The 55,192-nt window shown below is 72.7% G+C and carries 55 protein-coding genes (2 of these 55 only partly in view); 26 read left to right on the forward strand and 29 right to left on the reverse strand.

Annotation, left to right across the window (positions count from 1 at the left end):
* Positions 1 to 329: the 5' portion of a TetR/AcrR family transcriptional regulator gene (locus tag ACIBCT_RS32395; RefSeq protein WP_399195123.1), read on the reverse strand. 325 nt of this gene lie to the left of the window's left edge; 329 of the gene's 654 nt are visible here — the first part of the coding sequence; it begins with the start codon at positions 327 to 329; its stop codon lies beyond the left edge, outside the window.
* Positions 330 to 402: 73 nt separating this feature from the next.
* Between ACIBCT_RS32395 and ACIBCT_RS32400 the strand changes: the two genes are divergently transcribed.
* On the forward strand, positions 403 to 870 hold the full coding sequence (locus ACIBCT_RS32400; RefSeq protein ID WP_399195125.1) for a nuclear transport factor 2 family protein: 468 nt from the start codon (positions 403 to 405) through the stop codon (positions 868 to 870).
* A 108-nt stretch (positions 871 to 978) separates the two neighbouring features.
* Here the strand turns inward: ACIBCT_RS32400 and ACIBCT_RS32405 are convergent, their stop codons facing one another.
* Positions 979 to 2,193 (reverse strand): M20 family metallopeptidase, encoded by a 1,215-nt coding sequence (locus tag ACIBCT_RS32405; RefSeq protein ID WP_399195127.1) that lies wholly within the window; start codon positions 2,191 to 2,193, stop codon positions 979 to 981.
* Positions 2,194 to 2,333: 140 nt separating this feature from the next.
* Between ACIBCT_RS32405 and ACIBCT_RS32410 the strand changes: the two genes are divergently transcribed.
* The 4 genes from ACIBCT_RS32410 to ACIBCT_RS32425 all read left to right on the forward strand — a co-directional run bounded on the left by ACIBCT_RS32410 (position 2,334) and on the right by ACIBCT_RS32425 (position 4,980).
* Positions 2,334 to 2,792 (forward strand): Lrp/AsnC family transcriptional regulator, encoded by a 459-nt coding sequence (locus tag ACIBCT_RS32410; RefSeq protein ID WP_399195129.1) that lies wholly within the window; start codon positions 2,334 to 2,336, stop codon positions 2,790 to 2,792.
* Positions 2,793 to 2,874: 82 nt separating this feature from the next.
* Positions 2,875 to 3,876, forward strand: a complete 1,002-nt coding sequence (locus tag ACIBCT_RS32415) for an aldo/keto reductase (protein WP_399195131.1) — start codon at positions 2,875 to 2,877, stop codon at positions 3,874 to 3,876.
* An 11-nt stretch (positions 3,877 to 3,887) separates the two neighbouring features.
* Positions 3,888 to 4,469, forward strand: a complete 582-nt coding sequence (locus tag ACIBCT_RS32420; RefSeq protein WP_399195133.1) for a TetR/AcrR family transcriptional regulator — start codon at positions 3,888 to 3,890, stop codon at positions 4,467 to 4,469.
* 40 nt (positions 4,470 to 4,509) lie between these two features.
* Entirely contained in the window at positions 4,510 to 4,980 is a 471-nt protein-coding gene (locus ACIBCT_RS32425; protein ID WP_399195135.1) for a GNAT family N-acetyltransferase, read from the forward strand.
* 18 nt (positions 4,981 to 4,998) lie between these two features.
* Here the strand turns inward: ACIBCT_RS32425 and ACIBCT_RS32430 are convergent, their stop codons facing one another.
* The 3 genes from ACIBCT_RS32430 to ACIBCT_RS32440 all read right to left on the reverse strand — a co-directional run bounded on the left by ACIBCT_RS32430 (position 4,999) and on the right by ACIBCT_RS32440 (position 6,948).
* Positions 4,999 to 5,328 carry a DUF6204 family protein gene (locus ACIBCT_RS32430; protein WP_399195137.1) on the reverse strand — a complete coding sequence of 110 codons (330 nt, stop codon included), beginning with the start codon at positions 5,326 to 5,328 and terminating at the stop codon, positions 4,999 to 5,001.
* Positions 5,325 to 5,966 (reverse strand): TetR/AcrR family transcriptional regulator, encoded by a 642-nt coding sequence (locus ACIBCT_RS32435; RefSeq protein ID WP_399195139.1) that lies wholly within the window; start codon positions 5,964 to 5,966, stop codon positions 5,325 to 5,327. The genes ACIBCT_RS32430 and ACIBCT_RS32435 overlap by 4 nt, the downstream gene beginning before the upstream one ends.
* A gap of 82 nt (positions 5,967 to 6,048) precedes the next feature.
* Positions 6,049 to 6,948, reverse strand: a complete 900-nt coding sequence (locus tag ACIBCT_RS32440; protein ID WP_399195141.1) for an AraC family transcriptional regulator N-terminal domain-containing protein — start codon at positions 6,946 to 6,948, stop codon at positions 6,049 to 6,051.
* Positions 6,949 to 7,036: 88 nt separating this feature from the next.
* Here ACIBCT_RS32440 and ACIBCT_RS32445 point away from each other — a divergent pair, with 88 nt between their 5' ends.
* The gene (locus tag ACIBCT_RS32445; protein WP_399195143.1) at positions 7,037 to 8,044 is read left to right on the forward strand and encodes an aldo/keto reductase; all 1,008 of its coding nucleotides are present in this window, start codon (positions 7,037 to 7,039) and stop codon (positions 8,042 to 8,044) included.
* Positions 8,045 to 8,132: 88 nt separating this feature from the next.
* Here ACIBCT_RS32445 and ACIBCT_RS32450 read toward each other — a convergent pair whose 3' ends face one another.
* Positions 8,133 to 8,582: a calmodulin-binding protein gene (locus ACIBCT_RS32450; RefSeq protein WP_399195144.1), complete on the reverse strand. Its 450-nt coding sequence runs from the start codon at positions 8,580 to 8,582 to the stop codon at positions 8,133 to 8,135.
* Positions 8,583 to 8,813: 231 nt separating this feature from the next.
* Here ACIBCT_RS32450 and ACIBCT_RS32455 point away from each other — a divergent pair, with 231 nt between their 5' ends.
* Complete coding sequence (locus ACIBCT_RS32455; RefSeq protein WP_399195146.1) at positions 8,814 to 9,731, forward strand: aminoglycoside phosphotransferase family protein; 918 nt, start codon at positions 8,814 to 8,816, stop codon at positions 9,729 to 9,731.
* Between the two features lie 21 nt (positions 9,732 to 9,752).
* Here the strand turns inward: ACIBCT_RS32455 and ACIBCT_RS32460 are convergent, their stop codons facing one another.
* Positions 9,753 to 10,424 carry a hypothetical protein gene (locus tag ACIBCT_RS32460; RefSeq protein WP_399195148.1) on the reverse strand — a complete coding sequence of 224 codons (672 nt, stop codon included), beginning with the start codon at positions 10,422 to 10,424 and terminating at the stop codon, positions 9,753 to 9,755.
* 237 nt (positions 10,425 to 10,661) lie between these two features.
* Here ACIBCT_RS32460 and ACIBCT_RS32465 point away from each other — a divergent pair, with 237 nt between their 5' ends.
* Positions 10,662 to 11,621, forward strand: coding sequence for a MerR family transcriptional regulator (locus ACIBCT_RS32465; RefSeq protein ID WP_399195150.1), 960 nt, complete (start codon positions 10,662 to 10,664; stop codon positions 11,619 to 11,621).
* Positions 11,622 to 11,712: 91 nt separating this feature from the next.
* Here the strand turns inward: ACIBCT_RS32465 and ACIBCT_RS32470 are convergent, their stop codons facing one another.
* Entirely contained in the window at positions 11,713 to 12,765 is a 1,053-nt protein-coding gene (locus tag ACIBCT_RS32470) for an alpha/beta hydrolase (RefSeq protein ID WP_399195152.1), read from the reverse strand.
* 161 nt (positions 12,766 to 12,926) lie between these two features.
* Here ACIBCT_RS32470 and ACIBCT_RS32475 point away from each other — a divergent pair, with 161 nt between their 5' ends.
* The 3 genes from ACIBCT_RS32475 (at position 12,927) to ACIBCT_RS32485 (ending at position 15,009) form a co-directional block, all read left to right on the forward strand.
* On the forward strand, positions 12,927 to 13,358 hold the full coding sequence (locus ACIBCT_RS32475) for a hypothetical protein (RefSeq protein ID WP_399195154.1): 432 nt from the start codon (positions 12,927 to 12,929) through the stop codon (positions 13,356 to 13,358).
* Positions 13,359 to 13,491: 133 nt separating this feature from the next.
* Complete coding sequence (locus tag ACIBCT_RS32480; protein ID WP_399195156.1) at positions 13,492 to 14,184, forward strand: hypothetical protein; 693 nt, start codon at positions 13,492 to 13,494, stop codon at positions 14,182 to 14,184.
* Between the two features lie 183 nt (positions 14,185 to 14,367).
* The gene (locus ACIBCT_RS32485) at positions 14,368 to 15,009 is read left to right on the forward strand and encodes an HAD family hydrolase (RefSeq protein ID WP_399195158.1); all 642 of its coding nucleotides are present in this window, start codon (positions 14,368 to 14,370) and stop codon (positions 15,007 to 15,009) included.
* A 73-nt stretch (positions 15,010 to 15,082) separates the two neighbouring features.
* Here ACIBCT_RS32485 and ACIBCT_RS32490 read toward each other — a convergent pair whose 3' ends face one another.
* Positions 15,083 to 16,369, reverse strand: a complete 1,287-nt coding sequence (locus ACIBCT_RS32490; RefSeq protein ID WP_399195160.1) for a pectate lyase — start codon at positions 16,367 to 16,369, stop codon at positions 15,083 to 15,085.
* A gap of 540 nt (positions 16,370 to 16,909) precedes the next feature.
* Here ACIBCT_RS32490 and ACIBCT_RS32495 point away from each other — a divergent pair.
* Complete coding sequence (locus tag ACIBCT_RS32495) at positions 16,910 to 17,104, forward strand: CsbD family protein (protein ID WP_399195162.1); 195 nt, start codon at positions 16,910 to 16,912, stop codon at positions 17,102 to 17,104.
* 259 nt (positions 17,105 to 17,363) lie between these two features.
* On the opposite strand, the gene ACIBCT_RS32500 is transcribed toward ACIBCT_RS32495, so the two are convergent.
* The 5 genes from ACIBCT_RS32500 to ACIBCT_RS32520 form a co-directional block, all read right to left on the reverse strand.
* Positions 17,364 to 20,012, reverse strand: a complete 2,649-nt coding sequence (locus ACIBCT_RS32500; RefSeq protein WP_399195164.1) for a ricin-type beta-trefoil lectin domain protein — start codon at positions 20,010 to 20,012, stop codon at positions 17,364 to 17,366.
* 544 nt (positions 20,013 to 20,556) lie between these two features.
* Entirely contained in the window at positions 20,557 to 21,561 is a 1,005-nt protein-coding gene (locus tag ACIBCT_RS32505; protein ID WP_399195166.1) for an ABC transporter permease, read from the reverse strand.
* Complete coding sequence (locus tag ACIBCT_RS32510; protein WP_399195168.1) at positions 21,558 to 22,529, reverse strand: ABC transporter permease; 972 nt, start codon at positions 22,527 to 22,529, stop codon at positions 21,558 to 21,560. Before ACIBCT_RS32510 ends, ACIBCT_RS32505 begins: the two co-directional genes overlap by 4 nt.
* Positions 22,522 to 24,048 (reverse strand): sugar ABC transporter ATP-binding protein, encoded by a 1,527-nt coding sequence (locus ACIBCT_RS32515; RefSeq protein ID WP_399195170.1) that lies wholly within the window; start codon positions 24,046 to 24,048, stop codon positions 22,522 to 22,524. Before ACIBCT_RS32515 ends, ACIBCT_RS32510 begins: the two co-directional genes overlap by 8 nt.
* A 66-nt stretch (positions 24,049 to 24,114) precedes the next feature.
* Positions 24,115 to 25,197 carry an ABC transporter substrate-binding protein gene (locus ACIBCT_RS32520; protein ID WP_399195172.1) on the reverse strand — a complete coding sequence of 361 codons (1,083 nt, stop codon included), beginning with the start codon at positions 25,195 to 25,197 and terminating at the stop codon, positions 24,115 to 24,117.
* 342 nt (positions 25,198 to 25,539) lie between these two features.
* Between ACIBCT_RS32520 and ACIBCT_RS32525 the strand changes: the two genes are divergently transcribed.
* Positions 25,540 to 26,328: a DeoR/GlpR family DNA-binding transcription regulator gene (locus ACIBCT_RS32525; RefSeq protein WP_399195235.1), complete on the forward strand. Its 789-nt coding sequence runs from the start codon at positions 25,540 to 25,542 to the stop codon at positions 26,326 to 26,328.
* 106 nt (positions 26,329 to 26,434) lie between these two features.
* Entirely contained in the window at positions 26,435 to 27,961 is a 1,527-nt protein-coding gene (locus ACIBCT_RS32530; protein WP_399195174.1) for a sugar ABC transporter ATP-binding protein, read from the forward strand.
* Positions 27,962 to 28,096: 135 nt separating this feature from the next.
* Here ACIBCT_RS32530 and ACIBCT_RS32535 read toward each other — a convergent pair whose 3' ends face one another.
* Positions 28,097 to 28,894, reverse strand: a complete 798-nt coding sequence (locus ACIBCT_RS32535; RefSeq protein ID WP_399195176.1) for a metallophosphoesterase — start codon at positions 28,892 to 28,894, stop codon at positions 28,097 to 28,099.
* A gap of 70 nt (positions 28,895 to 28,964) precedes the next feature.
* Between ACIBCT_RS32535 and ACIBCT_RS32540 the strand changes: the two genes are divergently transcribed.
* Positions 28,965 to 30,374 (forward strand): PLP-dependent aminotransferase family protein, encoded by a 1,410-nt coding sequence (locus ACIBCT_RS32540; protein ID WP_399195178.1) that lies wholly within the window; start codon positions 28,965 to 28,967, stop codon positions 30,372 to 30,374.
* A gap of 75 nt (positions 30,375 to 30,449) precedes the next feature.
* On the opposite strand, the gene ACIBCT_RS32545 is transcribed toward ACIBCT_RS32540, so the two are convergent.
* Positions 30,450 to 31,427, reverse strand: a complete 978-nt coding sequence (locus ACIBCT_RS32545) for a helix-turn-helix transcriptional regulator (protein ID WP_399195180.1) — start codon at positions 31,425 to 31,427, stop codon at positions 30,450 to 30,452.
* A gap of 57 nt (positions 31,428 to 31,484) precedes the next feature.
* Here ACIBCT_RS32545 and ACIBCT_RS32550 point away from each other — a divergent pair, with 57 nt between their 5' ends.
* The 4 genes from ACIBCT_RS32550 (at position 31,485) to ACIBCT_RS32565 (ending at position 35,967) form a co-directional block, all read left to right on the forward strand.
* Positions 31,485 to 31,958, forward strand: a complete 474-nt coding sequence (locus tag ACIBCT_RS32550; RefSeq protein WP_399195182.1) for a VOC family protein — start codon at positions 31,485 to 31,487, stop codon at positions 31,956 to 31,958.
* A complete protein-coding gene (locus tag ACIBCT_RS32555) occupies positions 31,955 to 32,515 on the forward strand; it encodes a YdeI family protein (protein WP_399195184.1) in 561 nt (186 codons plus the stop codon). Before ACIBCT_RS32550 ends, ACIBCT_RS32555 begins: the two co-directional genes overlap by 4 nt.
* An 89-nt stretch (positions 32,516 to 32,604) precedes the next feature.
* Complete coding sequence (locus tag ACIBCT_RS32560; protein ID WP_399195186.1) at positions 32,605 to 33,543, forward strand: helix-turn-helix domain-containing protein; 939 nt, start codon at positions 32,605 to 32,607, stop codon at positions 33,541 to 33,543.
* Positions 33,544 to 33,732: 189 nt separating this feature from the next.
* Positions 33,733 to 35,967 carry a glycoside hydrolase family 3 C-terminal domain-containing protein gene (locus tag ACIBCT_RS32565; RefSeq protein ID WP_399195188.1) on the forward strand — a complete coding sequence of 745 codons (2,235 nt, stop codon included), beginning with the start codon at positions 33,733 to 33,735 and terminating at the stop codon, positions 35,965 to 35,967.
* Positions 35,968 to 36,020: 53 nt separating this feature from the next.
* Here the strand turns inward: ACIBCT_RS32565 and ACIBCT_RS32570 are convergent, their stop codons facing one another.
* Complete coding sequence (locus tag ACIBCT_RS32570) at positions 36,021 to 36,935, reverse strand: LysR family transcriptional regulator (RefSeq protein WP_399195190.1); 915 nt, start codon at positions 36,933 to 36,935, stop codon at positions 36,021 to 36,023.
* Positions 36,936 to 37,039: 104 nt separating this feature from the next.
* Here ACIBCT_RS32570 and ACIBCT_RS32575 point away from each other — a divergent pair, with 104 nt between their 5' ends.
* Positions 37,040 to 38,098, forward strand: a complete 1,059-nt coding sequence (locus ACIBCT_RS32575; protein WP_399195192.1) for a helix-turn-helix domain-containing protein — start codon at positions 37,040 to 37,042, stop codon at positions 38,096 to 38,098.
* Here ACIBCT_RS32575 and ACIBCT_RS32580 read toward each other — a convergent pair.
* The 6 genes from ACIBCT_RS32580 to ACIBCT_RS32605 form a co-directional block, all read right to left on the reverse strand.
* Positions 38,054 to 39,010 (reverse strand): fumarylacetoacetate hydrolase family protein, encoded by a 957-nt coding sequence (locus ACIBCT_RS32580; RefSeq protein ID WP_399195194.1) that lies wholly within the window; start codon positions 39,008 to 39,010, stop codon positions 38,054 to 38,056. The genes ACIBCT_RS32575 and ACIBCT_RS32580 overlap by 45 nt on opposite strands.
* A 7-nt stretch (positions 39,011 to 39,017) precedes the next feature.
* Positions 39,018 to 39,956, reverse strand: coding sequence for a VOC family protein (locus ACIBCT_RS32585; RefSeq protein WP_399195196.1), 939 nt, complete (start codon positions 39,954 to 39,956; stop codon positions 39,018 to 39,020).
* Positions 39,957 to 39,985: 29 nt separating this feature from the next.
* Positions 39,986 to 41,008 (reverse strand): amidohydrolase family protein, encoded by a 1,023-nt coding sequence (locus ACIBCT_RS32590; RefSeq protein ID WP_399195198.1) that lies wholly within the window; start codon positions 41,006 to 41,008, stop codon positions 39,986 to 39,988.
* A gap of 65 nt (positions 41,009 to 41,073) precedes the next feature.
* On the reverse strand, positions 41,074 to 42,201 hold the full coding sequence (locus ACIBCT_RS32595) for an FAD-dependent oxidoreductase (RefSeq protein ID WP_399195200.1): 1,128 nt from the start codon (positions 42,199 to 42,201) through the stop codon (positions 41,074 to 41,076).
* A 6-nt stretch (positions 42,202 to 42,207) separates the two neighbouring features.
* Positions 42,208 to 43,167: a cyclase family protein gene (locus ACIBCT_RS32600; RefSeq protein WP_399195202.1), complete on the reverse strand. Its 960-nt coding sequence runs from the start codon at positions 43,165 to 43,167 to the stop codon at positions 42,208 to 42,210.
* Positions 43,167 to 44,171, reverse strand: coding sequence for a fumarylacetoacetate hydrolase family protein (locus ACIBCT_RS32605; RefSeq protein ID WP_399195204.1), 1,005 nt, complete (start codon positions 44,169 to 44,171; stop codon positions 43,167 to 43,169). The genes ACIBCT_RS32600 and ACIBCT_RS32605 overlap by 1 nt, the downstream gene beginning before the upstream one ends.
* Before the next feature lie 123 nt (positions 44,172 to 44,294).
* Here ACIBCT_RS32605 and ACIBCT_RS32610 point away from each other — a divergent pair, with 123 nt between their 5' ends.
* Entirely contained in the window at positions 44,295 to 44,420 is a 126-nt protein-coding gene (locus ACIBCT_RS32610; RefSeq protein WP_399195206.1) for a hypothetical protein, read from the forward strand.
* A gap of 81 nt (positions 44,421 to 44,501) precedes the next feature.
* On the opposite strand, the gene ACIBCT_RS32615 is transcribed toward ACIBCT_RS32610, so the two are convergent.
* The 3 genes from ACIBCT_RS32615 to ACIBCT_RS32625 form a co-directional block, all read right to left on the reverse strand.
* Positions 44,502 to 44,981 carry a nuclear transport factor 2 family protein gene (locus ACIBCT_RS32615; protein WP_399195208.1) on the reverse strand — a complete coding sequence of 160 codons (480 nt, stop codon included), beginning with the start codon at positions 44,979 to 44,981 and terminating at the stop codon, positions 44,502 to 44,504.
* A gap of 469 nt (positions 44,982 to 45,450) precedes the next feature.
* Positions 45,451 to 45,825: an STAS domain-containing protein gene (locus ACIBCT_RS32620; protein WP_399195210.1), complete on the reverse strand. Its 375-nt coding sequence runs from the start codon at positions 45,823 to 45,825 to the stop codon at positions 45,451 to 45,453.
* A gap of 110 nt (positions 45,826 to 45,935) precedes the next feature.
* Positions 45,936 to 46,775: an SGNH/GDSL hydrolase family protein gene (locus tag ACIBCT_RS32625; protein WP_399195212.1), complete on the reverse strand. Its 840-nt coding sequence runs from the start codon at positions 46,773 to 46,775 to the stop codon at positions 45,936 to 45,938.
* 194 nt (positions 46,776 to 46,969) lie between these two features.
* On the opposite strand from ACIBCT_RS32625, the gene ACIBCT_RS32630 reads away from it, so the two are divergent.
* Positions 46,970 to 47,125 (forward strand): DUF6191 domain-containing protein, encoded by a 156-nt coding sequence (locus ACIBCT_RS32630; RefSeq protein ID WP_399195214.1) that lies wholly within the window; start codon positions 46,970 to 46,972, stop codon positions 47,123 to 47,125.
* Between the two features lie 350 nt (positions 47,126 to 47,475).
* On the opposite strand, the gene ACIBCT_RS32635 is transcribed toward ACIBCT_RS32630, so the two are convergent.
* From ACIBCT_RS32635 to ACIBCT_RS32645, 3 genes are read right to left on the reverse strand one after another with little or no spacing between them, the layout of a single operon-like run.
* Positions 47,476 to 48,228 (reverse strand): hypothetical protein, encoded by a 753-nt coding sequence (locus tag ACIBCT_RS32635; RefSeq protein ID WP_399195216.1) that lies wholly within the window; start codon positions 48,226 to 48,228, stop codon positions 47,476 to 47,478.
* 42 nt (positions 48,229 to 48,270) lie between these two features.
* On the reverse strand, positions 48,271 to 48,468 hold the full coding sequence (locus ACIBCT_RS32640; protein ID WP_399195218.1) for a hypothetical protein: 198 nt from the start codon (positions 48,466 to 48,468) through the stop codon (positions 48,271 to 48,273).
* Between the two features lie 20 nt (positions 48,469 to 48,488).
* Positions 48,489 to 49,184, reverse strand: a complete 696-nt coding sequence (locus tag ACIBCT_RS32645) for a TetR/AcrR family transcriptional regulator (protein ID WP_399195220.1) — start codon at positions 49,182 to 49,184, stop codon at positions 48,489 to 48,491.
* Between the two features lie 114 nt (positions 49,185 to 49,298).
* On the opposite strand from ACIBCT_RS32645, the gene ACIBCT_RS32650 reads away from it, so the two are divergent.
* The 4 genes from ACIBCT_RS32650 to ACIBCT_RS32665 form a co-directional block, all read left to right on the forward strand.
* A complete protein-coding gene (locus ACIBCT_RS32650) occupies positions 49,299 to 50,324 on the forward strand; it encodes a hypothetical protein (RefSeq protein ID WP_399195222.1) in 1,026 nt (341 codons plus the stop codon).
* A 271-nt stretch (positions 50,325 to 50,595) separates the two neighbouring features.
* Positions 50,596 to 51,015 carry a hypothetical protein gene (locus ACIBCT_RS32655; protein ID WP_399195224.1) on the forward strand — a complete coding sequence of 140 codons (420 nt, stop codon included), beginning with the start codon at positions 50,596 to 50,598 and terminating at the stop codon, positions 51,013 to 51,015.
* Positions 51,016 to 51,167: 152 nt separating this feature from the next.
* Complete coding sequence (locus tag ACIBCT_RS32660) at positions 51,168 to 51,701, forward strand: hypothetical protein (protein ID WP_399195225.1); 534 nt, start codon at positions 51,168 to 51,170, stop codon at positions 51,699 to 51,701.
* Positions 51,702 to 52,575: 874 nt separating this feature from the next.
* Positions 52,576 to 55,192, forward strand: partial view of a type I polyketide synthase gene (locus tag ACIBCT_RS32665; RefSeq protein ID WP_399195227.1) — the start only. 6,689 nt of this gene lie beyond the right edge of the window; the window shows 2,617 of its 9,306 coding nt (coding positions 1-2,617); its start codon is at positions 52,576 to 52,578; the stop codon falls past the right edge of the window.

Genomic DNA, 55,192 nt, shown 5'->3' on the forward strand with positions numbered 1-55,192 from the left:
TCGAACTCGTCCCAGGCCGTCAGCAGCTCGCGGCCGAGGCCGGTCAGCTCGGCCATCCGCTCGCCGAGCACCGCCTCCACCAGGTCCGGCCGGGTGGGGAAGTGCCGGTACAGCGTCCCGCTGGCCACCCCCGCCCGCCGGGCGATCTCGTCCAGCGAGGCGTCCGGGCCGGACTCGGCGAACGCGATCCGCGCCTGCTCGAGCAGGCGCTCGCGATTACGCCGGGCGTCCGCGCGTCTCGGACGCCCGGCGTGCGGCCGCGCGTCGTGATCCGTCACCGCGACCTCCCGTCGTTGCTGACCGGGGACATGGTCCGTTACCGTGTCCATCTAACCGGACTGTGTCTCACTTTAGCGGCACGGCTCACCGAGCACGACGTATCAGAGCATGGAGGGCCGCCCGATGACACCGATGACACCGATGACGCCGTCGGAACACGACCGAACCGGCATCGACGAGCGGGGAACCGGTGCGCGCGAGGTCCTGGAGCGCTTCCGCCGGGCCTCCATCGCCCGGTCGGCCGACGACATGAGCCGTCTGTACGCGGCCGACGCGGTCCACGAGTTCCCGTTCACGCCCCCGGGCGTGCCGTCCCGGCTGGAGGGCCGGGACGAGATCGTGACCTGGATGACCGAGGGGTGGAAGGCCTACCCGCTGGCGTACGAGCGCTACCGCACCCTCGCCGTCCACGACACCGGCGATCCGGAGACGATCGTCGTCGAGCAGGAGGCCATCGGGACCAGCCCGTCCACCGGCGCCTTCGCGCTTCCCAACATCGTCGTGCTGACCGTGCGCGACGGGCGGATCGTCCGCCTGCGCGACTACGCCGACGTCCTGGCGGTCTCGGCCGCCCTGGGCGGCGACCTGTGAACGCGCCACCGCACCCGCCGTGCCGTCCCCGGCAGGGGTGACGGACCGCCTGTTCCCGGCACGGATGCCGCGTCACGGCCGGACCCGCGCGGCCCTGACCCCGGGCCGTCAGGGCAGCATGTCGCCTGCGTAGAGGGCGTAGACGGCGGCGCAGCGGCGCACGGCGGCCTCGTCGACGTACTCGCCGGGGCCGTGGGAGACCTCCAGCAGGCCGGGGCCGTGGCCGAAGGCGGGGATGCCGAGCTGGGCGTACCAGCGGGTCTCCAGGATGCCCGGGCACGTCTCGAAGCGGGCCGGTGCGCCGTGCAGGTCGCCGACGACACGCGCGAGCGCGACCGCGGCGGGGTGGTCACGCGGGGTCGCGGCGGGGGGCTGCAGCTGGGTGACGTGGACGGAGACCTCGGCGCCGATCTCGCTGGCGGCGTCCTCGACGATGCGGGTCAGGCGCTTGAGCTCGGCCTGGAGGTCCTCCTCGGGGTCGTAGCGGCCGTCGACGGTGAAGAAGGCCGAGCCGGGAACGACGTTGAAGGAGGAGCCGCTGCCGGACAGGCCACCGACGACGAGCATGTTGCCCCGGGCGTCCCCGGCGCTCATGGGGAGGACGGTGTGCCGGCCGGCCGTCTCGGCGGCGTGGCGCTCGACCGGGCGGGCGACGTGCAGCATGTGCCCGAAGGCGTTGACCCCGCGGTCGGCCTGCCCGACGTGGGCCTCGCGGCCCCGGACCTCCACGCGCAGGGACAGGGCGCCGCGGGCGGCGTTCCAGACGACGCCGCCGCTGGGCTCGGCGGTGACCATCGCCACGGCGGCCGGGTCGATGAGCCCGGCGTCGCGCAGGTGGCCGGCGCCCAGGACGCTGCCGGTCTCCTCGTCGCAGACCAGGTGGACGACGATCCGGCCGGTGCCGACCAGGCCGAGCTCCCCGGCCGCGGCGGCGCCGTAGAGCATGGCGACGATGCCGCCCTTCATGTCCGCCGTACCCCGGCCGGTGATCCTCCCGTCGCGGCGCACCGGGGTGAACTGGTCGCGGCTCTGGGCGGGCACCACGTCGAAGTGCCCGTGGAGGTACAGCAGCGGGTCGCCGGCGCCGGCCGTGCCGCGGACGACGCAGGGGTCCTCCAGGCGGCCGGACGGGTCGGCGATGCCGATGATCTCCGGGGACAGGCCGAGACGGCCCATCGCCTCGCTCAGGATCCGGGCGCAGCGGCCCAGCGCGCGCCCGGGGGGATTCTCGGAGTCGACGGCCACCAGGCGTTCGAGGAGACGCGCCATCTCGTCGGCCCGCTCGTCGAGCCAGCTCTCGACCCGTGCGGCGTGGTTCGTCATGTCGTCGCCCTTCTCGTGTCCGGCCCGCCGCCAGGAACCGTCCCGAGGGGGAATGCACAGGTGAACGGGGGAGAGATACGGGTAATTCTAGGCCATGAATGACCTCATATGGTTTCCGATTCGACCTCTACGATGGCCATATGAGCAATGAAGTTACCTTGGACGCCATCGACAGAGATATTTTGTTCCACCTTCGTCAGGACGGCCGGTTGACCAACGTCGAGCTGGCCAGACGGGTGGGGCTCACCCCGCCCCCGTGCCTGCGCCGGGTGAGGCGTCTGGAGGAGGCGGGTGTCATCACCGGCTACCGGGCCGTCGTCGACCACCGGGTCCTCGGCGCCGGGCTGGAGGTCATCGTCTCGATCGAGGTCAGCGTGAGCGACCTGAGGACCCTGGAAGGGCTGGAGCGGACCATCGCCGCCTACGAGGAGGTCGTCGAGTTCCGCCGCCTGTTCGCCACCCCCGACTACCACCTGCGGGTCCTGGTCGCCGACTACGCCGCCTACGAGAGGTTCCAGACCGAGAAGATCATCGGCATTCCGGGCGTGGCGCGGGTGATCTCCCAGCCCACCATGAAGAAGATCAAGGTTCTCGGCTGATCCCGTCCGCGGTCGTCCCCGCCGAGTGGATTTATTAGTTACAGAGTTTGAAATCTGTAATCCGTAACGATACAGTCGGGACATGACAACACGAACACTCGGAAGCAACGGCCTCGTCAGCGCGCCCATCGGCCTCGGCTGCATGGGCATGTCCGATCTGTACGGACCTGCGGACGAGGCGGAGGGCGTGGCGACCATCCACGCCGCGATCGACGCCGGGGTCACCCTGCTCGACACCGGCGACTTCTACGGCATGGGCGCCAACGAACTGCTCATCCGGGACGCGCTGCGGGCCCGGCCGGGCGACCGGGACAAGGTCGCCATCAGCGTCAAGTTCGGCGGCCTGCGCGGGCCCGACGGGGCCTGGATCGGCTACGACGCGCGCCCGGTCGCGGTGAAGAACTTCGTCGCCTACTCGCTCAAGCGGCTGGGCACCGACCACATCGACGTGTACCGGCCGGCCAGGCTCGACCCGGCGGTGCCCGTCGAGGAGACCGTGGGCGCGATCGGCGAGCTGGTCACCGCCGGGTACGTGCGCCACATCGGGCTGTCCGAGGTGGGCGCGGAGACCATCCGGCGCGCGGCGGCGACGCACCCGATCGCCGACCTGCAGATCGAGTACTCCCTGCTGTCGCGCGGCATCGAGACCGAGATCCTGCCCGTCTGCCGGGAGCTGGGGATCGGCGTCACCGCGTACGGGGTGCTGGCCCGGGGCCTGATCAGCGGGCACTGGTCCAAGGAACGGCCGATGGCCGCGGACGACTTCCGCGCGCACAGCCCGCGTCACGGCGGCGCGAACCTCGACGCCAACCTCGTCCTGGTCGAGCGGCTGCGCGAGGTCGCCGAGGAGTGCGGGATGTCGGTGGCGCAGATCGCCGTCGCCTGGGTGCTCGCGCAGGGCGACGACATCGTGGCGCTGGTCGGCGCGCGCCGCCGCGACCGGCTCGCCGAGGCCCTCGGCGCCCTGGACGTGACGCTGTCCGCCGACGACCTCGCGCGCATCGAGCGCGCCGTGCCGGCCGGTGCCGCGGCCGGTGACCGTTACCACCCGACGCAGATGGCGATGCTCGACAGCGAACGCTAGGGTTTTCCACCATGCCCGACCACGCACTCACCCCGGAGCGGATCATCGCCGCGGCCGAGGAGACGCTGCGCCGGTTCGGGCCCGCCAAGGCGACCGTCGTCGACGTGGCACGGGCGCTCGGCGTCAGCCACGCCGCGGTCTACCGGCACTTCCCGAGCAAGACCGCGCTGCGCGAGGCGGTGACGAGCGCCTGGCTGTCCGGGGTCCGGCAGCCGCTGGAGGAGGTGCGCGCCGGGTCCGGCCGGCCGGCCGCGCCGCTCCTGCGGGAGTGGCTGACGGTGCTGGCACACCAGAAGCGGGATCGCGCCCTGCGCGACCCGGAGCTGTTCGCCACCTACGTGGCGCTGGTGGGCGAGTCGAGCGGCGCGGTGGAGGCGCACGTCTCCGAGCTCGTCGCCGACCTGACCGGCATCATCGCCGCGGGCGTCGAGGAGGGCGTCTTCCGGGTGGCGGACGCGGGCACGGCGGCCCGCGCGCTGCTCAACGCGACGAGCCCGTTCCACAACCCGGCGTACGCCGAGGCCTGGAGCAGGCCGTCGTTCGAGCAGGACCTGCAGGACGTGCTCGACCTGCTGCTGCGCGGGCTGTCCTGAGCGACCGGCGGCGACGGACGAGCGAGAGAGGGCAGGCTTCATGCTGATCAGGGCGGCACGGGCGGACGAGGCCGGGGCGCTGAGCGAGCTGGCGATCCGCTCCAAGGCCCACTGGGGGTACGACGAGGAGTTCATGGCGGCCTGCCGGGACGAGCTGGCGGTCGCGGAGTCCGAGGTCACGCGGCTGCGGACCACGGTGGCCGAACACGACGGCCGCGTCCTGGGGTTCGCCACGCTCGAGGGAGACCCGCCGGAAGGGTCCCTGGGCATGCTCTTCGTCGAACCGGACGCGATCGGCCGGGGCGTCGGCCGGCGCCTGTTCGAGCACGCCGTCGCCACGGCGGAGGACCTCGGCTTCGAGCGCCTCACCATCGACGCCGACCCGAACGCCGAGCCGTTCTACCTGGCCATGGGCGCCGTCCGGATCGGCGCGACCCCGTCGGGCTCCGTCCCCGGGCGGATGCTCCCGCTGCTCGCGATCACCGTCGCGGACCGGCGGAAACGGGACTGAACGGCCCCGGTGGCGAGATCACCGGGGAGCGGCCGGCCGGGCGTGGCCCTTCCGGCGGACCTTGATGTCGCGCATGTCCGTCACCGCGACCCGCAGGATCCGGTACGGGTACCCGTGCGCCTCCAGCGCCGCCACGGCCCGCCGGGTGACGCCCGGCTCGTCATCGCCGCCGTCGTCCTCCGGGGGCACCCGGCAGCGGAAGGTGAACGACGCGAGGCTGGAGTCGCAGGTGAAGGTGCCCGCCTCGGTGAAGCCGCCCGGCAGGAGGTCGGCTCCGGACGACAGGCGGGAGCGATCGGTGTCGCTCAGCCCGTCGAACGTTCCGCTGATCAGAACCCTGAACATCATCGGTCCTTTCTGGTGGCACAGGTGAGGACGGTCTCGCCGAGCAGGTCCTCGATGACGTCCAGGAGGCGCAGCACCTCCGTGGCGATCGTCTCCGGGGTCTCCCCGGCCGCGGTGCGCCGGCCGATCTCGGTGAAGACCAGCGCGTGGGCCAGGCCGATCTGGGCGGCCACCACCCGGGGCAGCGGGTCGTCGGGGCCGGTGCCGGTCTCCTCGGCGAGCACGGCCGCCAGGGCGGCGGTCATCTGCCGGCCGAGCTCCTCCAGCCGGGCGGTCAGCGTGGGGGCGGCCCGCATCATCTCGTAGACCCGGCCGAACCCGTCGGTCAGGCCCAGCGCGCGGTCGCGACGGCGCACCTCGTCGCGCAGGCGGGCCAGCACGGCCCGGGCGGCGGACTCGCCGGGGCCGCGCTCCCGGACGATGTCGGCGAGCCGCTGCTCGGCCGTCCGCTGCGGGGCCAGGACCAGGTCCTCCTTGGCCTGGAAGTAGTTGTAGAGGGTGTTCACCGACACCTCCGACGCGGCGGCGACCTCCGCGATCGTGACGTGGTCGAATCCGCGTTCCACGAACAGGCCGAGGGCCACGTCGTGGATGCGCTGCCGCGTCTGCCGCTTCTTCTGTTCCCGGAGCCCTTCGGTCATGGAAGGAAGTTAAGTGGACTTCAAAGATGAAGTCCACTGTATTTTTGCAGTGCGTTTCAGTTTTCCGGTCGTACGCGACGCCCTAGCCGGTCACGGCACTCGCGAGGCGGCCACGCAGGCGGGCCGCGTCCTGGGCGGGGGGCAGGCCGTAGTGACGCCGGTACTCGCGGTTGAACTGCGTCGCGCTCGCGTACCCGACCGTCTCGGCCACCACGGCCGCGGTGGTGTCCCCGGCGACCAGCAGCCGCCGCGCCTCCTGGAGCCGCAGGTGCTTCTGGAACCGCAACGGGCTCATCCCGGTCGCGGTCTTGAAGTGCCGGTGCAGGGTGGCCGCGCTCATGTGCGCCACCGCCGCGATCGACTCGACGGTGAGCGGCTCGCTGTAGTGCGCGCAGATCCACCCGGCCGCCGCGCTCACCCGGGCCGCGCCCGAACCGGTCAGCGCGAGCCGGCGCAGGGTGGGGCCCAGCGGGCTGCCGAGCAGCCGGTAGAGGATCTCGCTCTCGATCCGGGCCGCCAGCGGGCGGATGTCGTCCGGGGTGTCGAGCAGCCGCACCCACCGGGTGACCGCGTCGACCAGCTCCGGCGTCATCGGCGCGACGACCTGCCCGCCCGGCCCGCCCGCCCCGCCCGGTCCGGCCGGCGCACCCGGGCCCGTCTCCTCCAGCTCCAGCAGCAGGTCGGCGAGCACCCGGCCGTCGAACCGCAGCACCGCCGCGCGGTACGGCGTCCGCTCGAACACCGCGGTGACCGGAACCCGGAGCGAGCTCAGCATCATCTCGCCGCTCCCGGCCACCCGGCTCCGGTCTCCGGTGACGGTGCGCTTGGCGCCGTCGGCGATGAAGCAGATCATCGGCTCGTACAGCAGGTCGGTGGGACCGATGGGCTCGTCGATCGTGACCAGCGTGAGGTGGGGGACCGCGCTCTCGGCCCACAGGCCGTCGCTGTGCCGGGCGATCACGGCCGCGAGATCGTCCGGCATGCCGCGCTCCTTCGGTGAGAGGATCAGGCAATACTATGCGGCCCTGGCCTCATGACCTCCCGGAGGGCGTGTCCCTACCGTGGGGAGCATGACACAGCATGAGCAGAACCTGCCGAAGCGCGCGCTCGGCACCCAGGGACTGGAGGTCGGCGCGATCGGCCTCGGCACGATGGGCATGACCATGGCCTACGGTGCCGCCGACGAGGAGGGCGGGATCGCCACCATCCGCCGGGCGTACGAGCTCGGCGTCACCTTCTACGACACCGCCGAGCTGTACGGCATGGGAACCGGCAGCAACGAGCGGCTGCTCGGCCGCGCCGTGAAGGACTTCCGCGACGACGTCGTGATCGCCACCAAGTTCGGCTTCGACCTGAGCGACCCGCAGAGGGCGGGGCTGGCGCTGGACAGCCGGCCGGAGCACATCCGCGAGGTCACCGAGAACAGCCTGCGCCACCTCGGCACCGACCGCATCGACGTGCTGTACCAGCACCGCGTCGACCCGGACGTGCCGATCGAGGACGTGGCGGGCACGGTCGGCGAGCTGATCGCCGAGGGCAAGGTGCGCTACCTCGGGCTCAGCGAGGCGGGCCCCGACGTCGTCCGCCGCGCCCACGCCGTCCACCCGGTGTCGGTGCTGCAGACCGAGTACTCGGTGTTCGAACGCGCCGTCGAGGCCGACGTGCTGCCGGCCGTACGCGAGCTGGGCATCGGGTTCGTGCCGTACTCGCCGCTGGGCCGGGGATTCCTCACCGACGCGGTGCGGCCGGCCGCCGACTACCCCGCGGACGACATGCGCAGCTGGGACGACCGCTGGCAGCCCGGCAACTACGAGAAGAACCTGGCCGCCGTCGGCGAGCTGACCGCGCTCGCGCAGGCCAAGGGGATCACGGTCACGCAGCTGGCGCTGGCGTGGCTGCTGGCGCAGGGCGACGACATCGTGCCGATCCCCGGCACCCGCAGCGCGCGGCGCGTCGCCGAGAACGTCGCCTCGGCGTACGTCACGCTCACCCCGGAGGACCTCGCCCGCGTCACGGAGATCCTGCCGCGCGGCGCGGCCGGGTCCCGCTATCCGGAGACGATGATGCCGTCCTGGTGACCTCCGTCCCCGATCCTGAGGTGACGCAGGGACGCCGGGCACCCGCCGGTGACCGGCGGGTGCCCGGCGCGCCCGGGGCGGCCTCACCTCACGGGGCGGGGACCTCGCGCACCAGGCGAGAGGTCCAGGGGCACCAGAGCAGGCCGGGCAGGAACGCGCCGCCCGCCTCGTCCAGGTGGTCCTCGACGTAGGGCATCGTGGCGTCGCACACCTCGATGGCGACGTCGAAGAAGTCGATCGTGGCGGGGTCGTAGTGGTAGCTCCAGCCCGGGTTGTAGGGGGCGGGACGCTTGACGATCCTGCCGAGGACGTGGGGCCTCTCGGTGGTCGCGCCGCTGATCAGATCCCTGGCGTGCTGGATCTCGGTGGGGTCGGTGAGCTGGAGGACGCCCTTGCTCCCGGTGATGTCGGTGAACTCGAAGTAGGCCCCCGCGTCGGCCCGCCGGTCCTCCGGCCGGACCTGGGCGTGAGCGGGGGCGATCAGGACGAGCAGGGCGATCGTCGTGAGGACGGCGATCCTTGGAGCGATACGTCGCATGTGGGTCTCCGGTGATCGGGGGTCGTGTCCACGACCGTTCATCACTCAAAGTAATGGATTCACTACTGAAAGTAACTGAAGACGTCCTCATCCGGCCTCACCCGGGCTTCCGTCCCTCGGCCGCACGGGCCTCCTCGGCGCACCGGCCCCGTTCCCCTCGCCCCCGGCGCCGCACACCACGGCGCGCGGGCGACGCCGAAGCCGTCCGCCTCCGTCGGTTAGGGTCGCGGTGTGGGTCCTCACCGCATGCCGGCCGCCGAGGTGGACGTCTCCCCGGATCTGGTACGCCGGCTCCTGGCCGCCCAGCACCCCGACCTCGCGCACCTGCCCGTCGAGACGATGGCGAACGGGTGGGACAACGTCGTGTGCCGGGTCGGGGACGCGCTGGTCGCCCGGCTGCCGAGACGTGAGGTGGCCGCCCGGCTGCTCGTGCACGAGCAGCGGTGGCTCCCGGTTCTCGGGCCCCGGCTGCCGCTGCCGGTGCCCGTACCGGTGCGCATCGGGCGACCGGGTCCCGGCTACCCGTGGCCGTGGAGCGTCGTCCCGTTCCTGCCCGGCCGGGTCGCCGCGCGGACGCCGCCGGCCGACCCGCCGGGCGCCGCGGCCGACCTCGCCGGGTTCCTCGGGGCCCTGCACGTCCCCGCCGCACCGGACGCCCCCGTCAACCCCGTCCGCGGCATCCCGCTCGCGGACCGCGAGGCGACGGTCATCCGGAACCTGGACGTACTGGGCCGCCTGGTCGATCGCGGGGCCGTGATGCGCGCGTGGGAGACCGCGGTCGCGGCACCGGCGTGGGACGGGCCCCCGTCGTGGCTGCACGGCGACCTCCACCCGGCCAACATCCTGGTCCGTCGCGGTCGTATCAGCGGTGTGATCGACTTCGGTGACATCACCTCCGGCGACCCCGCCACGGACCTGTCCGTGGCCTGGATGCTCCTGCCCGCCGAATGCCACGGCGTCTTCCGGGACGCCTACGAGGCGGCGGGCGGGCACGTGCCCGGCGAGCACCTCTGGACGCGGGCACGAGGGTGGGCGCTCGCGCTGTCGCTCGCGTTCCTGGCCCATTCGGCCGATGCCCCGCTGACGGCGGAGACGGGCCGCCGCACCCTGGAGGCCGTGCTCGCGCGGTCCGCCCGCCTCCCGGGCTGACCGGCCGGGCGCGGCGTCGTCTCAGCCGACGCGCTTGTCCACCGGTTCGGAGAAGCCGTCCTTCAGGGTCCAGACGAGCGAGCTGCGCCACTCCAGGGACCTGCTGGAGAAGACGGCCCTTTCGCCGCCGTCGGTGACGGTGACGCGTTCCCAGCCGTCGAACGACCTGGTGAGGTGGTGGTCCCACCTGCTCAGATCCCCCACCCCGACCGCCGCGACGGACTCCATCGGGGGCTCGCCGTCCGCGCAGTAGGGGGCGAAGTTCGCGATCGCCGTGACCGTGCCACCGACGGCCCGGAGCTCGATGCCCTGGCAGGCGTCGGTCTCGGTGCGGTAGATCAGGCGTGGCCTGGTCCACCCGCGGCCCGGGACGTGGTGCTGCTCGAAGAGCCCCCGGCGACGCCCGTAGTGCATCGCCACCCTGCGGCCGTCCGCGAGCGTGATCTCCGCCTCGAAGTGGTCGGGATCGGAGGATTCGATGTCGCTTCCGCGGGGCCCGTCGGAAGACCCGGGGGCGTCCCCGGGGGCCCCGGAGCTCTTCTCGGCGGTGGGGCCGGGCGCGGGGGAGCGTTCCTGCGCGGGCGGGGCACCGCCCGTCCGCGGGGCGGGCCGTTCCCCGCCGCACGCCACCGCGGCCGCGAGCAGCGCCGTGCAGGCGAGCATCCGTGTTCCGGCCGTGCGCACACGTCTCACCACGATCCCCTGTCGGGGCCCGCGCCGCACGCGCGGGCCGGGCCGTCGATCGCCGGTCACCGCATCCTTCATACCGCAGGCCCGCCGGGCACGGCGGTCCCGGCGGTCACCCGTCATACGATCGTGGCCCGCGCGGTCCGCGAGGCGGTCTCCGGCACCCGCGCTCGGCACCGGTCCTCGGCGCGGGCCGCGGAAGGACTTGAACCTCCACCGAGGGGAGATGCGAGGGTGTGCGGCATGGACGGGGACGCGCTCTACTCGATCGGTGACCTGGCCCGGCGCACCGGGCTGACGGTCAAGACCATCCGGTTCTACTCCGATCGCGGGATCGTGCCACCCGCCGGCCGAAGCCCGGCCGGCCACCGCCTGTACGGCGCCGCCGACGCCGCCCGCCTGGACCTCGTACGGACGCTGCGCGACCTGGAACTGGACCTGCCCACGATCCGGAGGATCCTGGACCGGGAGATCCCGCTGGCCCAGGTCGCCGCGGCGCACGCCGAAGCGCTCACCGTACAGATCCGGACGTTGCGCCTGCGGCGCGCGGTGCTGACGGCCGTGGCCAGGCACGGGTCGACCCCCAAGGAGATGGATCTCATGCACAGACTGGCCGCGCTGTCCGAAGAGGAACGCCAGGAGATGATCGACGACTTCCTCGACGCCGTGTTCGGCGGCCTGGAGGCCGACCACGGTTTCGTGGGGATCAGGCGCTCGATGACCCCGTGCCTGCCCGACGACCCCGAGACCGAGCAGGTCGAGGCGTGGATCGAGCTGGCCGAGCTGTCCCGGGACCCGGACTTCCGCGACGGCATGCGCCGGATGGCCCGGGACCACGCGGCCGAACGGGCCGAGGGCGGGAACCCGGTGATACGCCGCGACCTGGCCGCGGTCGTCCGGGACCGGGCCGGCCGTGCCGCCTCGGACGGCACGGACCCGGCCTCGCCCGAGGCGGGCCGCGTCGTCGCGGACATCACGGCCCGGTACGCCGGTCTCGTCGGCCGTCCCGACGACGCGGGGCTCCGGCGGTCGATGCTGGACCGGCTGGAGAACATGAACGACCCCCGCCGGGAGCGGTACTCCCACCTGCTCGCGGTGATCAACGGCTGGCCGGCCCCGGAGTCCCTGACTCCGGTGCTCGACTGGTCGGTCCGGGCCCTGCGCACCCGCGTCCACCCCCCGGGACCCGATCGCGAGCCGTGAGCGCGACCGGACGGCCGGGGGCGCCGGCGGGCCTGGTCGCGTCGGCCTCACCGGCCTGTCGTGACGGCACGCGGGCGGGACACCGGGCGCGTCAGCCGGTGGCCCGGCAGACGGTTCCCTTCTGCGGCAGCCGGCCGGTGACCAGGTAGCGGTCGACGTGCTCCGTCGCGCACACCGACCTCATGTACGCGGTGTGCCCCGTCCCGTCGTAGGTCAGCAGGCCCGAGCCGCGGATGCGCGACGACAGGGCCCGCGCCCAGGCGAGCGGGGTCGCCGGGTCGTGGGCGGTGCCGACGACGAGGATCGGCGGGGTGCCGTGGACGTTCACCGGCCGCTGCGGGTTGCTCGGGGGGACCGGCCAGCCGAGGCAGCCGACCGTCATGTCCCAGAACTCCGAGGTGCCCCCCATGTGCGGAGACAGCCTGCGGACCTGCTTCAGCCGCGCCCGCAGGTCCCGGTGGCCGCGGATCTGCGGGTCGAGGTCCAGACACATGACGGACCGGTACGCCGCGGTGCTCGCCGGGTCGTCGAGCGCCTGCGCCCGCATCGAGGCGAAGATCGTGGCGTCGCCCTTCTCCGCCTGGACGATCCCGGCGGCCAGGCCGCCGGCGTACTCGGGCATCGCCGTGAGGAAGGTGTACCCCACGTAGCGCAGCTCCTCGGCGGTGATCGGCCGCCCGTTCCGCACCGGCACGGGGGTGCGCTCCGCCCCGGCGACGAGACGGTCCCACACCCGCGCGACGTCACGGCCGTGCAGGGGACAGCTCGCCGTACGGTCGCACCATTCGACGAACCGGTCGAAGGAGTCCTCCACCGCCCTGGCCGCGTCGGTGACCAGGCGGCGGGAGCTCATCCCGTGGTCGACCGCGCCGTCCAGCGCCATGGTGCGGACCCGGCCGGGGAAGAGCCCGGCGTACTCGGTGCCGAGGATGGTGCCGTACGACTTGCCGAGGAAGCTGATCTTCTTCTCGCCGAGCGCGGCCCGTACCGCGTCGAAGTCCCGGGCGACGCTCACGGTGTCGACGTTGCGCAGCAGGGGCCCGGTGGCGGCCAGGCAGCTCTCGCCGACCGCCCTGTTGTGCGCGACCAGCCTGTCGTACTCGGCCAGGGTGTCGGGGAACTCGCCGACCTTCGGGTCGTGCACCGGCAGCCCGCAGCGTACGGCGCCGCTCCCGCCGACCCCCCCGCGGGTCGATGCCGACGACGTCGAACCGGCGCCGCACGTCGTCCGAGAGGATCGCGGAGGGGAAGTCGCGGACGACCAGTGCCGCCTGGCCGCCGGGCCCGCCCGGGTTGTAGAGGAGGGTGCCGATCCGCGCGCCGGGATCGGTGGCCCTGCGCCGCACGACGGACAGTTCGATCGCCGGGCCCTCCGGGGCGGACCAGTCGAGCGGCACCTCGACGGATCCGCACTCGGCTCCGGCCTGCTCGCCGCACGGCCGCCAGGAGATCGTCGTGCCGCCCGTCGTGCCGCCCGTTGTGCCGCCCGTCGTGCCGCCCGTCGTGCTGCCGGTCGTGCTGCCGGTCGTGGTGGTGCCGGTCGTGGTGCCGCCGGAGGCGGACGCCGCCCCGCCGGCGGCCACGAGCGGCAGGGCCGTCGCGGCCACCAGGAGGGAGGCCATGATGTTTCGTCTCATGGGAGGCCATGCTCGTGCGGCCCTCCTGCCCCGATCATCGTCCGAAAGTACGGCCGTCCCCGTCCCTCGTCGGCCTGGAGGTCACATCGCGGAACCGTGACGTGTCGCGCGGCGGCGGTCGCGGCGGGACATGATGAAGGACGACGGGACCCGGATGTGGCCCCGTGGTCCCTGTTCGCGACGACCGCCGTGAAGAACGATGAGGCGATCCGGACATGCTCGATGGAGTTCTCATGAGTCATCTGTTCGCCCTCCTGGCCCGCTACGTGATCAGGCTCACCGGAACGGTCGGGGTGCTCTGGGGTGTCGCCTACATGATCAACGGCATCACCCAGGTCCCCGCAGGCATCGCCGTGCGCGTCACCCCCTCCCTGGAATCCGGTGATCACCTGCGGCTGGGCGGGAGGGAACTCCCCGCCGGGGTCCGTCTCGACGACGGGGACCTGTCGCTGTACGTCGAGGGCTCCACCGTCGCCGAGCAGGTGCTCTCCCGGGCGGACGTCCTGGTGAGCGGTCTGTGCATGGGCGTCGCCGCCCTGCTGCTGATCGCCCTGCTGAACTCCTTCGCGCGGGGACGGCCCTTCCAGCGGGGCAACCCCGCCCGGATCGCCTGGCTCGCCGTCCTCGTGACGGTCTCGGGCTGCGCCTCCGTGCTGCCGGGCATCGCGGAGGGGATCGTCATCGACCGGGTGGGGCTCGCCGGGACCTTCCGGCCGTCGTCCGGCCCGTCATGGGTGCCGGTCGTGGGTGCCGTGCTCCTTTTCGCACTGGCCCTGGCGTTCCGCGAGGGAGCGAAGGGCCCGCGGGCCCCGGAGACGCCGGAGACGCCGGAGGTGCCCGCGGCGACGGGGCCGACGGGGCCGACGGAGTCGACGGGGCCGGGGGCGGGGGCGGGAACCGCGGGCGTCGGCGACCCGCGCGGGTGACCGCGGGCGCCCCGGGACCGGGGCCGCGCGACGCCCCCTGCACCATGGCGTAGGGTTGCCGGGGCGCCGCGCGAGGCCGCCGTGTCAGGCCGGGGCGCGTGTGCGGACCGGCCGGTGCGGACTTGCCGCGCCGTTCCCGGCCCGCCGCGTCCGCCTCCGTGACGACATACCGAGGGAGTCCGCTTGAGCGAGTCCGTCCCGCCCGTGCTCGTCTTCGACATGTTCGGGGTCATCGCCCGCCACCAGTCCCCGGAGAGCCTCCTGGCCATCGAGCGTGCCGCCCGCCTGTCGGGTCCGCGGCTGTGGCGGCCCTACTGGGACCTGCGGGCGCCCTACGACCGCGGGGACCGGTCGGGGAGGGACTACTGGCGGACCGTGGCCGGTGCCGCGGAGACCGAGTTCGGCGACGACCAGATCGACGAGCTGATCGCCAGGGACCTGGACAGCTGGAGCGAGGTCGACGACGAGATGGTCGAGTTCGTCGCGGACATGAGCGGCCAGACCAGGGTCGCCCTGCTGTCCAACCTCCCCGCGGACCTGGCCGCCCACGTCGAGCGGCTTCACCGGCCGTTGCTGGAGCTGTTCGAGGTGCGCGCGTTCTCCTGCCGCATCGGTCACGCCAAGCCGGAGGCGGAGGTCTACACCTGGTGCCTGGAGCGGCTGGGGGTGCCCGCCTCGGACACGATGTTCGTCGACGACAGGACGGAGAACGTGCGCGCCGCCGAGCGGCTGGGCATGGCGGGACACCTCTTCGTCTCCCTGGACGAGCTGCGCCGGGCGCTCAAGGAGCCCCACCGGGCCACGACGCCGCGCGCCGGCGGATGACACCGGTACGGCCCGGCACCGCGAGCGCGGAGCCGGGCCGTACCTTCCCGTCGGGGGGTCCTGCCGGTGGTGACTACCGGTAGGTGATGTCGGACGGGGAGTACCGGCAGTGCACCGGGTCGGGACCAGAGCCGATCTTGGTGGGCTCGCTGCCCTTGGGCACGCCCTTGTAGCGCTCACAGATGGTGGCGCTGCCGTAGACGGTGATCCGGCTGAAGCGCGCGGTGTCGCCCCAGTTGGAGTTGATCCCGGCCAGCAGCTTGGTGGACCGGGCGGTGACGCCGTCCATCACCACGTGGCGCTCGTAGGAGCTGGAGCAGTTGCCGCAGGCGCGGTAGAGCTTGCCCGAGCCGTGCACCTGGAAGTTGCGGATGGTCACCGTGCCCGCGCCGTTGTGCTGGAAGACCTTGTCGGTGCCGGACTTGGCGCCGCCGCCGTCCACCAGGTAGGTGGCCGAGGAGCTGGTGCCCTTGAAGGTCGCGGCGTCCTCGCCGACGTCGTTCCACCAGACGTTGCGGATGGTGCAGGAGCCCTCGCAGTGGATGCCGTCACCGGCGGGCGCGTCGAGGATGACGTTCTGGATCGTGCCGCCGTTGGCCACGACGAACATCGGGTCCTGGCCCTCGCCCTGGCCACCGTCGCCGATGCCGTAGTAGCGCTTCATGCCGCCGTCGAAGAACGTCCCGGCGTTGCGGGTCGTCGGGGTGTGGACGTTGCCGGTGGACGAGGGCCACGCGCCGCTGCCGTCGCCCCCGGTGCCGCCGGTGGGGGTCACGGTCGGCGTGGGCGTGGGTGTGGGCGTCTGGGTGGGGTCGGGGTTGCCGCCGCCACCGGCGGGCGTCAGCGTCCACTGCTTGGTGGAGGCCGAGTCGCAGGAGTTCTGCTGCAGCGGGGCACCGGACGAGGAGGAGTTGTCCTTGACGTTGAGGCACTTGCCGCCGTTGGCGTTGACCACCCGGTAGGCGTTGCCGGAGGCGGTGAGCTGCCAGGTCTGCGAGGACGCCCCGGTGCAGGACTCCTGCTGGACCGCCTTGCCCGCGCTGGTGGAGGCGTCGCGCACCCCGAGGCACTTGCCGCTGTGGTTCGCGGTCAGCCGGTAGCCGCCTCCGGAGGAGGCGAGGGAGAAGACCTGCCCGGCCCCGCCCGTGCAACCGGACTGCTGGAGCTGTACGCCGTCACCGGTGTTCTGCCCGGGGACCGTGGCGCACAGGCCGCTCCCGGCGTTGACCAGCGTGTAGTTGCCGTTGGAGGGGGCGGCCGAGGCGGGGGTGCTGAGCACGGCCACCATCCCGCCGGTCGCCATGAGGCCGGCGGTCGTGGCGATCGCCAGCCTGACGCCGAGTCTTCTTGCGTGTCGCACGTGAAGCTCCGTTCGATATCGGGTGTGCCGGGCCGTCGCCTCGGCGTCCGCGCGACGGGGCATCGACGCGGGACGGTGTGGCGGCGTCACGAGGGCACGTGCGGGCCGGGCGTCACGACGGTTCCACCCGGCGTCGTCCCCCGAGCGTGCCGGTGCCCGTCGTTTCCGCCGCGATCCTGCTTCTCAACGAGACATGGATACGGGTCCGGGAGGCGCTCGTCGTCGACGAACGTTCCCGCGGAACCGGTAAGCGCTTTCCGAAGCCAGGAAAGCACATTGTTACGGCGATGTGAAGTCCTTCCGGACATGCCGGATCCGGGCCGGGAGGGTGGGGACCGGAGGGGCGGGGGCCGGCACGGCCCGAAGGACGGGCCCACCACGCCATGACACGGCAGGGAACCCCCGGGGAGCGGATCGCCCGCGTCGTCCCGGCGTCCTGAAACTTTCACGGACCGGGAAGCCGGGCGGTTTACCGTCCCGCGGCCGGGACAGAAGCCGGTGAGAACGGCAGCGACGTCCCCACCGACGGAGGAGGCCACCATGGGCATCGAGGACAAGATCTCCCACAAGGCCGAGGAGCTCAAGGGCCGGGTCAAGGAGAACCTCGGGCACGCGACCGGTGACGAGCGGCTGCGGACCGAGGGCCGGGCCGACCAGGCCTCGGGGAGCCTCAAGCAGGCCGGCGAGAAGGTCAAGGACGCCGGTAAGAAGATCAAGGACGCCTTCGGCCGCTGACACCCGGCCACGGGCGACGGCGCGGGCCGCATCGCGTGCGTACCCACGCCGTCCCCGCCCGCCCTCGGGCCGGGTCCCGGCCCGAGCGTGTCACAGAGCCGTGTCACAGAGCCGTGTCACAGGGCCGTGTCACAGGGCCGTGTCACAGGGCCGTGTCACAGGGCCGTGGTGTCCAGAACCCGTGTCACAGGGCGGGTTCGTGCCCGCGTGAACGACGCGGGACGGGGTGCGCAGGCCGTGGCCCCCGCACCCCGCGGGGTCACTGCCTGCGGAACGTCTGGGCCGCGGCGCCGTTGCAGTCCCACAGTTGCAGGCGGGTGCCGTTGGCGGTGGTGCCGTTGGGGGAGTCCAGGCAGCGTCCGGACTGGGGGTTGAGCAGGGCGCCGTTGGCCTGGGGGACCCACTGCTGTGCGCCGCCGCCGTTGCAGTCCCACAGCTGGACCTGCGAGCCGTTGGCCGTGGCGTTGCCGACCACGTCCAGGCAGCGGTTCAGCGTGCGCAGCGCCCTGCCGTCCCAGGCCCAGTGCTGGTCGACGCCGTGGGGCTGGCAGTCCCACAGCTGCACCGCCGCGGTGTTGCCGCCGATGTCGTCACCGGCCACGTCCACGCACTTGCCACCGGGACCGTTGACGAACGTGGCCCCCTCGGAGCCTCCGCCCATCCGGAACGCCTGGGCCGGGGAGCCGTTGCAGTCCCACAGTTGCAGGCGGGTGCCGTTGGCGGTGGTGCCGTTGGGGGAGTCCAGGCAGCGTCCGGACTGGGGGTTGAGCAGGGCGCCGTTGGCCTGGGGGACCCACTGCTGTGCGCCGCCGCCGTTGCAGTCCCACAGCTGGACCTGCGAGCCGTTGGCCGTGGCGTTACCGGTCACGTCCAGGCAGCGGTTCAGCGTGCGCAGCGCCGTACCGTCCCAGGTCCAGTGCTGGTCGGCGGCCTGGATCTGGCAGTCCCACAGCTGCACCGCGGAGCCGTTGCCGCCGGTGTCGTCGGCGGCCACGTCCACGCACTTTCCTCCGGGGCCGTTGACCGGCCGGCCGGGCGGGGGCGGGGCGGTGTTCAGCCGCTTGGAGGCGGCGATGATGCCGAGGTTGGCCGCCCTGACCCTGGCCGCGTCGAACTTGGCCACCTGCCGGTCGTAGGTCCAGAAACCGTTGACCTCGCCCTCCACGTCGAACGGCTGCGTGTAGACGAGCGCGCTGAGCCCGCGGGTGTGCATGAGGTTCGCCGACTGGGCGACGAGGCTCACGTAACGGTCGGTGATCGACTTCACGTTCGGGTGCATCTCGTACGCGCCGAACTGGCCGTTGGGGCTGTACTCGTGACCGGGGACCCGCACGCCCAGACCGCCGTACTCGCCGAGCACGGACGTCCGGGTGCTCGTCGGCGTGGGCGCGTCGGGCCCGACGTAGACGTGCCAGTCCATGATGTCGCCGTTGCCCGGGTCGCCCTTGGACGCGCAGCAGTTGTAGCCGCTGTGCCCGTTGACGAGCCGGGTCGGGTCCTGGTTCTTGACGTTCTGGATGACCCGTGAGGTGTCGGCCAGGTTCCACTCGCCCCAGCCCTCGTTGAACGGGACGTAGGTGACGACCGCGGGCGACGAGCGGTGCTCGTCGACCATCTCCCTCAGCTCGCTCTCCCACTGCGCGTGCTGGGCTTCGTTCCCCCCGCCCATGCTCGGCATGTCCTGCCAGACCAGCAGGCCGAGGCGGTCGGCGTGGTGGTACCAGCGCTGCGGCTCCACCTTGATGTGCTTGCGGACCATGTTGAAGCCGAGGTCCTTGATCTTCTGCAGGTCGCTCGCCAGCGCGGCGTCGGTCGGCGCGGTGTGCAGGCCGTCGGGCCAGAAGCCCTGGTCCAGCACGCCGTTCTGCATGACGAACCGGCCGTTGAGCGTCAGCACGAGCCGCCCGTCGACCACGGCCTTGCCGACCTCGCGCATCCCGAAGTAGTGCGTGGTCCGGTCGACGGTCGCGCCTCCGGCGTTGCGCAGGGAGATCCGCAGGTTGTACAGGAACGGGTCGTCCGGTGACCACCGCCGCGCGTCGGGGACGGGGACGCTGAAGTCGGTGAAGCCGCCGGTCGCGGTGCCGACGACGGTCGCGCCGTCCAGCGCCTCGGCGTACACCGAGTGGCCCGAGACGTCGCCGCGGGTGAAGACGCGGACCCGCAGGGTGTTGTTCGCCAGGTTGGGGTAGAAGTCGACGCTGTAGACGGACGAGGCCGGGGTCGGCTCCAGCCACACCGTCTGCCAGATGCCCGACGACGGCGTGTACATGATGCCGCCGGGGCTGCGGACCTGCTTGCCCCTGGCGGGGCTGCTGCCCGCGGCGCCGGAGTCCGTCGGGTCGAAGGCGCGCACGATCAGCTCGTTCGTCCCGCCGTTGAGGTGCGGGGTGATGTCGAACTCGAACCGGTCGTAGCCGCCCGTGTGGCCGCCGACCTGTACGCCGTTGACCCAGACGGTCGTCTGCCAGTCCACGGCGCCGAAGTGGAGCTGCACCCGCCGGCCGTTCCAGCCCGCCGGCACGGTGAACGTCCGCCGGTAGGTGAGGTAGTACCGGTTGTCGTTGGCCGCCCGCTTGATCCCGGAAAGGGCGGATTCGACGGGGAACGGCACGTTGACACGTTCCGGCAGCGTCTGCCCGAACACCGGGGGGTCGTTGGTGGTCGACTGCCGCAGCTGCCACTCCCCGTTGAGGTTCTGCCAGTCCGGCCGGGTCATCTGCGGCCGGGGGTACTCCGGCAGGGGCGTGCCGTTCAGTGCCTGGTTCGTCCACGGCGTCGTCAGCGGGGACGGCTGGGGCGGGACCGCGGCGGCGGCCTGCGGCAGGCCGGTGGCGAACGTGGCCAGGCCCACGAGACAGGCGACGACGGAGTGCAGCAGCCGTCGTCGATGGCGTACGCGTTGCATGGGATCTCCTCAGGGGGGTGATGGTTCGGAGATGTGCGGGATCGCGGTGAGGTGGTGCGCGCCCGGCGGCCGGGAGCGGCGGGGGCGGGTGCGGGTGGACGCGGTGCGGGTGGAGGTGGTGCGAGGGTGGGACGCGGGGATCGCCGGGTGTACGCCCCGGAAGGGCGTCCGCCCAACGGGTGGGATGATCAGAAGTGAATACTTTGAAACATCTCGTGTCAATATTCGATCGGGTCTGATCGCACCGATCGCGCATCGTGTCCCGCGCGGGCCCGGGGCGTCTCGTGACACCCGTGTCGCTCCACCTGGCCGTCCGCCCGGCCGTCGTGACGTCCGGGCATCACGGCGGCGGGGAACGCGGCCGGCCCGGCCCGTCGTGACGTCCGGGTGTCGCGCGCCGGTCGCGACGGCCGGGTGTCGCGCGGCGGGAAACGCCTCATGCCCGGCCGTCGTGACGGCCGGGCATGACGCCGCGGGGGACGCCGCCGGATCGCGGCGTCCCGGGCCGGCGCCGTCCGGGAAGGGGGCGCGCCGCCCCCCCGGGTCAGGTGTCCTGTTGTCGTATCCCGCCGAGCACGCGGTGCGTGATGACGACGATGGCGAGGAACGCGCCGCTGACGACCTGCTGGAAGGAGGACGAGAGCCCGGGGATCTGGTTGATCAGGTTCTGGATGACCCCCAGCAGCAGCGCCCCGGCGATCGTGCCGCCGAGACCGCCGGCGCCGCCGGTGAGCAGGGTCCCGCCGATCACCACGGCCGCGATCACGTCGAGTTCGAGCCCGATGCCGAGGATCGTCACGCCGGAGGACAGGCGGGCGGCGTTGAGCGCCCCGGCCAGACCGGCGAGCAGCCCGGACATCAGGTAGACCATGATCTTGGTACGGGCCACCGGGACGCCCATGAGGGCCGCGGCGTCCTCGTTGCCGCCGATGGCGTAGACGTTCTGCCCGAACCCGGTGCGCTGCAGCAGGATCGCCGCGGCGGCCAGGATCACCAGCATGATGAAGAAGGGGTAGCCGATCTCGAACAGGGCGCCCTGGCCGATGCCCGCGAACACCTTGTCCTCCACCAGGTAGGTGGTGGCGCCCTCGTCGGTCATGGAGAGCATCAGGCCGCGCGCGCCGAGCAGCCCGGTCAGGGTGACGATGAACGGCGCCATCCGGGTCCGGGCGATGATCAGCCCCTGGACCAGGCCGAACGCCCCGCAGACCGCGAGCGGCAGCGCCAGCGCCACGACGGCGCCGTGACGGGAGCCGTACGCGGCCAGGACCCCGCCGAGCACGAACAGCGAGCCCACGGACAGGTCGATGCCGCCGGAGATGACGACGAAGGTCATGCCGATCGCGATGATCGCCAGGAACGAGGAGGCGGTGGCGATGTTGCCGAGGTTGGCCGGCGTGGTGAACGCGTCGAACCCGAGCGTGCCCACGACCAGCAGGACGCCGAGCACGACGAGGGCCCCGTGCCGCTGGAAGAGCCGGCCGGCGCGTTCCCGGGACGTCGGCCCGGTGGCCGCCGATGGTGCCGGACGAGCGGTCTGGGTGGTCACCGGCGCTCCCGTGCTGCGTAGACGGCCGCGAGGATGATCGCGGCCTGGGCCATCTGGGTCCAGGACTGGGGAAGGTTGTGCTTGATGAGGGTCGCCTGGAGGAGCTGCATCAGCAGGGCGCCCATCACGGTGCCGAGCACCCGCACGCGGCCTCCGGTCAGCGGGGTGCCGCCGACCACGACCGCGGTGATGGCCGACAGCTCCATGAACAGTCCCAGCGAGGTGGGGTCGCTGGCCTGCAGCCGGGAGGTGGCGAGCGTCCCGGCGATGGCGGCGAGCACGCCGGACAGCACGTACACCGACAGCAGCACCCTGCGCACCGGCAGCCCGGCGAGCCTGCTGGCGGCGCGGTTGCCGCCGATGGCGACGAGCTGGCGCCCGAAGGTGGTCCTCCTGACGAGGAACGCCACGGCGACGATGAGCGCGACGGCCACGAGGACGACGATCGGCACACCCGCCACCGAGTCGCTGCCGAGCGCGACGAGGGTGGGGTTGGAGAACTCCCGCAGCTGGGGGAGCAGCACGTTGGCCAGGCCGCGTACCCCGACCAGGAGGGCCAGCGTGGCGACGATCGGCTGTACGCCCACCACCGCCACCAGCGCTCCGGCGGCCGCGCCGACCAGCGCCCCGCCGGCGATCGCCATGGCGATCGCCGCGGGGGCCCCGTACCCGAGGTAGAGGGCGGTCAGGGAGGCGGCCAGGGCCATCACCGAGCCGACCGACAGGTCGATCCCCTCGGTGCCGATCACCAGCGCCATGCCGAGCGCGACGATCACGATCGGGGTGACCTGGACGAGCTGGGTGCGGAAGTTGTCGGCGGCCAGGAAGTGCGGGGTGAAGGCGGCGTTGAAGACGAACAGCGTGGCCACCGCCGCGTACACGCCGTACCGCTGGAGCCAGGCGATCGTCCCGGCCCGGCCGGACGAGCCCTTGCGCGGGGCGTCGGTCACCACGGTGGTCTCAGTCATCGTTCTTCCCCGCGATCGCGGCCATGATCTTCTCTTCCGTCACGTCGTCGCCGCTCAGCTCACCCGCGACCGCTCCGTCGCGGAGCACCACGACGCGTTCCGAGCCTTCGACGAGTTCCTCCAGGTCGGAGGAGATGAGCAGGACGGCCAGTCCTTCTGCGGCCAGGTCGTCGATGAGGGCCTGTACCTCTGCCTTGGCGCCGACGTCGATGCCTCGGGTGGGTTCGTCCAGCAGCAGGACCTTGGGGTTCATGGCCAGCCAGCGGGCCAGCAGGACCTTCTGCTGGTTGCCGCCCGACAGCTCACCGGCACGCTGACCCGGACCCGCGGCCTTGATGCGCAGGCGGCTCATGAACGTCTCCACCACGCGGTCGACGGCGGCCTCGGAGACGATCCCGGCCCGCGCCAGCCTCGGCAGGGCGGCCAGCACGATGTTCTCCCGCACGGACAGCGTGGGCACGATCCCCTCGGCCTTGCGGTCCTCGGGGAGCAGGTTGATCCCGGCCCGGATGGCGGCGCCGACCGAGCCGGAGGGAACCGCCTTCCCCTCCACCGTGACCTGCCCGGAGTCCAGCGGCAGGGCACCGGCGATCGCCTTGGCCGTCTCGCTGCGTCCCGATCCCAGCAACCCGCCCAGGCCGACGATCTCCCCGGGCCGCAGGGCGAGCGACACGCCGTTCAGCACGTGCTCGCGGTCGAGCCCGGTCGCCGACAGCACCGCGGGGGCGTCGCGCGAGTGGTCGCGGCCGCCGAACCTGGTCAGGCCCTCGGAGGCGACCTGCTGCAGGTCACGGCCCAGCATCAGGGAGATCAGCCGCAGCCGCTCCAGTTCCGCCAGCGGGCCGGTGTGCACCAGGCGGCCGTCACGCAGCACGGTGACGTGGTCGCAGATGCGGTAGAGCTCCTCCAGCCGGTGGCTGACGTAGATCACCGACCGGCCCTGGGCCTTGAGGTCGGCGATGGTGTGGAACAGCCGGTCGACCTCGCGCGGTTCCAGCGAGGAGGTGGGCTCGTCCATGATGACGACCTGCGCGTCGGCCTGTACCGCCCGGGCCAGGGCGACCATCTGCTGGGAGCCCAGGCCGAGCGATCCCAACGGGCGGCGCACGTCCGGGCGGATGCCGTACCCGTGCAGGATCTCCGAGGCCCGCCGCCGCATCTCGGCGAAGTCGATGAGGCCGAAGCGGCCCCGCGGCTCGCGGCCGAGGAAGAGGTTGCGCGCCACGCTCATCTGCGGGACGAGGTTGACCTCCTGGTAGATGGTGGCGATCCCGGCGCGCTGGGCCTGCAGCGGGCTGGTGAAGTCCATCCGCTCGCCCCGGTACCTCACCTCACCCGCGTCGAGCCGGTAGACCCCGGTCAACACCTTGATCAACGTTGACTTGCCCGCGCCGTTCTCCCCGACCAGCGCGTGCACCTCCCCCTGGCCCAGGGCGAAGGAGATGTGGTCGAGGGCCGTGACCCCGGGGAACACCTTGAGGGCGCCGACGGCCTCGAGGACCGGATCGCTGACTGGCACGGGGCTCCTTTCCTGCCACCCGGCGCACGCGCGCTGGGCACGGGCGCCGGGTCGCCGACGAGCGGATCAGTAGGTCTGGGGCAGCGAGGACTTGGCGCTGGCCTCGTCGTACTCGCGGTCGGCGATGGTGACCTTCTCCGGGATGCTCTCGCCGTCCAGGAACTTCTGGGCCGTCGAGAAGGCCAGGGCGCCGAAGCGCGGGTTGGACTCGATCACGGCCTGCAGCCAGCCGTCGACGATGCCCTGGACCGCGCCCCGGGTGCCGTCGATGGAGACGATCTTCACGTCTCCGGGCTTCTTGCCCGCTCCCTTGAGCGCGGTGACCGCGCCGAGGGCCATCTCGTCGTTCTCGGCGTAGATACCGTCGATGTCGGGGTTGGACTGGATGAGCTGCTCGGTGACCTGCTGGCCCTTCTCGCGGGCGAACTCACCGGTCTGCTCGAAGGTGATCTCGATCTCCGGCGCCTCGGCGGCCATCCGCTCCTTGAAGCCGGCCGTCCGCTCGGTGGTGACGTTGTTGCCGGGGGAGCCCAGCAGGATCGCGACCTTGCCCTTGCCGCCCATCGCCTTGATCATCTGGTCGGCGGCGCGCCTGCCCTGCTCGGTGAAGTCGGACCCGATGAAGGTCAGGTAGTCGGTGCAGTGCTTGGCGTTGATCTTCCGGTCGATCGTGATGATCGGCACCTTCTTGGCCGCGGCCTGCTGCAGGACCGGCTCCCAGCCGTCGGAGTTGAGCGGCGCGATCACCAGCAGCTTCGCCCCCTGGGCGATGAGCTGCTGCACGTCGCTGATCTGCTTGGAGAACTGCGACTGGGCGTTGGTGACCTTGAGGTTGGCGATGCCGGCCTTGGCGGCCTCGTCCTTGATCGACTGGGTCTCGGCGATGCGGAACGGGTTGGCCTCCTTCTCCGACTGCGAGAAGCCGACCACCGCGGTCTTCAGGTCGAACGCGGTCCCGCCGTACTGCTGGAGCGTGCATCCGGGGCCGGCCGAGCCCGTGGGGGTCTGCACCACCTGTCCCTGGGCCTGGGAGTCGGACGGGCCGGGGGCCGCGGTGGTGGTCTCGGACTTGGCGCACCCCGAGGCGAGCAGGGCGGCGGTGGCGAGCAGGACGACGGCGTGGCGGGAACGGTATGCGAGCGGGGACATCTGTCCTCCTGGAGGCGAGGCCATCATGCGATGATCAAAGGGTGGTAGGGAAGCGCAACAAACCAGTAACCTTCCCGTCACTTAGTAATCACAATCGATCGCATTCGATCAAATTTTTTGCAAAGGTGATCAAATGTGATCGCTAACAGAGGGGCGACCCCGCGACGGAAACGGCGGGTCCACCGGCCGTGACAGGCTCCGGGAGCTCCGCGGAAGCGCGCAGGCCGCCGGGAGGGCGGGCCGGTACCGTCATCCACCCGTAATCCGGATTCTTTATGATCGGGGCCGATCAGCACTAGTCACAGGGCGGGCGGACAGGTGACGGACGGAAAGACCAGCGATATGGCCGACGGTGCGCGGCCGGTGTTCGCGGCCGAGCGGCGCCAGCGCATCCTCGACCTGGTGCGCGCCAACGGTGCCGTCTCCCTGCGCGACCTCGCGCGGGCGGTCGGCTCCTCCGAGGTCACCGTCCGCCGTGACGTGCGGATCCTCGAGGGCGAGGGGCTGCTCGACCGCCACCACGGCGGCGCCACCCTGCCGGGCGAGCTCTCCCGCGAGCCGACCTACCTGCAGAAGGCCCAGGTGGCCGACACCGAGAAGACGGTCATCGCCGACCTGGCCGCCTCCCTGGTCGAGGACGGCGACGCGATCGCCGTCGGCGCCGGCACCACGACCCAGGCGTTCGCCCGCCGCCTGGTCAGGTACGGCGAGCTCGCCGTCGTCACCAACTCGCTCCTGGTGGCCCAGGCCCTGGCCGACTGCCCGCGCATCGAGGTGGTGATGACCGGGGGCACGCTGCGCGGCTCCATCCACGCCCTGGTCGGCAGCCCCGCCGAGCAGTCGCTGGCCGGGCTGCGGGTGCGCCGCGCCTTCATCTCGGGCAACGGGCTGACCACCGAGCGCGGCCTGTCCACCCCCAACCTCCAGGTCGCCAGCGTCGACCGCGCGATCGCGCGGGCCGCCGAGGACGTGGTCGTCCTCGCCGACCACACCAAGATCGGTATCGACACCATGGTCCAGACCGTGCCCACCGAGGACATCACCCACCTCGTCACCGACGACGGGGCCCCCACGGAGATCCTGGACGACCTCGCCTCCCGGGGGGTGCGGTTGCACGTCGCCCGCCGCTAGGGACGGGCCGATCACCTGAGGCCGAAGGCGACCGTTCCTTTACGGGATCGTTTCCTTTCTCGGTCATCATCGGGACATGCTCCCGGGCGATCCACGGAGGAGTCTTATGGCAGCCGGCATCCGGGCCGTCGAGGCGGCGGGAATCGTCAAGGACTTTCCCGGTGTCCGAGCCCTCGACCACGTCTCCCTGACCCTCGGCGCGGGAGAGGTCCACGCCCTCGTGGGGGAGAACGGCGCCGGCAAGTCCACCCTGGTCAAGGTGCTGACCGGCGTGCACCGCCCCGACTCGGGAAGGCTGCGGCTGCGGGGCGAGGAGGTGCGGTTCGCCGGCCCCCTGGACGCCCGCCGGGCCGGGATCTCCACCATCCACCAGGAGGGCAACCTCGTCCCGAGCATGAGCGTCGCGCGCAACCTGTTCCTCGGCCGCGAACCCCGTAACCGGTTCGGCCTCATCGACGCCGCGCGGGCCCGGCGGCTGACCGAGGAGATCCTGCGCGAGTACGACCTGTGCCTGGACGTGCGCCGCCCGCTGGGATCGTTCGGGCCGGGTACCCAGCAGATGGTCGCCCTGGCCCGTGCCGTCCAGGCCGACGCGCGGGTGGTGGTGCTGGACGAGCCCACCTCGTCGCTGGACTCCCCGGAGGCCGAGACCCTCTTCGAGGTGATCGCGCGGCTGCGGGCCCAGGGCCGGTCGGTGCTCTACGTGACCCACCGGCTGGAGGAGCTCGACCGCGTCTGCGACCGGGTCACCGTGCTGCGCGACGGCCGCGTCGTGCACACCGGCCCCGTCGCCGGGCTCGACCGGCTCCGGCTCCTCTCGCTGATGCTCGGCCGCAACCCCGCCGACATCGCCGAGCAGGGCACGACCGCGTTCGCCGTCCGCTACCCCGAACCGGCCGACGACCCCGTCCTGCGCGCCACCGGCCTGGTCAAGGACCACGTCCTGAACGGGGTGTCGCTGGCCATCCGCCCCGGTGAGGTGGTGGGCCTGGGCGGGCTGATCGGTTCGGGACGCAGCGAGACCGCCAAGGCCATCGCGGGCGCGCTCACCCTGGACTCCGGCGAGGTGACGGTCGCCGGCCTGCCCGTACGCGGCCGTACGGTCAGGAGCGCCATCCGCGCCGGAATCGGCCTGCTCCCCGAGAACCGCACCACCGAAGGGCTGATCGGCTCGCTGTCGGTCAAGGAGAACATCGTGCTCGCGGCGCTGCCGCAGCTGTCACGGGCGGGGATCGTCTCCGAGAGCAGGATCGACCGGATCGTCGAGATCTTCATCAGGCGGCTCGGCATCAAGGCCGCGGGTCCGGGTCAGCGTGCCGGTGAGCTGTCGGGCGGCAACCAGCAGAAGGTCCTGCTGGCCCGCTGGCTGGCCATGAACCCCAAGGTCCTGCTGCTGGACGAACCCACCCGAGGCATCGACGTCGGCGCCAAGGCAGAGGTACAGGCCCTCATCGACGACCTGGCCGCAGAAGGACTGGCCGTCCTGCTCATCTCCTCCGACCTGGAGGAACTCGTCGAAGGTTCCGACCGCGTCGTCATCCTGCGCGACGGGGCCGTCGTCTCGGAGTTCAACGGCCCCGACATCACCGCCGGACTGATCATGACGACGATGGCGGACCGCCCCTCCGGGTGAGGGGTCCCCACCGGGACGCCCCGGGTTCCCGCGTCCCCCTCACCCCCCTCACCCCCGCCGCCGTCCTCCGCCGATCCGGTCTCCCGCGGCCCGCTCACGCGCGGGCGGGGAGGCCCGCGAAGGGGGAGCCCCCGCTCACGCGGCGCCGTACGACCCCGGGTCCGTGCCGCCCGCGGGGGTGACGACGGACCGGTAGTGGGTGGTCAGCCCCCCCTCGTCGTCCAGGACGTGGAAGGCCAGCGAGGGCGGCCGGTCGAGATGGACGTGGTCGTCGGGGTTGGCGGACCGGCGCTCCCAGGGGAGGCGGACGGTGGAGACCAGTCCCGGCGCCACCAGCAGCGGCCGTCCGGCGAAGGTGGTCGCCGCCGCGGTGTGGGCGTGCCCGCACAGGAAGGCCACCAGGTTGGGGTGACGCTCCGCGACCGCGGCGAGCCTCTCGGCCCCGAACTGGCGGATGGCGTCGATGAAGGGGATCTGCAGCCGGGCCGGCGGGTGGTGGAAGCCCACCAGGACGGGAACCTCCGCCGGGGTGCCGGCCAAGGTGTCCTCCAGCCACGCCAGCGTCTCCTCCTCCAGGAAGCCCTCGTCCTTCCCGGGGACCGAGGAGTCGCACAGGACGATGACGGCACCGGACGTCCGGTGCACCTGGTTGATCGGCTCCTCCGTTCCCGGCCGGCCGAGCAGGTGCCGCCGGAACGCGGCGCGCTCGTCGTGGTTGCCGGGGCAGATCAGCAGCGGATGCCGGGAGGTGAACAACCGGCGCGCCCGCTCGTACTCGGCAGGAAGGGCGTGGTCGGCGATGTCGCCGGTGACCAGGACGGCGTCCAGGTCGTAGGGGAGATCCTCCAGGTGGTCCATGACGGCCTTGACGCGCTCGACGCTGCGCCGCCCGTCGTCGATGTGGGGGTCGCTGAGATGGGCGATCACGATCACTGCGGTTTCCCTTCGTTCTGGCTCACCACGACCGTAGAGGACCACCGGACCAGGATTAAGATCCGGTTTCATGCCGAAACACTGGTCCGGTTCCCGACTAGACCTGCACATCTCCCCGGACACGGCGGGCGGGCGGCGCTCCGGCCTGGAGTCCGCCCTGCGGGAGGCGATCCGCGAGGGACGGCTGCCCGCCGGGACGCTCCTGCCCTCCACCCGCGGGCTGGCACGGGAGCTCGGGCTCTCGCGGGGCACCGTCAGCGCCGCCTACGACCAGCTCGTCGAGGAGGGCTACCTGACCACGCGGCCGGGATCGGGCACCGGCGTGGCCGAGGTCCCGCTCGGCACCCGGGAGCCCGCGCCCCCCGCGCCCGCGCCCGCCGCCCCCCGCCACGACCTCCGCCCCGGCCTGCCGGACGTCAGCGCCTTCCCCGTCCGGGCCTGGCTCGCCTCCACCCGCCGGGTGCTCGCCCGCGCCCGTCCCGAGGTCTTCGGCGCCGGGGACCCGCAGGGACGGATCGAGCTGCGCGCCGCGCTCGCCGGCTACCTGGGCCGCACCCGCGGCGTGATCACCACCCCCGACCGGATCGTCGTCACCTCCGGCTACCACCAGGGCCTGGGCCTGCTCTGCGGCGCGCTGGTCGCGGGCGGCGCCCGTACCGCGGCCGTGGAGGACCCCGGCCACAACGTCTTCCGCGACGTCGTCCGGCGGGCCGGGTTCACCGTCCGCCCCCTGCCCGTCGACGCCCACGGCGCCCGCACGCAGGAGCTGACCCACCGCGACGCGGCGGCGTTCCTCACGCCCTCGCACCAGTACCCGACCGGCGTCCCGCTGCGTCCCGGCCGCCGCCAGGCACTGTGCGCGTGGGCGCGCTCCACCGGCGGCCTGGTCGTCGAGGACGACTACGACGGCGAGTACCGCTACGACCGCCAGCCCGTCGGCGCCCTGCAGGGAGTCGCCCCCGACCAGGTCGTGTACTGCGGCACCGTGTCCAAGACCCTCGGCCCCGCCCTCCGCCTCGCCTGGATGGTCCTTCCGCCCCACCTGGTGGAGCCGGTGACGCGGGCCAAGCGGCACGCCGACCAGTACACCGAGACCCTGGGCCAGCTCGTGCTGGCCGATCTGATCACCACCCACGCCTACGACCGCCACATCCGTGCCGCCCGCCTGCGCTACCGCCGCCGCCGCGAGCTCCTCCTCACCAGGGTCGCCACCGTCCCGGGCCTGGTCGCCCACGGCGTCCCGGCCGGGCTGCACACGCTGCTCACCCTCCCGCCCGGCGCCCCCGCCGAGGACGACCTGCTGGCCCGGTGCGACCGCCGGGGCCTGGCCGTACGCGGCCTGACCGAGCTCCACCACGACCCCGCAGGCCGCCCGCAGGGGCTGCTGGCCGGCTTCGGCGCCCCGTCCGAGCGTGCCTACCCGGCTGCCCTCGACGCCCTGTTCGCGGTCCTGGCCGATCGGGACGCCCCCGGGGGGTGAGCCCGCACCGTGGAGGCGACGGCCGGGAACGACGACGGGGACGACGGGACCGGCCGTCCCGCCGGAGCGGGGACGCTAGGCACGGTCCGTACCGGCGAACGCGCCGATGGCCCGTCCGGCGCGTTCGGTGATCGCGCGGAGGTGACCGGCCAGTTCCGGGGGGTCGAGGAGGGTGTAGTCGACCGGCAGGAGCATCACGCGGTAGGCCAGGTGCCGCGGTGAGTCGGGGTGGGTGAGCAGCAGGCACGAGTCGTCGTCGACCGCCTCCAGGACCCCCTGCCAGGCGGGGACGCTCTCGGCGGCCCGTTCGAGGGGCACGTGCAGCAGCAGCCGGGCCCGGACGTCGCGGGGCGGCATCTGCCGGGTCACCCAGGTCTCGGTGTCGACGCCGCCGGGCAGCTCGCGGGCGGGGACGCGGACGCCGGTGCGGTGCAGCTCGCCCATCCGGTCCACCCGGAAGGAACGCCACCCGGCCCGGTGCTCGTCGTAGGCGACCAGGTACCACAGGCGCTCCCAGACCACCAGCCGGTGCGGCTCCACCAGGCGCCGGGTCGCCTCGCCGTGCGGCCTGGTGTAGGCGAAACGGACCTTCTCGTGCGTCACGCAGGCGGCGGCCAGCGCGGCCAGGACGCCGGCGTCGGCGGCCGGGCCGTCCCGCGGGGGCAGGACGACGGCCGCCCCCGACAGCGCCGCCACCCGGGGGCGCAGCCGTGCCGGGAGGACCTGCTCCAGCTTGGCCAGGGCGCGGAGCGAGGTGTCCTCGATGCCGGTGACGGCCGCGGTGGCCGCGGCGCGCAGGCCGATGGCGACGGCGACCGCCTCCTCGTCGTCGAGCAGCAGCGGGGGCATGGCCGTCCCGGAGGTCAGCCGGTAGCCGCCGACGTTGCCCTGGGTGGCGTGGACCGGGTAGCCGAGCTCGCGCAGCCGGTCGACGTCGCGCCGGATCGTCCGGGAGGTGACGCCCAGGCGGCCGGCGAGTTCGGCGCCCGGCCACTCGCGCGGGGTCTGCAGCAGGGACAGCAGCCGCAGCAGCCGGCCGGAGGGATCGCGCATGCCCCCATCCTGCCATCCCTTCTAGGACGTTCAATGACCTGTTGCCCCCCTAGGGTCATGGACATCGCCTCGGAGCACGGCAGCCGGACCCCCGGCGGCTCCCCGGCGGCGAAGGAGAAGCACATGTTGCGAGGACTCGCCACCGTCACCCTCTGGGCGGACGACCTGGAGGCGGCGAAGGAGTGGTACGCCGACCTGCTCGGCGTCGAGCCGTACTTCGAGCGTCCCGGGAACGGGCTGCCGGCCGCGTACTACGAGTTCCGGATCGGCGACCACCAGGCCGAGCTCGGCATCATCGACCGGCGTTTCGCCCCGCCGGGCGCCTCCGCCGCGCCGGGAGGCGCGATCACCCACTGGCACGTCGACGACGTCCAAGGCGCGCTGGACCGGCTGCTCGCCATGGGCGCCACCCTCCACACTCCGCTCACCGAGCACGGCCCCGGCTTCGTCGCCGCGTCGGTGGCCGACCCGTTCGGCAACGTGCTGGGCGTCATGTACAACAGCCACTACCTGGAGATGCTGGGCCGATGATGCACTTCGAGGACGCCGCGGCGTGGGAGGCGTGGCTGGCCTCCCACCACGGGAGCGGCGACGGCGCCTGGCTGAGGATCGCGAAGAAGGGGTCGGCCGCCACGTCGGTCACGATCACGCAGGCGCTGGAGGTCGCGCTGTGCTACGGCTGGATCGACAGCCACCGCAGGGCCCACGACGACGACTTCTACCTGCAGCGGTACTCGCGCCGCCGCAGGGGCGGCGCCTGGTCGCGGGTGAACGTCGAGCGCGTGGAGGAGCTGACCGCCGCCGGGCGGATGCGCCCGCCCGGCCTGGCCGAGGTCGCCGCGGCCCGGGCGGACGGCCGCTGGGAGGCCGCCTACACCGCCCAGCGCGACGCCGTCGTCCCCGCCGACCTGGCCGGTGCGCTGGCGGCCCACCCGCGCGCCGCCGCCCGCTTCGACGCGCTGGGCAGGACCGGCCGCTACCGGCTGATCCTGCCGCTGCTGAAGGCCAGGACCCCGGCCGGGCGCGCGGCCCGGCTGGACGGGGCGATCTCCACCCTGCTGGAGGACCGGGGAGGTCCCCCGGCCTGATCGTCCACCCCGGGGGCGCACCCGGCAGGCCGGAACGCACCACTTGCCAGGACGAGATCGGCCTCGTACCGGCGAGGTAGGGTGCGCCCATGTACGACGATCCGGTGGCGGAGTCGGAAGGTCTGCTCTACCTCACCGACGGCTCGCCGGTCTACGCCGGGCAGTACGTCCACCACGACTTCTTCTACGCCCACACGCACAGCTTCGTCGAGGTCGCCGTCGTCGTCGGGGGCAGCGGGTTCCACCACACGATGACGGGAAGGCAGTCGCTGGGCCGCGGCGACGCCGTCCTGCTGCGGCCCGGCACCTGGCACGGGTACGAGGACTGCGACCGGCTGCAGGTCTACAACTGCTGTTTCGGCGCCGAGCTCCTGCACCGCGAGCTCACCTGGAGCCGGCAGGACGCGCTGCTGGGACACCTGCTGTGGACCGGCCCGTACTCGGCGGGGCGCAGGGGGACCCTGGCCTTCACGCTGACCGAGGAGAGCCTGCGCGCGTGCCTGGTCCACCTGGAGGACCTGGACCGGTCGCGCGCGCGTCCCGGCTCCCGCCGCGGCGACGTCATCGGGCACCTGTCGGTCCTGCTGGGGCACCTCGCGCGGGCCGCCGCCGAGACCCGCGAGGACTCCGGGGAGCCGGCCGGGCCCGCCCACCCGGCCGTGGTCCGGGCGATGCGGCTGATGGAGGACCGGCCCGCCCACGACTGGACGCTTCCGGAGCTGGCCGCGCACCTGCGGCTGACCCCCGAGTACCTGGTCCGCCTGTTCACGTCCGTGACGGGGCTGCCGCCGATGGCGTACCTGGCGCGGCAGCGCGCGGAACGCGCCGCGGTCCTGCTGCTGCTCGGGCGGGAGCCGATCGCCCGGATCGGGGAGCGGGTCGGGTGGCCCGACCCCAACTACTTCGCCCGGAGGTTCAAGGCGCACTTCGGTATGAACCCCTCCGGCTACCGCAGGAGGTTCGCCCACCGGCCGGCCACGGCCCGCGACGGCCGCCGCGAGCACCGGGAACCCTCCCGGCACGACTGACCTGCGAACTCCCCGGCGGCTCCGGGCCCGATGTCAGTTCCGTGCTAGCAGTGGTTCATCGCGGCCTATGCCCCCCTCACCCGACGGCTGATGATCCGTGCAGGCCGAGAAACACGCCGGAAACACCTCGGCGGCGGTTCTCGGCCCATCCCACCGGGCCACGGCCCTTTCAGCCTCGGAGGACCCCAGGTGCATCATCGGCCACGAAACCGGAGGCGGCTCGCGCTCGCCCTCTGCCTCGCGCTTCCCGCCACCGTCCTGCACGTCACGACGGCGGCGCACGCCACCGCCGCCCCCTGCGCGTGGATGGACACCACGAAATCCGCCGACACCCGCGCGCGCACCCTGCTGGACGCCTCCACCCTGGAGCAGAAGATGCGCTGGCTGGTGGAGCAGCCCGCCGCCGAACCGCAGCGGACGCAGTTCCCCGACGGGGTCGTCTACCCCGCCCAGGTCGCCTGCGCCCCCGCCCTCACCTACACCGACGGGCCCTTCGGCATCCGCGGCGACACCGGCGTGACCGCCTTCCCGGCGCCCATCGCGCAGGCGGCGAGCTGGAACCCGTCCCTGAGCACCGCCAAGGGACGCGCCGTCGCCGACGAGGCGTTCCGCAAGCGCCGTAACGTCTTCCTCGGCCCCGGCATCGCGAGCGGGCGCACCCCGCTCAACGGCCGCACCTCCGAGTACCTGGGCGAGGACCCGCTGCTCAGCGGCGACCTGGCCGCGGCCGAGATCCAGGGGATCCAGAAGGGCAACCCCCAGGCGCCCGTCCTGTCGGTGCTCAAGCACTTCGTCGGCAACGAGCAGGAGACCGACCGCACGCTGAGCTCGTCCAACATCGACGAGCGCACCCTGCGCCAGATCTACGAGCTGCCGTTCGAGATCGCCGTCAAGAAGGGCTCGCCCGGCGGCGTCATGTGCGCCTACAACCAGGTCAACGGCGTCCACTCATGTGAGAACCCCACCCTGCTGACCGACCACCTGCGCGGCACGATCGGGTTCGGCGGCTTCGTCGTCTCCGACTTCTGGGCGGTGACCTCCACGGCCCCGTCCCTGAGGGCCGGGCTGGACCAGGAGCTGAACAAGCCCACCTACTGGACGCCGGAGAAGCTCAGGGCCGCGCTGGCCGCCGGGCAGATCACCACCGCGCAGATCGACACCGCGGCCTTCCGTGTCGTACGGGCGCTCGTCTCCGCGGGCCTGTTCGACCGTCCCCTGCCGGCCACCGCCGCCGCGAACGTGTCGTCGGCGGCGAACCAGGCGGTGGCCCGCCGGGTGGCCGAGGAGGGCGGCGTGCTGCTGAAGAACGAGGCGGCCGTCCTGCCGCTCACCGGGCAGCGCAGGACGATCGCCGTCATCGGCCCGACCGCGTCCCGCACCCCGACCAACGGCGTCAGCGCGAGCACGGTCTGCTCGGCCACCTGGCTGATGCCCCCGGGCGGCCCCTACGTCGACTGCCCGAACCCGGTCGCGCCGCTCGACGCGATCACCGCGCGGGCCGCCAGGGACGGGGGCCGGGTGGTCTTCGACGACGGAAGCGACCCCGCGAGGGCGGCCAGGGTCGCCGCGAGCGCGGACGTGGCCGTCGTCTTCGGCTACTACACCGCGGGCGAGTTCGCCGACCTGCCCGACATCTCCCTGGACGGCGGCGGCGACGCCCTCATCTCGGCCGTGGCCACGGCCAACCCGCGCACCGTCGCGGTGCTGGAGACCGGCGGCCCGGTCCTGATGCCGTGGCTGGGCAAGGTCAAGGCCGTCCTGCAGGCGTGGTACCCCGGGGTCCAGCAGGGCAACGCGATCGCCTCCCTGCTGTGGGGCGACGTCAACCCGTCCGGGAAGCTGCCGCAGACCTTCCCCGCGTCGCTGTCGGACCTGCCGACCGCCGGATCGCCCCGCCAGTACCCCGGTGTGCTGCCCGGCGGCGGGACGACCCGCCCCGAGGGCGACCAGAGCATCCGCCAGGTGGACCACGCCGAAGGGCTCAAGGTCGGCTACCGCTGGTACGACAGCAGGAACATCACACCGCTGTTCCCCTTCGGGCACGGGCTGTCGTACACGACGTTCTCCTACGGCACCCTCACCGTCACCCCGCCGCGGACCGACGGCAGGCAGCCGGTCAAGGTCAGGTTCCTGGTGACCAACACCGGGCAGCGCGCCGGCACCGAGGTCGCCCAGGTCTACCTCGGGCTGCCCGCCCAGGCCGGTGAACCGCCCAGGCGGCTGGCCGGCTGGGCCCGGGTGACGCTGGCACCGAACGCCTCGCAGATGGTGGAGGTCACCCTGGACCCGGCGGCCCCGAACCGGCCGCTGTCCTACTGGGACGCCGCGACGGACCGGTGGGTCACGCCGCCGGGACGGTACGCGGTGCAGGTGGGCGCCTCCTCGCGGAACATCTCGCTCACCGGCGCGTTCCAGATCCCCTGACCGGAGGCCCCCGCACCGGGGGACGTCCGAGGACCCCGGAGCGGGTGGCCCGGCTACGGCCGGTCCACCCGCTCTCCCACGCCGACGAGGATCTCGCGCAACCAGCGGTGCCCGGCGTCGGCGTGGTTGGCCGCGTGGTACCAGAACGCCTCGATGACGGGCACCACCTCGTACGGGCAGGGCAGCACCTGGACGTCGGCCACCGCGGCCAGCCGCAGGGCCAGCCGCTCCTGGAGCAGCGCTATGCGCCTGGTGCCGGGGACCAGGAAGGGCAGGGACTGGAAGTTCTCCACCACGACCTCGAAGCGCGGCTCCACCCCGAGCATGGCGAGCTGCCGGGCCGCCGACGCCATGCCGGTGGGGCTCTGGAAGGTCACCGCCCACGGAAGCTCTCGCAGGTGGTCCATGGTGATGCCGTCGCGCAGGTCGGGGTGGTCCCGGTCGGCGATGATGACCCACCGGTCGGTGTAGACGTCCACCGCCGGATGGGTGGTGATGAAGCCGTGCGGCATCAGCAGCCCGTCCACCGAGCGCAGCGTGGTGTCGATGTCGTCGACCCTCGGGATGTTGATCTGCAGGAAGCGCAGGCGGACCCCGGGGGCCTCGCGCTCCACGGCGCGCGTGAGCTCCCCGCCGATGACGGTCAGCACGTAGTCGGAGCCGACCAGGGTGAACTCGCGGTCGGAGGTGGCCGGGTCGAAGTCGGGCTTGGCGGAGAAGACCCGCTCGACGACGCTGACCGCGAGCGAGGTCGCGCCGACCAGGGAGGCGGCGAGCGGGGTGAGCTCGAAGCCGTTGCCGACGCGCAGCAGCAGCTCGTCGTCGAAGTGCCGCCGCAGGCGGGCCAGGCTCGCGCTGGTGGCGGGCTGGCTCAGCCCGATCCGCTGACCGGCCCGGGTGACGTTGCGCTCCTCCAGCAGCGCGTGCAGCGTGACCAGCAGGTTCAGGTCCAGCCTCTCCAGGCCCATCGATCCCTCGAATTCATGAGATGGATTCGTTCATACAGCCTATCTATTTCCCAAATTCCTCGGGGTGTCCCAGAGTGGGGAAGGACCCCCAGGGAGGCGACACGGTGACGACGGCTCCGCACCCCTCCGCGCACCTCCTCGCGGGCACCGCGAGGCCGGTGACGGGCTGCCCGCGGCTCGGTGATCGCGTCTTCCAGGCCGGACGCCTGCGGCCCGCCTCCGCGGACGCGACCCCGCGCGCCCACCCTCACGTCGAGATCACCGTCGTCACCTCCGGTGAGGCGGTCCATCGCACCGCAACCACCCGGGACCGCGTCCGGGCCGGTCATGTCCTGCTGCTCCCTCCGGGGACGTGGCACGCCTACGAGGACTGCCGGCGGCTGGAGACGTACTGCTGTGCCTTCCGGCGCGAGGTGCTGCTGTGCGAGCTGGCCTGGACCCGGGAGGATCCGCTGCTCGCCCGGCTGTTCGGCGACCACGGCGACCACGGCGACCACGGCGACCACGGCGACCACGGCGACCACGGCGACCACGGCGACCACGACGGTGACCGCAGCGGTGGTGGCGGCGGCGGGCCGCGTCGTCCGGGACCGGGTCTCGCGCTGCTCGACCGGCGCGGGCTCGCCGACTGTGTCGCCCACCTCGACGCGCTGCGCGACCTGGCCGGGAAGCCGGGAACGACGCACCGCGCCGATCTCGTCGGGCACCTGCTGCTGTTCACGAGCCGGCTCGCCCGTGCCGAGCCGGGCACGGCCGGGGAGCCGGACCCGGCCGGGCCGCCCGTCCATCCGGCGGTGGCCGACGCCGTCCGGCTGATGGAGGCCGACCTCGAACACGACTGGTCGCTGGGCGAGCTGGCCGACACGCTCTTCCTGACCCCGGGCTACCTGGTACGCCTGTTCAAGGCGGGTTTCGGGGTGCCGCCCATGGCCTATCTCGCGCGCCGCAGGGCCGAGACCGCGGCGATGCTGCTCGTGCAGACCGACCACCCCATATCCCGTATCGGGCAGCTGGTCGGCTGGCCGGACCAGAACTACTTCGCCCGCCGCTTCAGGGCCCACTTCGGCATGAGCGCCACGAGCTTCCGCCGCGGCCCCGCCCACCGGCCCGGACCGGGGTCAGGGGCGGGTACGGGGACGCTCACGGGCCCGCGGGACCGGTGACGCGGCCGTACCGGGGACGATCGTGTTGGAGACCGAGCCGATGCCCTCGACGGTGAGGGTGACGGTGTCGCCCGGACGGAGCGGGGGCGGGTCCTGGCGGCCGCGCCGGCCCCACAGCTCGGCCAGGCAGCCGCCGTTGCCGCAGGTCCCGGAACCGAGCACGTCGCCGGGACGTACCCGGGTGCCGCGCGAGGCGTGGGCGACCAGCTCCTCGAACGTCCAGCTCATGTTGGACAGCAGGTCACGGCCGACCTCCCGGCCGTTGACCTCGGCCGTCAGGGCGAGCCGCAGCAGGCCGTCGGCGTCGCGGTAGGGCTCCAGCTCGTCGGCCGTGACCAGCCACGGGCCGAGGGTGGTGGCGCCGTCCTTGCCCTTGGCCGGGCCGAGCCCGACCTGCATCTCCCGGGACTGCAGATCCCGCGCCGACCAGTCGTTGAAGATCGTGTAGCCGAAGATGTGGTCGCGGGCCCGTTCGGGGGAGAGGTCACGGCCCTCGCGGCCGACGACCGCGGCCACCTCCAGCTCGAAGTCCAGGACGTGACAGCCGGGCGGCACCGGGACGTCGTCGTGGGCGCCGACCATCGCGGACGGGTTGGCGAAGTAGAACGCCGGCGCGTCGTACCAGGCGTCCGGGACGCCCTCGGCGCCGCTCACGCTGCGGCGCACGCCCTCGACGTGCTCCTCGAACGTGACGAAGTCACGGACCGAGGGCGGCTCGACCGGCGGGAGCAGCCGCACCTCGGACAGGGGCACGGCCGCCCCGGTGGCGGGGACGCGGCCGGTGCGGACGACGTCGAGGAGGTCGGTCCCCTCGGGGAAGGGCGACAGGACGCCGCCCTCGACGCCGTCGACGCCGCCCTCGACGATGCCGCTGCGGCGCAGGCCCCGGTGGGTGAAGGTCGCGAGACGCACGACGGCCTCAGACCGGCGGGGCGACGAAGACGCCGCGGTCGGGGTCGTTGAAGGACTCCTTGGCGATGAGTTCGTTCATCGGGTTGGCGGTGCCCCACTGGTCGGTGACCTCCGGGGCGGAGAAGTCGTGGACGTGGGGGTGCCAGGCGTCCTCGTCGAGCTCCTCCAGCTCGGTGGTGTACTCCACGGTGTTGCCGTGCGGGTCCAGGAAGTAGGAGAAGGTGTTGTCCCCGGCCAGGTGACGGCCCGGCCCCCAGATCATGCGGACGCCCGCGCGCAGCAGCCGGCCGGTGCCGTACATGTACTCGTCGACGCCGCGCAGCTCGAAGCTGACGTGGTGCAGTGAGGTGTGCGGGCCGCGGGCGATGGCCAGGCTGTGGTGCTGGGGGTTGCAGCGCATGAAGTGCATGACCCGGCCCATGTGCGGGTGGGCCAGGGTGTCCGACAGCGCGAAGTCCAGGTGCCGCTCGTACCAGGCGCGGGTGGCGTCGATGTCGGGGGCGTTGAGCACCACGTGCGACAGGCGCACCGGGACCGCCTCCTTGGGCTCCAGCCTGCGGTGGGCGCGGACGGCCACGTCGGCGGAGACCTCCACGGTGCGGCCGTCGAGGTCGAAGAAGCGGAAGCCGTACCCGCCGCCGGGGGTGTCGATCGTCGCGGGCTCGGAGATCAGCGGGACGCCCGCGGCGCGCAGCCGGGTGGCGAGGGCGTCGACGTCGGCCCGGGTGGCGGCGCCGAAGGAGATCAGGTCGAGCCGCTTCTCGTCGGCCTTGCGCAGCCGGACGACGTACTGCTCGGGCGAGCCCTCGGCGGCCAGGAAGCTGATGCCGGTGTCGCCGGCGACCTCGGTCAGGCCCCAGACGCCGGAGTAGAACTCCCGCTGCCTGTCGTGGTCGGGCACGGCCAGGTCGACGTGGCGCAGGTGGGTGATGAGACGGTCGGGCACGGTCGTGCTCCTTGCAGATCGGAGAGTCCTTACAGGTCGAAGAGGGCGACCGCGTTGCCGCCGCGGATCGCGTCGAAGGCGTCCCGGTCGAACCCGGCGGCGCGCAGCCGGTCCAGGGGGTCCTCGACGCCCATGTCGAAGGGGTGGTCCGAGCCGAGCAGCACCCGGGAGGTCCCGGCGACACCGGCCAGGGCGCGCAGGGCTGCGGGCTCGTAGACCAGGGAGTCGAACCACAGGCGCCGCAGGTAGGTGCTCGGCGGGGAGGCGCAGCCGCGCGCCTCCGGGCGCACCCGCCACCCGTGGTCGGCCCGGCCCAGGGACGTGGGCAGGTAGCCGCCGCCGTGGGCCGCGACGATCCTCAGGCCGGGGTGCCGGTCCAGCACCCCGGAGAAGATCAGGTGGGACAGGGCGACGGCGTTCTCGACCGGCTGCCCGACGATGTTGGACAGGTAGAACCGGTCCAGCCGCTCGTCCAGAGTGCAGCCGAACGGGTGGACGAACACCACGGCGCCGAGTTCGGCGGCCCGTGCCCAGAAGGGGTCGTACCCCGGGTCCGACAGTTCCCGGCCGGGGGCGTGCGAGGAGATCTCCACCCCCTTCAGGCCCAGGCCGAGGGCGTGCTCCAGCAGCCTCACCATCAGCGGGGGGTGCTGGAGGGGCACCAGGCCCAGGCCGTACAGCCGGCCGGGGGCCTGGGTGCAGTGCTCGGCGGTGCCCTGGGCGGCCAGCAGGCAGACGCGTTCGGCGAGCTCCTCGTCGGCCCAGTAGTGGTAGTGCGACGGCGACGGGCTGACGATCTGGACGTCCACCCCGGCGGCGTCCATGTCGGCCAGCCGGTCCGGTACGCGGGTGAGCCGCGCGACGCGCTCGCCGATCATCCGGCCCGAGACCGACAGGGACTCGGGCCCGTTGCGGCGCGCGTCCAGTGCCCGGTGCTCCCGCAGGCCCGGGTGGTCCGCCACGGCCTGCTCGACGCCGGGCAGGATGACGTGGGCGTGCACGTCGACGGTCGGCGCGGGCGTGTCGCCGGGGGGCGCCGTGCCCGCGGGCACGACGTCCTCGGATGTGGCGTTAGGGGTTGCGGCGTGAGCGGGTGTGAGGTTCGGGGGAGTGGCGTTCACGGGCGTCGCGTCACCATCTCGGCGATGCGGCCCATCAGGCCGGGCACGTCGGCGTCCGGGGCGGGGTGGAGCTGCCACTCGGCCAGGCGCAGGGACGCCTCGACCACCGCCTTCACCCGCTCGTACCGGCGGTCCATGAAGGTGTCGAACAGCGGCTGGCCGAGCCGATCGGCGCCGAGCAGCAGCTCGGCAAGGACGGCGGCGTCCTCCAGGCACTGGGCCGCGCCTTGGGCGAGGGTGGGCGGGCAGGCGTGCACGGCGTCGCCGATCAGCACGACGCGGCCGCGGTTCCAGGGACGCTCCACCAGCAGCGACTCGAACCAGGTGTAGTGGATCCGGTCGGGGTCGGTGATGTCGGCCCGGATCGCCTCCCACGCGCCGCCGTAGGCCTCGGCCAGCGCCCGCATGTGGGAGGGCTTGTCGGCGTCGGCCACCGACTCGCGGGACCGGGCCCTCTCCACCAGGTAGGCGTACATGGTGTCCTCGCCGGTGGGGCAGTAACCGGCGATGAAGCAGGGGCCGCCGTAGACCAGGTCGGTGCGCTCGACCTCCTTGGGGCGGCGGGTGTGGATGCGCCAGATGCCCATGCCGGTCGAGCGGACGGCGGCCTCGACGCCCAGCAGCCCGCGGACCTTGGAGCGGATGCCGTCGGCGCCCACGACCAGGTCGTAGGTGCCGGTGGTCCCGTCGGACATCCGGGCCCGCACGCCGTCGTCGGTGTCGGTGAGGCTCTCCACGGTCAGGCCGAGCGCGATCCGCGCGCCGGACCCGCGTACGGCGTCGGCGAGGATCGCGGCCAGCTCGGGGCGGTTCATGCCGAGCGTCGCCGGCAGGTCGGGGCCGCCGGTGCGGGCGTCGGGGATCTCGGCGAGCAGCCTCCCGTCGGGGGTGCGCAGTCCCAGGGAGTCGAACGCGAAGCCCGAGGCGGCGACCCGCTCCCAGACCCCGAGGTCGCGCAGCACCCGCAGCGCGTTGCCCTGCAGGGTGATGCCCGAACCGAGCGCGGTGAGCTCGGGCTTGATCTCCGCGACGTCCACGGCGACGCCGCCGCGGGCGAGCAGGATCGCCAGGGCCGATCCGGCGGTGCCGCCGCCGACGATGAGGACGTTACCGATCGCGGTCATGTGGTCTCACTTGATGGCCAGGGGGTTGACGGGGGAGCCGACCGCGCCGGTGACGGGCAGCGGGGCGGCGGTGAGCCAGAACTCGTGCACGCCGTCGGCGGCGCAGTCGGCGGCGAGGGCGTCCAGGTCCCACATCTCGCCGACGAGCAGGCCGATGTGCGGGATGACGACCTGGTGCAGGGGCTGGAAGGCGTGGTCGAACTCGTTGGGACGCACCTCGAAGCCCCAGGTGTCGGTGGCGATCGCGGCGATCTCGGTGCGGTGCAGCCAGCCGGCGGTGGTGAACGACAGGCCCGGGGCGGGACCGCCGGCGTAGTCGCCCCAGCCCTCCCTGCGAGCCCGGGTGAGCCGGCCGGTGCGCACGCACACGATGTCGCCGCGGCCGACCGTGACGCGCTGCGCCTCGGCGGTGGAGACGAGGTGTTCCTCGGTGATCGCGAAGCCGTCCGGCAGCTCTCCCTGCTCGCCGAACGCGCGGCCGACGTCGAGCAGGACGCCGCGGCCCGCGACGGGCGCGGCCAGATGCTCGATGCCGGTGACCAGGTCACCCGCGGAGGTCACCACCCTGTCGGCGGGACGGCCGTTCCACGCCACGCCGTGGTCGAAGATGTGACCCAGGCCGTCCCACTGCGTGGAGCACTGCAGCGGCATGGCGATGACGTCGTCCGCGCCGCCGAACCCGTGCGGGAAACCCTGATCGCCGTGCACCGCGTCCAGGCCGGTGTCGGTCATCGTGTGCACCGGGTTGGTACGGCGCCGCCAGCCCTTCTGCGGCCCGTCGGTGTCGAAGCGCTGCGACAGGGAGAAGGAGACGCCCCGGAGGACCAGCGCCGCGCCCCGGCGGCGCTCGGCCTCGTCGATGAAGTTGACCGTGCCCAGCACGTCGTCGTCCCCCCAGCGGCCCCAGTTGGAGCAGCGGGCGGCGGCCTCGGCGATGGCGCCCTCGGGGTCGGTACGGTCGAGCATCAGCCCTCCCGGCCGTGCGGGTCGGCCACGCACCGGTTGCGCTGCACGCCCAGACCGGTGATCGTCCCCTCCATCACGTCGCCGGGCCGCAGCAGCCGTCCCCGGTGCATGCCGTTGCCGGCCGGGCTGCCGGTGAGCACCAGGTCTCCGGGGAGCAGCTTCACGGTCCGGGAGACGTACGACACCAGCCGCGCCACGCCGAAGATCATGTCCTTGGTGGACTCGTCCTGCATGACCTCGCCGTTGAGCCTCAGCGTGATCCGCAGGTCACCGGGGTCGGCGACGAAGGCGGACGGCACCAGGTAGGGGCCCAGCGGGGTGAACGTCGGCGCGTTCTTGGCCCGCAGCCAGTCGGTGCCGATCTCCGGCATGTCCCGGCGGAACACCAGCTCGCGGGCCGTGAGGTCGTTGGCGACGGTGTAGCCGGCCACGTGCTCGGCCGCCCGCTCGACCGGGACCCGGAAGGCCGGGCGGCCGATCACCGCGGCCAGCTCCAGCTCCCAGTCGGGCTTGGCGCACCAGGCCGGGATCACCACGTCGTCGTAGGGGCCGGTGACCGAGGAGGGCAGGCCGACGAACACGTACGGCTCGTCCTCGGCCGCGCGGCGGTCCATCATCGCCGCGGTCTCGGCGCTGACCTGCTCGGCGGGACGTCCGCCCGCGGGCTCGTGCGCCACCGCCAGGTCGATGACGTGGGTGCGGTAGTTGGCGCCGGACTGCAGGATCTGCCGGGGCTCGACCGGGGCGTGCACCCGCAGGCCGGCGAGCGGCGACCACTCGTCCCTGGACGACGCGGCGGCGGCGTGCAGCAGCGGCAGCACGGCGTCCCACCGTTCCAGCAGCGCGCGGACGGTCGGCGCGTCCCGGCCGGTCGCGTGGAGGCCGGGGACGGTGCGCAGGTCCAGGACCCGGTCACCGGCGACCAGGCCGGGGAAGGCCGGACCGTCACCGGTGGAGAAGGTGCCGAGCGCGAACGGGCCGGCAGAGGGCGGGGGTGTTTCCAAGGTGTTTCCTCCCGTTACGGTGCCCCCAACCCTGGGCCAACGAAGCGAATCTAGGAAATTGATTCTTCGCATGGCCGCATCCAGCGGATGGATGGTAACGGTGATGTGCGCCGCGGGCGGACCGTGACGATCAGGAACGCCGTCTTCGACGGCACCCTCGCCCCCGGGGTCTCCGTCACCGGCGTCGGCTTCCAGGTGAGCCGCCCGGACGGCGACACCGCGCCGCCGTCCGGGTACACCTGCGCCTGACCACCGGCACTCCGCACCCTCCCGCCGCCGCGGGCGGGCGCGGAACGTCCGGGCCGATGTCCGGGTCGGGTCCGGGCCGGGTCAGCGCAGGGGGATGGCGGTGCGGTCGCCGGTGGGCCGGGGGCCGTGGATGCGCCTCTGGTCCTCGGCGATGGGGACGTCGTTGATGCTGGCCTCCCTGCGGCTCATGTAGCCGCGGGCGTCGAACTCCCACTGCTCGTTGCCGTAGCTGCGCCACCACTGGCCGGTCGCGTCATGCCATTCGTACTGGAACCGGACGGCGATGCGGTCGTCGCCGAACGCCCAGAGCTCCTTGCGCAGGGCGTAGTCGAGCTCGCGCTCCCACTTGTCGGTGAGGAACGCCTCGATCCGGTCGCGGCCGGTGAGGAAGGTCGAACGGTTGCGCCAGGTGCTGTCGGGCGTGTAGGCGGCGGCCACGCGCCGGGGGTCGCGGCTGTTCCAGGCGTCCTCCGCGGCCTGCACCTTGTCCCGCGCGGTGTCGGCGGTGAAGGGCGGCAGCGGATGGCGCGGGGGTTCGCTGTCGTGGTGGCCGGTGCTCATGTCGGGCTCCCGATGGGTCGGTGTGGTGACGGCCGGGCCTGCCGGCCGGGATCGGCGCTCGCGGACGTCCGCCAGGCCCGGCCACGGCCGTGGCCATGGCTGTCGCCCCGTGGCCGTGGCCGTCGCCGTCACCGCCGTCGTCCCCGTTGCGTCACCGTCGGAGCCGGAGCCGGAGCCGGAGCCGGAGCCGGGACCGGACCGGGGCCCGTGCCGTCGCGATCCTCGATCGGAGGATCCGCGGTTCCGGGTGCCCGGCGGGCGTACCCGGACGCACCTAACCGTCATAATTGATTTCGTCGGTGAGACGCTACGATGCCGGCATCTAACCTGTCAAACCAGGAAAGGGAGTAAGGTCGGTGCGTGCCGCGGGCGGGCACGCGGGACGAGACGCCGCCAGACCGTCCGGGGAGGGAGCCTCGGCGACCGGCAACGGCCGGCGCGCGTCACCGGTCTGTGCGGGGACGGGTCCTCACGCCGTCGGGAGCAGGTCGGCGACGGCCTCGTCGACGCTGTCGCGCAGCGCGAAGTGGGGCAGCAGGCCGGTGCGGAGCAGCAGGTGCCGCAACCCGGGAGGCATGCCCACGAACACCAGCCGGCCGGTGGCGGTGGCGAGGACCCGGTGGTGGGTGTTGGCCAGCACCGCCAGCGCGGTGGAGTCGTAGAAGGTCAGCCCGGAGACCTCCATCACCAGGCGGGGACCCGGGCTCCGCTCCCAGACCGCCTCCACGTGGTCGACGAGCGTGGGCCCGGTGATGAAGTCCAGATGCCCGCCGATCTCCAGGACGCTGCAGTGACCGTGATGGGTCACCCGTACCCGCAACTCCTGGCGGTGCCGCTCGTTCACCCGGGTCCTCCTCTGTCGCGTCGGCGCCGCTGGCGCCCCCGCGATACCCCGATGAAGCGCGGAAATGCCCCCGGCCGCGAACGAGCCCTCGGCCGGGGGCGGATTCTCGGCTACACGTCGGACGCCGTCGCAAGGAGGGGCTGGTAGGTCACCTCCGCGAGGGCCCGCTGCCCGCTGGTGCTGGGGTGGAAGTAGTCCCAGGTGCTGAGCTGGCTCAGCGTGAAGGGGTAGGAGAAGACGGCGCCGCCGTCGTACCGGCAGGTGCTGTACTCCGCGCAGACCCGGGCCAGCACGTCGTTGAACTCGACGACCCGCTGCCTGACCCGGTCACGGCGCGCCTCGTCCTCCGCGGCCGTCGAGCGAGGGGAGGCCAGCATCGACCGGCAGATGTTGAAGGCGCTCCACGCCGTACGCGCCGAGGAGCTGTCCTTGCCGACCGACCACAGGCGCTTGAGGTCGGGGATGCTGGCGACGAACACCGACGCCTGCGGGATCCCGGCCGCCAGCTCCTGCATCGCCGCCCGGAAACCGCTCTCGAAGTCGGCCACCGAGGTCATCGACGACTCCGAGGAGGTGCACGCGTCGTTGGCGCCCATCAGGATCGTCACGTAGTCGACGCCCCGGGAGGCCGCGGTCCTCGCCTGCCCGGCCAGGTCGGCGATCTTCGCGCCCGACCGGGCGTCGTTGTAGGCGACCAGGTCGGGGTTCTGCGTCCTGATCCGGTTGCGGTGGCTGTCGACCGAGGTGCTCGACCCCGTCGACCACGATCGGCTGGTGCAGTCGGCGAACCAGCCGCAGGCGTTGAACCCGCGGGTGATCGAGTCGCCCAGCCCGGACATGGAGCCGGGCGGCGCGACGGTGGCCGAGGTCGCCGGGGTGGTCGGGACCACGGCCCAGCCGAGGGCGGCGAGCAGGATGAGGACGATCTGGAGGGCATGGCGTCTAGACAAGGGACCTACCTCTGTCCGGGGGGTGTGCCGGGTGCTGAGCCGATCATGAATCGCTTCGCGCCCGCCGTACATAGGGGGAACAGAAACCTTACGCTCAGGTCAAGTCCGCTGTCAGGCGGTGAGGGGAACCGTGGGCGGGTCGTGGGCGGGTCGTGGTGCACGGCTGTCACCGCCCTCCCGGAGGCGATGCCCGGGTGGAGGGGCCCGCGGGGTGGACGGCCGAGGAGCAGCGGCGCGTCGAGTCGATGCTTCGTCAGGACGAGCACGGGGGCGCGCCACCGCCCGGCCGTGTCGATTGCGGGCGGGACGTCATCGTCATCACGCTGCCGGACAGGGGGCCGGGGTCGTGACATCGGTGATGCCGGGCGGCGTCGTGCGGTCCTTCGGCCCGGTGGGCTACGGGTTCGTCGGCGACACGCTGGTGCTCACCGGCCTGCGGCCACCACCGTACGGGCACGCCGAACAGGCCCTCCACCTGGCCCGCCGGGACCTGATGCTCTGGTCGCCGTTCTTCCTCCTGTGGGGCCTGTCGTGGACGGTCATGGCCTGGCACCTCACCCGTACGGCCCGAGGGGGTCGCGCCGGCCACGGGAGGGCGGAGCCGGAGGTTCAGTGCCGACGAAGACGTGAACCGGGTCGTATCGGTGGGCTCCACGGTCGTCCGCGTTCACCGGCACGCGGCAGGTGCCGAACCCGCGGCTCAGGAGCAGGAGCGCACCGCATCGTCCCAGGCGCCGGGGCTGCGGTGGTGGTTCTTGTGTCCCGCGGCGAGTACGTGGCGCAGTTCGGCACGATGCCGGGTGTTCGCGGGAAGATCCAGCCGGTCGAGGAGGGCCAGCGCGGCGGCCGGTTCGAGGTCGCCGTAGACGTCGTGGAAGCTCGCCCGAAGACCGCGGAAGAGGGACGAATGCAGGGCGGGAAGCCGCACGACGGTGCGGTACGTCGGCTCCTTCACCGTCCAGCGCACCGGGCCCGAACACTCCAGAACCCGACGGGCTCGGCGCAGGAGGGGTTCCGATCGCTCGGCCACCACTCGGTCGACGTCGTTACCGAGGACCTCGCCGAAGGCCGTCGCGGAAGTGGTGTGGTCCTCGAACCAGTCCACCCACAGCGAGTAGGTGACGGCCTCGACGTCCCGGTCCGCCTCCAACCGCTGACGATAGCCGTCCCACAGGACGCCGGCCGGCAGGGGGCCGTCCGCACCCTCGTTCGCGAACCGGATCTCGCACGTGACCCAGTATTCGTCCAGGAGGTCCAGCAGCCCGAAGGCCAGCCGCACCTGGTCGGCTGCATCCAGGTCCTCGGTGAACACATCGCCGGCCCAGGAGTGCGCCACTTGGCCGGCGGTGAGCGGCACGTCCGGCTTCTCGTCGCTCACCCACCCGTTGCGCACCTGGCGGACGCCCCGATCGGCCAGCCAGCGCCGTGCCGCCTCCAGGGCTTGCATCTCCATCCGGGAAGTATGACAAGCCTCGCAAGAGGCAAACGAAACAGCCTAGTCGCGGAACGACCCGTCCGCCCGGCGCAGGTGGCGGCTCAGCAGGTGCCTGCAGGTCGGGCAGTGCCGCATGAACCCGCGCTTCACCACGAAGCCGACGCCCACGGTGGCCAGGTAGAGGAGGCCGACCATCCAGCGCTGCCCCACGCGGACGACGGCGGCGTTGGTGCACGTCTTGCAGTCTCGACAGGTCACCTCACCACTCTGATCGACGATCACTCGTTCCGCGCGTCGATCCGCGGGTCCGGTTCCCGCCGGGGAGCGTCGGCCGGGCCGGGGTCGCGGGCCGGGGAGCCGTCCCCGTCGGCCCGGCGCCGTACCAGGGGCAGGTACACCTCGTCGACGATCTCGACGAGGACGTCGTCGGACACGGTGGGGACCCCGCGTACGACGAACTCGTTGCGCAGCAGGACGATCGCCACGGTGGCGACCCGCGGATGGAGCGCCTCGGGAGCCGCTTCGCCCCGTGCGACCGCGCGCTCCAGGATGGTCAGCCACGGGGCGGACGCGGCGTCGCCGGACCGTTCCTGCAGCTGCGCCAGGAGTTCGGACGTGCCTCCGGCAGCGGACAGCAGCTCGCGCAGGATCGCGCCGAGGGGAGAGCTCCAGTGGCGGTTCGCCCGGCGCAGCCACTCCAGGACGTCACCGCGCAGATCGCCGGTGTCGGGAGGGGAGACCGTCGTGGTCAGCCGCCGGTAGGCGGCGATGCCCAGCGACAGGCGGTTCGGCCAGCGGCGGTAGATGGCGTTCTTGTTGGTGCCGGCGCGGGCGGCGACCCTGTCCATGGTCAGCCCGGCGTATCCGGCCTCGGTCAGCTCCTCCGCCGCGGCGCGCAGGATCGCCTCCTCCAGGGCGGCTCCGCGTCGCCGTGTCCGCCCGGCGCCCGGCCGTCCCGTCGGATCCTCTGTCATGGCCCTTCCCGCGCTCGGTGCCGATCATGTCCTCCCATTCTGGTTGCCATGCCCACGCGCTCGCACATAAGGTACGGCAAGTACCTTAAAGTTCTCGTTGGAAGAAGGCATGACATGCGGGCAAAAGGCATCAGCTACGACACCGGCTTCCTCCACAAGGGGGTGCTCGGCCACCCGTCCTTCGACCCGGAGGTGGCCGGGCGCGAGCTGCGCGTCATCCGTGACGACCTGCACTGCAACGCGGTCCGCGTCATGGGGGGCGACCCGGAGCGGATGGAGATCGTGGCCTCGCACGCCGCCGACCTCGGCCTGGAGGTGTGGTTCTCTCCCTACCCCCTGGAGCTGACCGAGGAGGAGACGCTGTCGCTGTTCGCCGACTGCGCCGTGCGCGCGGAACGGATCAGGCGGCGGGGCGCCGAGGTCGTGTTCGTCACCGGCGCCGAGCTCAGCCTGATGAACAGGGGATTCCTGCCCGGCGACGACATCGACGAGCGGGTCGAGTCGCTGACCGGGTCGGGCCGTCTGCAGGAGCGGGTCGACGAGGTCTCCGCGGCCGTCAACGACTTCCTCGGCAGGGCCGTCGCGCTCGTCCGCGAGCACTTCGGCGGCAGGGTGACCTACGCGTCCGTACCGCTCGAACGGGTCGACTGGGCCCCCTTCGACATCATGTCCTTCGATCTCTACCGGTCGGCCGAGATCGCCGGTCACTTCGCCGAGGGCGTCGCCGGCCTCGTCGCGCGGGGGAAGCCGGTCGCGATCACCGAGTTCGGCTCGGCCACCTACCGGGGCGCGGGCGACAGGGGCGCCCGCGGCCTGGAGGTCGTCGAGTACGAGAAGGAGACCCGCGCGCCGCTGCGGCTGAAGGGGGAGTACGCCCGGGACGAGGCCGGCCAGGCCGCGTACCTGCGCGAGCTGCTGGAGGTCTTCGAGGCCGGAGGCGTCGACGGCGCCTTCGTGTTCACCTTCGCGCTCCCCGACCACCCGCACCGCCCCGGGGGCGACCCCCGCGACGACCTGGACCTGGCGAGCTACGGCATCGTCAGGTTCTACGAGGACCGCCTCGGGACCACCTACCCGGACATGCCGTGGGAGCCCAAGGCCGCGTTCGCCGCCGTCGCCGACCACTACCGGAGGCACTGAGACGACAGGGGCGGCGGAGCGCCGAGGCGGCGGGCCCGGCGCGTTCCGCACCGGCATGCCGGACGGAATCACAAACGCCGCCGAATTCATTTTCCAGCGCTTTGGCGCTTAAATCATCCTGATTCCATACGGGCCCCGGACACGGTGAGATCTTTACCCGGCCGTCGTGGACCACGCGCGCTTATCCGCCGAGACGTGCCGGATATGATCGCATGGCTTCAGCGCTTTCCTCGGATTATTCACGAGGTGCGCGGGAAAAAAGGAGAATCACATGTTCGGTAGGAGCAGGATCATCGCGTTCGTCTGCGCCGGTGCGGCGATCGGCCTCGCCACGGGGGCCGCCTGGACGGGAGGCGCGAGCGCGAACACCCCGGTCCCGGCCAAGGCCGCGACCCCGTACGCGCAGGCCGCCGCCGTCATCAACGCCGACGGGAGCATCAACCGCGCCAAGGGCGTCAGGGCGGTCACGAAGCCCGCCGTCGGGCAGTACTGCGTCGAGCTGGAGGACAAGGACCTGGACATCACGAAACTCGTTCCTTCGGCCACCCTGCAGTACACGTCCTTCGAGTACGGAATTCGTGTTTCGATGTGGCCGCACCCCGCCTGCGGAACCCAGAAGGACACCTTCCACGTCATCACCGGAATGCCCAACAAGTGGGTGGACCAAGCATTCTCGATCGTCATCATGTGATCCGCCGCCGTTTCACGGCCGGCGCGCGTCGTCCCCCCGTGGCGACGCCGGCCGTCGTACGAAACCACACCCGGGACCGGGGCCGGGACCGGGATCGGCGGGACGGCCGGGCCGGTCGGTGACACGACGCCGCTTTCGGGTACGGGGCGGTCATGATGAAACACGCGTTGTGGCAAGGACTGGTCGCCGGGGCGGCCGGTGTCGCGGTGATGACACTGGGGGAGAAGGTGGAGCAGCGGCTGACCGGCCGCCCCGACTCCCACGTTCCGGCGCGGGTCCTGGAACGGCTGACCGGTATGGCCGAGCGGCCCGGACGCCAGCCCGAGCCGGTGAACTGGGCCATGCACGCCGGGCAGGGCATCCTGCTGGGCGTCCTGCGTTCGGTGATGTCCCACGCCGGGCTGCGCGGCCCGTGGTCCTCGGCGAAGTTCGCGGTGGTCCGGGTCACCAACGACCAGATCCTGGAGAACGCCACCGGGGTCGGCGCGCCTCCTGAGACCTGGCCCCGCCGTGAGCTGGTGGTCGACCTGCTGCACAAGACGGTGTACGCCTTCGCCACCGGTGTCGTGGCCGACCTGCTGGCCGCCCGCTCCGGGCCGGGACCCGGGCAGCGGCACGCCGCGATGCGGCCGGGACGGCGCGCCGGGGTCGGGCCGCTGCCGAGGGAGAAGGCATACGGCCGCTGAACGGCGACCGGCCCGGCGGCCGCCGGGCCGGACATGATCCCGTTTATGAATCTACATTGTAAAGGCGCTGGAACGATCGAGCGCCGATGAGCGGATCGCGCGACACCGGGAATCGACCGGCGATCGACGGGGGCACCCGGACACGGACGGCGCGATCCGCCGGTCGTCGCGTGCGGCCGGGTCCGGTGGCCGCCCGGCCCTCCTCCCGTCCGGGCGGTCCGTGACCGGGAGGGGCGAGGAGGCCCCACCGGCCCGGACGGCCTGGGAGAACACGGCCGCACTTCCCCCGTGATCGGCGCGTCGCCGCATCGCCCCGTGGTGCCGACGAACCCACCGTCCGGTCGTCGTCCGGCCGCCGTGCGGTCGTCGCGCGGTCGTCGTGCGGCGAAGACCTCACCCGGATCCGGCCCTGTCCGCGCGGGTGTTTCGACGGCCGATGAAACGGCTGATTCAGGACGACGGCGCATGAACGCCCGCCTCCGGCCTCGGTGGCACGTTCCATGTGCCTTTCGGACGACCCATTATTATTTATCGGTCGGTCCGTCATTCCCGCTCGACGATGCCGCCTCCGATTCGGCGCTGGTCAGACGGCTCACGGTGAAGGGGTGGGCGGTTTGATGCCCTCTCTGTTAATGGCTGACTTCTGTCGTGTGAATGACTTTTGTCCGCTTAACTCCGTCACTCTCAGTGAGAATGCGGTCGTAATGGACAAATATCGGGGCGGGTGTCCGAGCGACCACTCGACGACGTACTATCGCTCATGTCGTTCATATCCGTCTAAAGTCGATCTCTAGCCGTAGCTATATCGAAGTGCAGCAACTGGGGCTTTGAGTGGGTGCCGTCCTGCCCACTTTCGGGGGGCAGGGTTGTGCGGATGAGCAATTTCGGTGTGCGGAAAAGTCGTCACGACGCCATAGCGATCATCGGGGTCTCCTGCCGGTTCCCCCGGGCCACCGGCACGGCGGAGTTCTGGGCGCTGCTCAGGGACGGTGTGGACGCGATCACCGACGCACCCGCGGACCGTTCCGCGGACGTCGACCGGCGCGGGGGGTTCGTCGACGGGATCGACCACTTCGACCCCGGCTTCTTCGGCATCTCCCCCAGGGAGGCCGCGGCCATGGACCCGCGGCAGCGGCTCATGCTGGAGCTCGGCTGGGAGGCCCTGGAGGACGCCCGGATCCTCCCGTCGAGCCTGCGCGGGAGCCGCACGGGAGTCTTCGCGGGCGCGATCTGGGACGACTACGCCGCCCTGACGGCCCGCCACGGCGCCGAGGCCGTCACCTCCCACGCGATGACCGGCCTGAACCGCGGCGTCATCGCCAACCGGCTCTCCTACACCTTCGGCCTGCGCGGGCCGAGCCTGACCGTCGACACGGCCCAGTCCTCCTCCCTGGTGGCCGTACACCTGGCCTGCGAGAGCCTGCGCGGCGGGGAGTCCACCCTCGCGCTCGCCGGCGGCGTCAACCTGATGATCGCCCCGGACAGCACGATCGTCTCCGCGGCGTTCGGCGGACTGTCCCCCGACGGCCGGTGCGCCACCTTCGACGCCCGCGCGAACGGGTACGTGCGCGGAGAGGGGGGCGCCGTCGTCGTGCTCAAGCCCCTGTCCGCGGCCCTGGCCGACGGCGACCGGATCCACTGCGTGATCCGCGGCACCGCGACCGGCAACGACGGCGCCGGCCCCACCCTGACGACCCCGGAGGCGACGGCGCAGGAGGACGTCATCCGGCGCGCCCTCGACCAGGCGGGCGTACGGCCCGACGAGGTGCAGTACGTCGAGCTGCACGGCAGCGGCACCGCCGTCGGTGACCCGGTCGAGGCGCGGGCGCTCGGCGCCGCGTTCGAGGGCGCGCCGCTGCGGGTCGGCTCGGTGAAGACCAACATCGGGCACCTCGAGGGCGCGGGCGGGATCGCCGGGCTGGTCAAGGCCGTACTCTGCGTCGCCCGCAGGGAACTGGTGCCGAGCCTGCACTTCGAGACGCCCAACCCCCGGATCCCGATGGACGCGCTGCGCCTGCGCGTCCAGACCGAGACCGGTCCCTGGCCCGACGCGGACCGCCCGCTCGTCGCCGGGGTGAGCTCCTTCGGCATGGGCGGGACCAACTGCCACGTCCTGCTCTCCGAACCCCCGGCCCCGCGGCCCCTTCCCGAGCCGCCCGCCCGTCGCCCCGGCACCCCGGTGGTCTGGCCCGTCTCCGCCAGGAGCGAGGCGGCCTTGCGCGCGCAGGCGGAACGGCTGCTGGCCCGGCTGGAGGGCGACCCGGACCTCGGCCTCACGGAGCCCGCGGGGCTCACGGAGCTCGCGGATCTCGGCCACTCGCTCGCCACGACCAGGACCGCCTTCGAACACCGCGCCGCCGTCGTGGCGGCCGACCGCGCCGGACTGCTGCGCGGCCTGACCGGGCTGGCGCGCGCGGAACCCGCCCCCGGCCTCGTACGGGGCACCGGGAGGGCCGGTGGCGGACGGATCGCGTTCGTCTTCCCGGGACAGGGCTCCCAGTGGACCGGCATGGCGGCCCGGCTCCTGGAGACCGCCCCGGCCTTCCGCGAGCGGATGGCCGCGTGCTCGCGCGCCTTCGACCCGTACCTGGGCCTCTCCCTCATCGACCTGCTGGGTGGCGGCGAGCCCCTGGAGGGGGACGAGGTCGTACAGCCCGCGCTGTTCGCGCAGATGGTGTCGCTGGCCGCCCTGTGGCGTTCCCACGGGGTCGAGCCCGCCGCGGTCGTCGGCCACAGCCAGGGCGAGATCGCCGCCGCGTACGTGGCGGGCGCGCTGTCGCTGGACGACGCCGCACGGGTGGTCGCCCTGCGCAGCCGGGCGATGTCGGCCGTCTCCGGGCGCGGCGGCATGCTGTCGGTGGCGCTCCCCGCCGACCGGACCCGGGAACGACTGGCCCGCTGGGGCGAACGGCTCGTGATCGCCGCGGTGAACGGGCCCTCCTCGGTCGTGGTCTCCGGTGACCTCGACGCGCTGGGCGAGATGCAGGCCGCCTGCGAGGCCGAGGGCGTCAGGGTGCGGCGCGTCGCGGTGGACTACGCCTCCCACTGCGCCCACGTCGACGCCGTACGGGACCCGCTCCTCGACGCGCTGGCCGGCCTGCGGCCGGCAGGATCGGGGACGGCGTTCTACTCGACCGTCACCGCGGCCCCGCTGGACACCCGCGAGCTGGACGCCGATTACTGGTACCGGAACCTGCGCGGCCAGGTCCGCTTCGAGGAGACGGTACGCGCGCTGGCCGCCGACGGTCACGACCTCTTCCTGGAGATCAGCCCGCATCCGCTGCTCACGGGGGGCGTCAGGGACACCCTCGGCGCCGGTGATCCCGGCCGTGACCCAGGCCGTGACGCCATCGGTGACGCCGTCGCCCTCGGCACGCTCCGCCGCGACGAGGGCGGGATGGACCGGTTCCTGACGTCGCTGGCCGAGGCCCAGGTCGCCGGGGCGGCCGTGGACTGGGACGCCGTCTTCCCGGGCGCGCGGCCCGTGGACC

The organism is Streptosporangium sp. NPDC050855, assembly GCF_044456585.1.
Lineage (GTDB): Bacteria > Actinomycetota > Actinomycetes > Streptosporangiales > Streptosporangiaceae > Streptosporangium > Streptosporangium longisporum.

Excerpts from the sequence above, each read along its gene's own strand:
- ACIBCT_RS32540 (WP_399195178.1), top strand. The coding sequence starts at position 28,965 with ATGCCGAAACACTGGTCCGGTTCCCGACTAGACCTGCACATCTCCCCG.
- ACIBCT_RS32420 (WP_399195133.1), top strand. The coding sequence starts at position 3,888 with ATGCCCGACCACGCACTCACCCCGGAGCGGATCATCGCCGCGGCCGAG.
- ACIBCT_RS32555 (WP_399195184.1), top strand. The coding sequence starts at position 31,955 with ATGATGCACTTCGAGGACGCCGCGGCGTGGGAGGCGTGGCTGGCCTCC.
- ACIBCT_RS32415 (WP_399195131.1), top strand. The coding sequence starts at position 2,875 with ATGACAACACGAACACTCGGAAGCAACGGCCTCGTCAGCGCGCCCATC.
- ACIBCT_RS32645 (WP_399195220.1), bottom strand. The coding sequence starts at position 49,184 with ATGACAGAGGATCCGACGGGACGGCCGGGCGCCGGGCGGACACGGCGA.
- ACIBCT_RS32635 (WP_399195216.1), bottom strand. The coding sequence starts at position 48,228 with ATGGAGATGCAAGCCCTGGAGGCGGCACGGCGCTGGCTGGCCGATCGG.
- ACIBCT_RS32650 (WP_399195222.1), top strand. The coding sequence starts at position 49,299 with ATGCGGGCAAAAGGCATCAGCTACGACACCGGCTTCCTCCACAAGGGG.
- ACIBCT_RS32435 (WP_399195139.1), bottom strand. The coding sequence starts at position 5,966 with ATGACCGAAGGGCTCCGGGAACAGAAGAAGCGGCAGACGCGGCAGCGC.
- ACIBCT_RS32570 (WP_399195190.1), bottom strand. The coding sequence starts at position 36,935 with ATGGGCCTGGAGAGGCTGGACCTGAACCTGCTGGTCACGCTGCACGCG.
- ACIBCT_RS32465 (WP_399195150.1), top strand. The coding sequence starts at position 10,662 with ATGGACGGGGACGCGCTCTACTCGATCGGTGACCTGGCCCGGCGCACC.
- ACIBCT_RS32425 (WP_399195135.1), top strand. The coding sequence starts at position 4,510 with ATGCTGATCAGGGCGGCACGGGCGGACGAGGCCGGGGCGCTGAGCGAG.
- ACIBCT_RS32655 (WP_399195224.1), top strand. The coding sequence starts at position 50,596 with ATGTTCGGTAGGAGCAGGATCATCGCGTTCGTCTGCGCCGGTGCGGCG.
- ACIBCT_RS32495 (WP_399195162.1), top strand. The coding sequence starts at position 16,910 with ATGGGCATCGAGGACAAGATCTCCCACAAGGCCGAGGAGCTCAAGGGC.
- ACIBCT_RS32550 (WP_399195182.1), top strand. The coding sequence starts at position 31,485 with ATGGACATCGCCTCGGAGCACGGCAGCCGGACCCCCGGCGGCTCCCCG.
- ACIBCT_RS32600 (WP_399195202.1), bottom strand. The coding sequence starts at position 43,167 with ATGCTCGACCGTACCGACCCCGAGGGCGCCATCGCCGAGGCCGCCGCC.
- ACIBCT_RS32560 (WP_399195186.1), top strand. The coding sequence starts at position 32,605 with ATGTACGACGATCCGGTGGCGGAGTCGGAAGGTCTGCTCTACCTCACC.
- ACIBCT_RS32430 (WP_399195137.1), bottom strand. The coding sequence starts at position 5,328 with ATGATGTTCAGGGTTCTGATCAGCGGAACGTTCGACGGGCTGAGCGAC.
- ACIBCT_RS32405 (WP_399195127.1), bottom strand. The coding sequence starts at position 2,193 with ATGACGAACCACGCCGCACGGGTCGAGAGCTGGCTCGACGAGCGGGCC.
- ACIBCT_RS32520 (WP_399195172.1), bottom strand. The coding sequence starts at position 25,197 with ATGTCCCCGCTCGCATACCGTTCCCGCCACGCCGTCGTCCTGCTCGCC.
- ACIBCT_RS32660 (WP_399195225.1), top strand. The coding sequence starts at position 51,168 with ATGATGAAACACGCGTTGTGGCAAGGACTGGTCGCCGGGGCGGCCGGT.
- ACIBCT_RS32440 (WP_399195141.1), bottom strand. The coding sequence starts at position 6,948 with ATGCCGGACGATCTCGCGGCCGTGATCGCCCGGCACAGCGACGGCCTG.
- ACIBCT_RS32510 (WP_399195168.1), bottom strand. The coding sequence starts at position 22,529 with ATGACTGAGACCACCGTGGTGACCGACGCCCCGCGCAAGGGCTCGTCC.
- ACIBCT_RS32545 (WP_399195180.1), bottom strand. The coding sequence starts at position 31,427 with ATGCGCGATCCCTCCGGCCGGCTGCTGCGGCTGCTGTCCCTGCTGCAG.
- ACIBCT_RS32450 (WP_399195144.1), bottom strand. The coding sequence starts at position 8,582 with ATGCGACGTATCGCTCCAAGGATCGCCGTCCTCACGACGATCGCCCTG.
- ACIBCT_RS32400 (WP_399195125.1), top strand. The coding sequence starts at position 403 with ATGACACCGATGACACCGATGACGCCGTCGGAACACGACCGAACCGGC.
- ACIBCT_RS32445 (WP_399195143.1), top strand. The coding sequence starts at position 7,037 with ATGACACAGCATGAGCAGAACCTGCCGAAGCGCGCGCTCGGCACCCAG.
- ACIBCT_RS32500 (WP_399195164.1), bottom strand. The coding sequence starts at position 20,012 with ATGCAACGCGTACGCCATCGACGACGGCTGCTGCACTCCGTCGTCGCC.
- ACIBCT_RS32615 (WP_399195208.1), bottom strand. The coding sequence starts at position 44,981 with ATGAGCACCGGCCACCACGACAGCGAACCCCCGCGCCATCCGCTGCCG.
- ACIBCT_RS32595 (WP_399195200.1), bottom strand. The coding sequence starts at position 42,201 with ATGACCGCGATCGGTAACGTCCTCATCGTCGGCGGCGGCACCGCCGGA.
- ACIBCT_RS32410 (WP_399195129.1), top strand. The coding sequence starts at position 2,334 with ATGAGCAATGAAGTTACCTTGGACGCCATCGACAGAGATATTTTGTTC.
- ACIBCT_RS32530 (WP_399195174.1), top strand. The coding sequence starts at position 26,435 with ATGGCAGCCGGCATCCGGGCCGTCGAGGCGGCGGGAATCGTCAAGGAC.
- ACIBCT_RS32480 (WP_399195156.1), top strand. The coding sequence starts at position 13,492 with ATGAGTCATCTGTTCGCCCTCCTGGCCCGCTACGTGATCAGGCTCACC.
- ACIBCT_RS32525 (WP_399195235.1), top strand. The coding sequence starts at position 25,540 with ATGGCCGACGGTGCGCGGCCGGTGTTCGCGGCCGAGCGGCGCCAGCGC.